Genomic DNA, 44,241 nt, shown 5'->3' on the forward strand with positions numbered 1-44,241 from the left:
AACGGCCTCGGCGGCGCCGGCTTCCCCACTGCCGTGAAACTCACCGCGCCGCCCACGCAGGCGATTCACACGCTGATCATCAACGGCACCGAGTGCGAACCCTACATCACCGCCGATGACCTGCTGATGCGCGAGAAGGCCGCCGAACTGGTCGCCGGTATCGAGATCCTCGAACACCTGATCCAGCCGCAGCGGGTGCTGATCGGCATCGAGGACAACAAGCCCGAAGCCATCGAAGCCGTGCGCGCCGCGCTGGGCGACAGGCCCTATGCGCTCAAGGTCTTCCCCACCAAATACCCCTCCGGTGGCGAAAAGCAGCTGATCCAGATCCTCACCGGCGAGGAGGTCCCCAGCGGCGGCCTGCCCGCCGATATCGGCATGCTCTGCCAGAACGTCGGCACCTGCGTCGCCATTCATGATGCCGTGCTTCTGGGCAAGCCGCTGATCTCGCGCATCACCACCCTGACCGGTGAAGCCCTGGCCGAGCCGATGAACGTCGAGGCGCTGATCGGCACACCGGTGGCCGAGCTGCTGGCCTTCGCCGGGCTCGACAGCGGCAAGCTCAACCGCCTGATCATGGGCGGACCGATGATGGGCTTCACCCTGCCGTCGCTGGACGTGCCGCTGATCAAGACCACCAACTGCCTGCTGGCCAGCACCCTCGCCGAGCTGCCGCCACCACCGCCGGCGTTGCCCTGCATCCGTTGCGGCGAGTGCGCCGAAGCCTGTCCGGCCAGCCTGCTGCCGCAGCAATTGCATTTCTTCGCCCTGGGCCAGGAACACGAGCAGCTCAAGGCCTACAACCTGTTCGACTGCATCGAATGCGGCGCCTGCGCCTACGTCTGCCCTTCGAGCATTCCGCTGGTGCAGTACTACCGCGCCGCCAAGGGCGAGATCCGCGCCCTGGAGCACAAGCAGCAGAAGGCCGAGCACTCCAGACAGCGCTTCGAACTGCGCCAGGAACGCCTGCGCCGCGCCGAAGAGCAGAAGGAAGCCGACCGCAAGGCCCGTGCCGAACGCGCCGCGCGCGCCAAGGAGGCACAGGCGCAAGCCGGCCAGGATGACCCGGTCGCCCGCGTCCAGGCGCAAAAGGCCGGCCTGTCCGAGGAACAGAAGAAACTCAAGATCGAAGCCAGCATGGCCCAGGTCGCCCTGAAGAAAGCCGAGAAACAGCTCGCCGCCCATGCCACGCCCGAGCTGGAGGCACAGGTCGCCGAACTGCGTGTCGCTGCCAGCCAGGCGCAGCAAGCCCTGGACGAAGCCAACGCTGCCGCACCAGCCGAAGCCGCACCGGCCCCGGCCAGTGACGAGGCTGCGAAGAAGGCCAAAATCGAAGCCGCCATGCTGCGTGCACAGGTCCGCAAGCTGGAAAAACTGGAGAGTCGAGACGAGCAGCAGCAGGCCGAACTGACCCACTTGCAGGCGCAATTGACCACAGCCGAGCAGGCACTGGCTGAGGCACAGCAAAACGCACCCATTGCTCCGAGCAAGCCGGCCAACGACGAAGCCGCCAAGCAAGCCAAGATCGAAGCCGCGATGCTCCGCGCCCAGCTACGCAAGCTGGAAAAGCTCGAAACCCGCGATGAGGAACAACAGACCGAGCTGACCCGCCTGCAAGCGCAACTTGCCGAAGCGGAACAGGCACTGGCCGGCGTACAGCAAAGCGCTCCCGTTGCCAAGAAACCGGTCGCCGACGAGGCCCTGAAGAAAGCCAAGATCGAACTGGCGATGAAACGCGCCGAACTGAAGAAAGCCGAAAAGGCCGGTGCCGACGAAGCCGAGCTCGGCAAACTGCGCGACGGTCTGGCCAGTGCCGAACAGGCCCTGCACGCGGCGGAAGAAAACTCCGCCAAGCCCGCACCAGAGCTGGTTCGTACCGACAAGCGTCCGATAGACGAGCAGGCCCGCGCCCTGAAGACCGAAGTCGCCTTCGCTCGCGCCGACCTGCGCAAGCTGGAACGCGCTACCGACAACGACACTACCGCGATCGAGGCCGCCCGTCAGCGCCTGAGCGAAGCCGAGCGCAAGCTGCAGGAACACACCGACTCATAAATAGCGGCGCCACAGGCGCAACTATCCGGGCGCGACAATCCCCGTGAAGACCGCGCCCCGCACCACATTCGACCGGAGAGCCAATGGCCCTGCCACGCATCACCTCACCGCACAGCACCGGCAGCAACCGCACCCAGCGGATCATGCTGCTGGTGCTGGCTGCAACCTTGCCAGGCGTCGTCGCCCTCACCTGGCTTTACGGCGCCGGCACGCTGATCAACCTGTGCTGGGCCAGCGCCGTCGCACTGGGCTTCGAAGCCCTGATGCTCAAGGTGCGGCAGCGCCCGGTGCAGTTCTTCCTGCGTGACGGCAGTGCGCTGGTCACCGCCGTGCTGTTGGCGCTGGCCCTGCCGCCCTATTCACCCTGGTGGCTGACGCTGATCGCTACCGGCAGCGCCATCGTCTTCGGCAAGCAGCTCTACGGCGGGCTGGGCCAGAACCCCTTCAACCCGGCGATGATTGGTTACGTCGTGGTACTGATCTCCTTCCCGGTGGAGATGACTTCATGGCCGGTGCCTCACGGCGTTGGCCTGAGCGCCGGTCTGCAGCATATCCTCGGCATCGCCTCGCTGCCCGATGGCTGGAGCCAGGCCACCGCACTGGACGCGATGAAACTGAACAAGAGTCTGACCGTGGACGAGCTCTGGGCCAATCCGGCATTCGGGCACTTCGGCGGCATCGGCTCGGAGGTGGCCAACCTGGCATTCCTCGCTGGCGGTCTGTTTCTGCTGCACAAACGGCTGTTCAGTTGGCATGCGCCGGTGGGCATGCTCGCGGCACTGGCGCTGATGAGCCTGGTGTTCTGGAACGGCTCGGGCTCCGATAGCAACGGCTCACCGCTGTTCCACCTGCTCAGCGGCGCCACCATGCTCGGCGCCTTCTTTATCGTGACCGATCCGGTCAGCAGCGCCACCAGTACCCTTGGGCGGCTGATCTTCGGCGCCGGCGTCGGTATCCTCGTCTACGTCATTCGCGCCTGGGGCGGCTACCCCGACGGCGTGGCATTCGCCGTGCTGCTGATGAACCTGGCAGCACCGACCATCGACTACTACACCCGTCCGCGCACCTACGGCCACCGCAAGGCCGAGCGTGGCTTCAAGCTGGGCGAATGACATGATCCTTCCCGAACTCAGCCGCTCGATGTTCAGAAACGCCCTGGTGCTGGGGTTGTTCGCAGTGGTCACCGTGGGCGCGGTGACGCTGCTGCAGCAGCTCACCACCGAACGCATTCAGGCCGCCGAGCGTGCGGCGCAACTGCGCGCCCTGAACGAAATCCTGCCCCATGGCAGCTACGACAACCATCTGCTCGACAGCAGCGTCGACGTGCACCATCCGCTGCTCGGCACCCGACAGCCCGTTCCCGCCTATATCGCCCGCAGCAACGGCAAGCCCAGCGCGGTGATCCTCCAGGCCATTGCGCCGGATGGCTACAGTGGCGCGATCCATCTGCTGGTTGGCGTGCTCGCCGATGGCCGCATCGCCGGTGTGCGTGTGGTCCGCCACCGCGAAACCCCCGGCCTGGGCGACAAGATCGAGCTGGCCAAGGACCGCTGGATCCTGGGTTTCGATGACAGGTCCCTGGACAACCCACAAACCAGCGGCTGGGCCGTGAAGAAGGATCGCGGCGACTTCGACCAGTTCGCCGGCGCGACCATCACCCCTCGCGCCGTAGTCGGCGCCGTGCACCGCGCCCTGCAGTATTTCGATGCGCACAAGGACGAACTGCTCGGCGCCAGCACCCACCCGGTTGCCCCCGAGCAGGCGTTACCGGAGCTGGACGAGCCCGACACAGCCACCCGCCATTCCCGCGCCGGCAGCGCTGCAACCCGTGACGACATGCAGATCACTGATCCGCAATCCGAGCAGCAGACAGGTGACACGCCATGAGCACACCCAGCTATCGCGAACTGAGCCTCAACGGCCTCTGGAAGAACAATCCGGCGCTGGTACAGCTGCTGGGCCTCTGCCCGCTGCTCGGGGTCAGCAACTCCGCGGTCAACGCCCTCGGCCTTGGCCTGGCCACGGCGCTGGTACTGGTCTGCTCGAACCTCAGCGTTTCGCTGGTGCGCGGCGTGGTCAACACTGCCGTGCGCCTGCCGGCCTTCGTGATGATCATCGCGGCGCTGACCACCTGCATCGAGCTGCTGATGCAGGCCTACACCTACGAGCTCTACCAGATCCTCGGCATCTTCATTCCACTGATCACCACCAACTGCGTGATCCTCGGTCGTGCCGACGGCTTCGCCGCCAAGCACAATCCGCTGATCGCCAGCTTCGACGGCCTGGTCATGGGGCTGGGCTTCGCGCTGGTGCTGCTGGTGCTCGGCGGTCTGCGCGAGCTGTTCGGTACCGGCGCGTTGTTCGCCAACATGCAGCTGCTGTTCGGCCCCATCGCCGCCGACTGGCAGATCACCGTCTTCAGCGACTACAAGGGCTTCCTGCTGGCAATCCTGCCGCCCGGCGCCTTTATCGTCCTCGGCCTGCTGATCGCGCTGAAGAACCGCATCGACCTGCAATTGGCCGAGCGCGCCAGGGCGCAGCAGCCCGAAGCTGCGGTACAAAGCCGCCGGGTTCGGGTGACCGGGGTGATCGAATGAAGTGGAAAGCTGCAAGCTTCAAGCGGCAAGTAGAAGCGGCAGCGACCCTGACATCGTTATCGGCCCCGGCTTGACGCTTGTGGCTTGAAGCTTGGAGCTGTTTGCATGAACGCAGAAAAACGCCGGGAAATCTTTCGCCGCTTCCACGAAGACAACCCCGAGCCCAAGACCGAGCTGGCCTACAGCACGCCGTTCGAGCTGCTGATCGCGGTGATCCTTTCCGCGCAGGCCACCGATGTCGGTGTCAACAAGGCCACCGCCAAGCTCTATCCGGTCGCCAACACGCCGGAGGCGATCTACGCGCTGGGTGTCGAGGGACTGTCGGAGTACATCAAGACCATCGGCCTGTACCGGGGCAAGGCGAAGAACGTCATCGAGACCTGTCGCATCCTTGTCGAGAAGCATGGCAGCCAGGTGCCGGACAACCGCGAAGACCTCGAAGCCCTGCCCGGCGTCGGTCGCAAGACGGCCAACGTGGTGCTCAACACCGCGTTCCGCCAGTTCACCATGGCCGTCGACACCCATATCTTCCGCGTCGCCAACCGCACCAACATCGCCCCCGGCAAGAACGTGCTGGAAGTCGAACGCAAGCTGATCAGGTTCGTGCCCAAGGACTATCTGCTGGATGCCCATCACTGGCTGATCCTGCATGGACGCTACGTCTGCAAGGCACGCAAACCCCAATGTGGCAGTTGCCGTATCGAAGACCTGTGCGAATACAAGCACAAGACCTCCGACGATTGAGCGCTTGGAGGTAAAAGCTATCGGGCGATTGAAAAAATCTTTTTTACGGCCTTGTTTTTTGTCGCTATAAGGTGCGCCATCAGCGCGCCTTAGCCGTGGAGTAAGACAAGTGTCCGAGAAAGAAGAAATCGAGATTGAAGACGACTTCGTCGGTGAGGACGAAGACGATACCGCAGAAGCCCCGGTCGAAGTGGCCAAGACCAACCTGACCAAGCGCCGCATCATCGACAACCTGCTCGAAGAGCGTCGACTGCGCAAGCAGCTCAACGAGTTCGACTTCGATCTTTAAGCAGAAAGCCCCGAATCCGGGGCTTTTTCATTCTGCCAGGTCATTCAGGAATCAGTCCCCGCGGTTTGGCGACAACAGCTCCACCTTGTAGCCATCCGGGTCCTCGACGAAAGCCAGGATGCTGCTGCCATGCAGCATCGGCCCCGGCTCGCGGGTGATCTTGCCACCACGGCTGCGAATGTCCTCGCACGCCTTGTAGACGTCTTCCACTTCCAGGGCGATATGCCCGTAGCCGGTGCCCAGCTCATAGCTTTCGACGCCCCAGTTGTGGGTCAGCTCCAGCACGCTGTTGTGAGCCTCGTCTCCGTAACCGACGAATGCCAGGGTGAACTTGCCGTCGGGGTAATCCTTGCGGCGCAGCAGGGTCATGCCCAGCACTTCGGTGTAGAAGGCGATGGATCTGTCCATATCGCCGACGCGGAGCATGGTGTGGAGTAGTCTCATCGGGTTTCTCCTCGTCAAAGAACCTGTTCACGATCAAAACACAGACCCCGGCTTGTGGCCGGGGTCGCGGTGTTTATATAGGAGCGGGCTTGCTCGCGATCATTCACAAGTGAAGCTTCGCAAGCAAGAACTAGGCGTCCCCCTCGCTCCTACAACGACATCAGAGCGGGCTGCGACCCTTGCCGGCGGCGATGCGCAGGCGCAGGGCGTTGAGCTTGATGAAGCCTGCGGCGTCGGCCTGATCGTAGGCGCCGGCATCGTCCTCGAAGGTAGCGATGTTGGCGTCGAACAAGGACTCGTCGGACTTGCGACCGGCGATGATGATGTTGCCCTTGTACAGTTTCAGACGTACCACGCCGTTCACCGTGGTTTGGGAGGCGTCGATCATCTGCTGCAGCATCAGGCGCTCCGGGCTCCACCAGTAGCCGTTGTAGATCAGGCTGGCGTACTTGGGCATCAGCTCGTCTTTCAGATGCGCGACTTCGCGGTCCAGGGTGATCGACTCGATGGCGCGGTGGGCCTTGAGCATGATGGTGCCGCCAGGGGTCTCGTAGCAGCCACGGGACTTCATGCCCACGTAGCGGTTCTCGACGATGTCCAGACGACCGATGCCGTTCTCGCCGCCGATGCGGTTCAGCTCGGCCAGCACGGTGGCCGGGCTCAGCTCCTTGCCGTCGATGGCGACGATATCGCCCTTGCGGTAGGTCAGCTCGATGTAGGTCGGGGTATCTGGCGCGGCTTCCGGGGACTTGGTCCAGCGCCACATGTCCTCTTCATGCTCGGTCCAGGTGTCTTCCAGCACGCCGCCCTCGTAGGAGATGTGCAGCAGGTTGGCGTCCATGGAGTACGGCGACTTCTTCTTGCCGTGGCGCTCGATCGGGATAGCGTGCTTCTCGGCGTAGTCCATCAGCTTCTCGCGCGACAGCAGGTCCCACTCGCGCCAGGGGGCGATGACCTTGACGCCCGGCTTGAGCGCATAGGCGCCCAGCTCGAAACGCACCTGGTCGTTACCCTTGCCGGTGGCACCGTGGGAGATGGCGTCGGCGCCGGTCTCGTTGGCGATCTCGATCAGGCGCTTGGCGATCAGCGGGCGGGCGATGGAGGTGCCCAGCAGGTACTCGCCTTCGTAGACGGTGTTGGCGCGGAACATCGGGAACACGAAATCGCGCACGAACTCTTCGCGCAGGTCGTCGATATAGATTTCCTCGACACCCATGGCCTTGGCCTTGGCGCGGGCCGGCTCGACCTCCTCGCCCTGGCCGAGGTCGGCGGTGAAGGTCACCACTTCGCAGTTATAGGTATCTTGCAGCCACTTGAGAATCACCGAGGTGTCCAGGCCACCGGAATACGCCAGGACTACCTTCTTTACGTCGGCCATTGCCATCCACTCCCGGGATTGAAGGAAAACGACAATTCTACTGGTCGCGACGTTGGTTTTACAGGGGCACAGCCCCTGGCATGGCCCGATTGCCGGTCAGGACGACGGACTGACAGCTTCGGCAGCGGCTGTGGTAGTGGCCGGCTCGCGATACAGGCTCAGGCTCACCCGGCGATTCTTGGCGCGGCTGGCCGCGTTCCGGTTGGGCACCAGCGGGTATTGCTCACCATGGAAGCGCAACGTGATCTGCTCCTTCGGCACGCCGTTGGCCAGCAGATATTCCTCCACAGCCAGGGCGCGACGCCGGGAAAGGTCGCGGTTGCTGAGCCGGTTGCCGCTGTTGTCGGAATGGCCATCGAGCTGGATACGATTGACCGTGGGATCGGCCCGCAGGTATTGCAGGATGATATCGAGCTTGGCCTGGCCCAGCGCATCGAGTGTCACGTCACTGCTGGGGAAGCCGATCTGCGACTTGCGAATCTGATCGAAATTCACCGGCAGCAGCTTCGCCGTGCAGCCACGGAAATCCTCATAGGCCTTGCCGAAACGCGCCGGCAGCAGGCGCACTTCCAGCGCCTCACCGCCGTGCAGAGTGCGATGACGCACCACCGGACTGCGACCGTCGAGCAGACCACTGAGCAGGCGTCCAGCCTGCAGGTGCGAGCTATTGAACGGAATATCGCCCTCACCCACGGAAACCACACCCAGGTTGATATCACTGCGGCTCGGCTGCCAGGGCGCAGCGGCTGCCAGCAGTGTCGCCGAGCCGGCGCCCAGCCAGCGCTCCGGCGAATGCAGGCGGAAGATCGCCTCCTCACCGGCACGCCGCACGAACTCGCCACGACCAAAGCCGGCAATCGGCTGCGCCAGTCTGCACTCGAACTGATCCCCCTCGACCTGCCACTGCACCCTCTCCAGACGCGTCTGGAAAGTCAGGGCATTGGCCGGCGAGGCCAGAAGGCAAGCCAGGATAAGAGGGCGCAGGCGCACACGAGGCTCCACGGGGAAGGAACATTCAACCTGTGTATCGGTGCGCCCTGCAAAAACTTGAACGCGCAGATCTTCATTCCAGCGGCGCTGCCGTCACGCAACGGGGTCCTTTCAGCTCGCCGCATCCCGCCTGCGGCGATTTTTCCTCGCATTTCCGGTAGCATTCGCGCACGTTTGATCCGCTTGGAAACCCGCATGTCCGATCGCATTACTCTCCTTCGTCCCGACGACTGGCATATCCATCTGCGCGATGGCGCGGCGTTGGCACACACCGTGGCGGACGCCGCACGCCAATTCGCCCGCGCCATCGTCATGCCGAACCTGGTGCCGCCGGTGCGCAATGCCGCCGAAGCGCACGACTATCGCCAGCGGATCATTGCCGCCCGTCCCAAGGGCAACGCCTTCGAGCCGCTGATGGTGCTCTATCTCACCGACGGCACGCAGCCCGACGAGATTCGCGCGGCCAAGAACAGCGGCCATGTTTACGCGGCCAAGCTCTATCCAGCGGGCGCCACCACCAACTCGGCCTCCGGCGTGACCCGCATCGAGAATATTTTCCCGGTACTGGAAACCATGGCCGAGGTCGGCCTGCCGCTGCTGGTGCATGGCGAAGTGACACGCTCGGAAATCGATATCTTCGACCGCGAGAAATACTTCATCGAGGAGCAGATGAGCCGGATCACCGAACGCTTTCCGACGCTGAAAGTGGTATTCGAGCACATCACCACCCGTGACGCGGTGCAGTTCGTCGAAGCTTCGGCCAGCAATGTCGGCGCGACCATCACCGCGCACCACCTGCTCTACAACCGCAACCACATGCTGGTGGGCGGGATTCGTCCGCACTTTTTCTGCCTGCCGATCCTCAAGCGCAACGTTCACCAGGAAGCGCTGCTCGACGCCGCCACCGGCGGCAGCCCGAAATTCTTCCTCGGCACCGATTCGGCGCCCCATGCCCAGCACGCCAAGGAAAACGCCTGCGGCTGTGCAGGCTGCTACACCGCCTTCGCGGCGATCGAGCTCTATGCCGAGGCGTTCGAACAGCGCAATGCGCTGGACCGCCTGGAAGCCTTTGCCAGCCATTTCGGCGCCGACTTCTATGGTCTGCCGCGCAATACCGAGCAGATCACACTGGTTCGCGAGCCCTGGAGCGTGCCGGGCAACCTGCCCTTTGGCGAGCACAACCTGGTGCCCCTGCGCGCCGGCGAAACCCTGCAATGGCGACTGGAGGCAAACGCATGAGCGAGGACTCGTTCGACGACGAACAGGACAACAACCTCTCCGGCAAGTCTCGCTCACCCATGGCGCAGCGCTTTCGGGGCTTCCTGCCGGTGGTGGTCGACGTCGAGTGCGGCGGCTTCAACTGCGCCACCGACGCCCTGCTGGAAATCGCCGCGGTGACCATCGGCATGGATGAACAGGGTCTGCTCTATCCACAGGACACCCTGTTCTACCGTGTCGAGCCCTTCGCCGGCGCCAATATCGAAGCCGCCGCGCTGGAGTTCACCGGCATCAAGCTGGATCATCCCCTGCGCATGGCCGTGCCCGAAGCACAGGCAATGGGCGATATCACCCGCGGCGTACGCAAGGCGGTCAAGTCCGCCGGCTGCAAGCGCGCCATTCTGGTCGGGCACAACAGCAGCTTCGACCTGGGCTTTCTCAACGCGGCGATTGCCCGTTGCGACATCAAGCGCAACCCCTTCCACCCCTTCTCCAGCTTCGACACCGCCACCCTCGCCGGCCTCGCCTACGGCCAGACCGTACTGGCCAAGGCCTGTCAGGCGGCGGGCATCGACTTCGACGGGCGCGAAGCGCACTCGGCCCGCTACGACACCGAGAAGACCGCCGAGCTGTTCTGCGGCATCGTCAACCGCTGGAAGGAAATGGGCGGCTGGGAAGAGTTTGACGACTAACAGCGGTGAGGCCGACAAAGCGCTGGAGGCTTGAGGCTGGACGAAAAAGCGACTCGCAGTGGTCCTTTCGTCCAGCCTCAAGCCTCCAGCGCTTTTGTCGTCTTTTGCCTTTACAGCGGCTTGCCGCGATTGCCATGCTCGCTGACGAAGGCCTGCACGGCCTTGAGGTCGTTCGCCAGCACGGTGCAGCGCTCGGGACGCTCGAACAGGTCGGCCAGATGCGCCGGCAATTCCAGCGCCTTACCGACTCCGGCCTTCTCCACCGCCTCGGGGAATTTCACCGGATGCGCGGTGCCCAGGGTCACCATCGGCGTTGCCAGGCTACGGCGGCATTCGCGCGCAGCATAGACGCCAATCGCGGTATGCGGATCGAGCACTTCGCCGGTGGCCGCGAACACCTCGGCAATGGTCTTGCAGGTCTGCTCGTCGTCCACGGCCAGGGAATCGAACAACTTGCGCGCCTCGGTCCAGCGCTCTTCCTCGACCGACAGCTTGCCGCTGGCCTTGAAGGCGCTCATCAGCTCGGCCACGGCGGCGCCGTTGCGACCGTGCAGGTCGAACAGCAGGCGCTCGAAGTTGGACGAGACCATGATGTCCATGGACGGCGACAGCGACGGATGCAGGGTGTCCTTGTCGTAGCGGTTACCGCTCATGAAGCGGTGCAGGATGTCGTTGCGGTTGGTCGCGACCACCAACTGACTGATCGGCAGGCCCATGTTGCGTGCCAGGTAGCCGGCGAAAATATCGCCGAAGTTGCCGGTCGGCACCGAGAACGCCACGGAACGCGCCGGACCGCCCAGCTGCAGCGCCGCATGGAAGTAGTAGACGATCTGGGCCATGATCCGCGCCCAGTTGATCGAGTTGACCGCCACCAGACGGGTGCCCTTGAGGAAGCCCTGGTCGGCGAAGCTGTCCTTGACCATTTCCTGGCAGTCGTCGAAGTTGCCTTCGATGGCGATGTTATGGATGTTGTCGCCGAAGATGGTGGTCATCTGGCGGCGCTGCACCTCAGACACGCGCTGGTGCGGATGCAGGATAAAGATATCGACGTTGTCGCAGCGGCGGCAGCCTTCGATGGCCGCCGAGCCGGTATCACCGGAAGTGGCGCCGATGATCACCACCCGCTCGCCGCGCTTGGCCAGGACGTAGTCAAGCAGGCGACCGAGCAGTTGCAGGGCGAAATCCTTGAACGCCAGGGTCGGGCCGTGGAACAGCTCCATCACCCATTCGTTGCCGTCCAGTTGGCGCAGCGGTGCGACCGCGCTATGGGCGAATACGCCCTGCCCTGATGAAGAATAGGTTTCTTCGAGAATCTGCTTGAAATCGGCATCAGGAATGCTGCCTGCCACGAAGGGACGCATGACCTTGAACGCCAGCTCGTGGTACGGCAAGCCGGCCCAGGAGGCGATTTCCTCGACGGTGAAGCGCGGCAGGTTCTCCGGCACATAGAGGCCGCCGTCGCTGGCCAGCCCGGCCAGCAGCACATCTTCGAAATTCAGGGCCGGAGCCTGGCCACGGGTGCTGATATAGCGCATATCTAAAAACCTTTCATAAAAGCCGATAACAGCGCTGAAGGCTGGAGGCTGAACGCAAAAGCACTTTCGTCCAGCCTCCAGCCTTCAGCCTCAAGCGAGTTGCTCTACCCGGATGCGCACGACCTTGCCAACCACGTCATCGAGGGTTTCGAGGGCGGAGATGGCGTTGTCGATGCGCTGCTCCACCACCCGATGGGTGACCAGGATGACCGGCACCAGGCCGTCATGCTCTTCGGCTTCCTTCTGCATGATCGATTCGATGTTGATGCCATGCTGGGAAAGAATGGTCGCGACCTGGGCCAGCACGCCTGGATGATCCTTGGCCTGGATGCGCAGATAATAGGCGCTCTCGCAGTCGCTGACCGGCAGGATCGGATGAGCCGACAGTGCGTCGGGCTGGAACGCCAGCGGCGGCACGTGATTGCTCGGGTCGGCACTCAGCGCGCGCGCCACGTCCACCAGATCGGCGACCACCGCCGAGGCGGTCGGCTCCATGCCGGCGCCGGCACCGTAATAAAGCGTCGAACCCACGGCATCGCCATTGACCATCACCGCGTTCATCACGCCGTTGACGTTGGCGATCAGGCGGTCGGCGGGGATCAGCGTCGGATGCACCCGCAGCTCGATGCCGGCGTCGGTGCGGCGCGCCACGCCCAGGTGCTTGATGCGATAACCCAGCGCCTCGGCGTAGTTCACGTCAGCCGTGGTCAGCTGCGAAATGCCCTCGGTATAGGCCTTGTCGAACTGCAGCGGAATGCCGAAGGCGATGGAGGCAAGAATGGTCAGCTTGTGCGCGGCATCGATGCCTTCGACGTCGAAAGTCGGATCGGCCTCGGCATAACCCAGCTCCTGGGCTTCCTTGAGCACGTCCTCGAAGGTGCGACCCTTCTCGCGCATCTCGGTCAGGATGAAGTTGCCGGTGCCGTTGATGATGCCCGCCAGCCAGTTGATGCGGTTGCCCGCCAGGCCCTCGCGGATCGCCTTGATCACCGGAATGCCGCCTGCCACCGAGGCCTCGAAGGCGACGATGACGCCCTTTTCACGGGCGCGGGCGAAGATTTCGTTGCCGTGCACGGCGATCAGCGCCTTGTTCGCGGTGACCACATGCTTGCCGTTCTCGATGGCCTTGAGCACCAGCTCATGGGCCAGGGTGTAGCCGCCGATCAGCTCGACGACGATATCGATTTCGGGGTTGCCGGCGACGGCGAAAACGTCGTCGGTAATGGCGATGCTACCGGTGTCGCAACGGGGATTCGGATGACGGGTCGCGATCTGCACGACTTCGATTCCACGCCCGATGCGACGGGCAATCTCCTCGGCATTGCGCTTGAGCACATTGAAGGTTCCGCCACCGACGGTTCCCAGCCCACAGATGCCAACTTTCACCGGTTTCAAGCTGCACTCCCCATTGCCAGCGAACGACCGGACACACCAGCCGAACAAAAGAGTCGCACATTACGAAGCGCACGGGATTTAGTCAAATCGGCTGGAGGTGTACCAGGGCCTGTACCCGTTCCGGGTCGATACGACAGAGTATCTGGAGGGCCGAATTCATTCGGCCATCGTCGCCGCGCAAAGGCCGAACGAGTTCGGCCCTACGGGCTCAGCTTTCCGCCCCGCCCAGGCCGAGGCGCTCATGCCACTGGGCCAGCGACTCGTCCGGGTAGTCAGCGAAGCATTTATCGCCCTCATGGATCTCCGGCTCGACCCAGCTGGCTTTGGAGTCGAGCATCAGGTGAGTGTGTTCGGGCGGCGTGGGTAGATCGGTATCGATGGCCGACGCATGCGGATGGACCAGCTCCGGCCAGCCGGGGTCCCATAGCCAGAGCGCGCTGCCGCAGTGCCTGCAGAAGTGACGCTGCCCTTCGCTGAAGGTGACCGCGCCGGTTTCAGGATCGACCATACGCGCCCGATAGACGCTCAGGTGCTCCCGCCCTTCTATCGCCAGCGTCCGGTAGTCGCCGCCGAGGTTGATCGCATAACCGCCGCCACCTGCCGTCTTGCGACAGATGGAGCAATAGCAGCGCATGAATGGATAAGGCGTGGCCGATTCCAGCGAGAAACGCACGGCCTTGCAGTGACAGGACCCTTCAAGTTTCATGATCGCCCCCTTCGCATGTCTTCAGACTTTGAACGCGGGGAGCGATACAGTTCAACCAGTGTGCAGCCGGGCGCCTGGAGAAGGCGCCTCCGCCATCACTTGGCCTGGAGTGCCAGCTCGGCAAGCTGAGGCGCCGGCTGATAGCCGGGGATGATCTGGCCATCGGCGAGAATGATCGCAGGGGTTCCCTGCACGCCGATCATCTGGCCCAGCTCGTACTGCCCGGCAACAGGGCTGTCACAGGTAGCGACCGGCACGTCCTTGCGGGCCTTGGCCTTGTTCATCGCAGCCTGCTGGTCCTTGGCGCACCAGACGCTGGTCAGCGTACTGGCGCCGTGGCTCATCATGCCCTGACGGGGAAACGCCATATAACGCACCTCGATACCCAGGCGATTGAGCTCCGGCACTTCACTGTGCAGCTTCTGGCAATAGACGCAATCGGTGTCGGTAAACACCGTGATATGAGCCTTGGGCTTTTCCGGGGCGAACACGACCATCTCGCTGACGGGCACCGCCGCGATGGCCTGCGCCACCGAACGGCTCTGGGCCTGCTCGGTCAGGTTGATCGCCTGACCATCCTTGAACTGGAACAGATAGCCCTGGATCACGAACTGGCCATCGGCGCTGGCATAGAGCTGGCGCCCGCCCTTGAGCTGCACCTGATAGACGCCTGGCATCGGGCTTTCGGCAATGGCCTCGATGGGCATGTCGGGCTGGATCGACTGCAACGCATCACGGATCGCCTTGTCGGCATCGGCGGCCAGGGCAACGGAGCCGAGCAGACCGAGGGTCGCGGCGGCAAACAAACGAATCACGCGCATGGAATCTCCTGGCGACTTCGAGCAACAAAAAAGAGGCGCAGACTAACACAGGCGCCGTACCGAGACTGCCGCCCAACGCCCTGAATCGCCGACGCTGCAACCTGACGCACACACTGACGAACGGCCTCACCCCTGCCTCCTGCACCTCGCACTACCCGCTGGCCGCCGAGAGATCAGCCAGCGGTGACGCCATCAGAACTCGAAGCGATAGCCGACGATCAGGCGGTTCTCATCCAGATCACGGAAGAAGTTCGAACGAATCATGGTGTTGCGCCAACGCAGGCTGAGGTTCTTCAGCGGGCCGTTCTGCACGACATAGGTGACGTCGAAGTCGCGCTCCCATTCACGCCCGCTGGACTGGTCCGGACCACGGTCCACACCATGACCGCTGACATAGCGGGTGAACAGGCTCAAACCGGGAATGCCAAGACCGGCAAAGTCGTAGTCGTAGCGGAGCTGCCAGGACTTCTCGTCCTTGTTGGCGAAATCCCGTACCTGGGAATAGTTGACCAGAAAGGGATCGGTGCCATTGATGTAGACGTAGCCGGTGTCGCCGGTCATCTTCTGGTAGCTCACGCCCAGTCGGGTATGGCCGAAGGCATAGCTCAGCATGCCGGAGAAGGCCTTGTTGTCCACGTTGGTCCCGCCATCGTCGGAGGACCTGGAGAGGCGCAGATCAGTCCTGAGAGAGCGCCCTTCACCCAGCGGCAAGACATGCACGCCGTTGAGGATATGCTGCCTGTACAGCCCCTCCAGCCGGGAAACGTTGTAGGCCGTGGTCAGCCCCGGATTCCAGCGGTAACTGAAGCTGGCGAAGTCGAAGCTGTCGCTCTGCCCGACCTTGCCGGGGGAAAACCTGCCCGCCTTGTTTACCGGCATGCCTCGGGGAATGTTGTTCAGCGTCATGGGCTCGTGATCAGACGAATAGCGCTGGTTGATCCGGTTCAGATGCCCGAGGTTGAAGGACAGCCCGTCAATATCGGTACTGGTCAACTGCGCGCCCTGGAAGCTCTGCGGGAGCAGGCGTCCTTCCAGATTGGCGCTGACCGACGGCAGACGCGGCATCAATGTACCGACCCGCAATACGCTCTCGGCCACCCTGGCCTTGGCGGTCAGTCCCAGATCGCCGTAGCTGCGTTCCGCACGGCCCTCGCTGCGGTCGATCTGCAGCAACTGCGTATCGCTGCGACCGCGCCCGGAGTCCAGGCGAATGCCCAGGCCGGCGATGGCATCGACGCCCAGCCCGAAAGTGCCTTCGGTAAAACCCGATTCGTAGCGCAGGATTACCCCCTGCGCCCACTCTTCGGACTTGCTGCGAAATTCATCCTTGTTCACCAGTTTCGGCGGTCGGGTATTGGTGCTGTCAGTTGCGTCGCGGTAATCCCGGTTCATATAGAAGTTGCGCAACTCAAGCGACTGCTTGCTGTCCTCGAAGAAATCCGCAATCGCCGCAGCGGGCACCAGCAGCAAACCCAGGGCAAGGCCTCGCCCCGGCAGAGTCATGGTCGGCATAAAGGGTTCCATTCAGTGAAGGCAGGGGCGACGCACGTCCCTGATGTCATTCGGCGGTGAAAGTACGCGGGCGCAGAATCTCGGGTTTGAGAAAGTCCTTTTCACCCACATTGTCGTGATCGCCCAGCAGGCGCCCCTCCACTTCCAGCCCGTAGTTGGTGTGGGTGTGGAAGGTTTCCAGGTACCTGGCGCGCGTTTCCCGGACATCACCGGTGTAGCGCGCATCCTGCGGGCGTTCCTGGCTGTTGATGTAGTAGGCCACGTCCCAGGCGTCCTGGTCGCTCAGGCTGTTCGGGCGGCCCAGCGGCATGTTGTGCTTGATAAAGGAAGCCAGGGTGAAATGCCGGCTGATGCCGGCCCCCCAGTTGTAGGAGGCATCACCCCATACCGGCGGGAAGACCACTTTGCCCTTCTGCTCCAGGCCGCTGCCATCGGCGGCATGGCAGAGCGCGCAGTTTTCCGCATAGACCTGGCTACCACGCTGGTAATCCATGCCCAGCGCCGGCTCGGGCAGCTTCGGATAGCCGCGACCGTACATGTTCTGCCCGTTCTGATACATCGGCACCCCCTTGGCCAACCACTGGTGATAGGCGGTCAGGGCCAGCATGTCGTCACTGCCATAGTCCGGCGGCATGCCGTTCATGGAATAACTGAAACAGCCGGCGATGCGCTCTTCGAGGTTGTTCACATGATCGTTCTTGGGCCGGTAGTTGGGCAGCGTCACCACTGCCGGCCAGACCGGACCGGCGAATGGCAGGCGCCCCTCGCCCATGTGGCAGCTGTTGCAGTTCATGCTGTTGAACACGTTCTTGCCGCGCAATTGCTGCGTGTTCACGAACAGGTCATGGCCACGCCGGATGACGCGCTTCAGCTCAGGGTGAAGCTGGCTTTTTTCCAGGTCTTCCAGGGTTGGCGGAACATGCACATATTCGCCGGGCCTGGGCTGGGGCATATCAGTGCCGTAACGCGCCTCGGCCTGCGCCAGGCCGGCACCCAGACCGAGGACGATTGCAGTCAGGGTAGCGTTCAAGATGATCATTGGCCGTCCTCCCGGCTGGGCTGAAGCGAAAGCCAGCGCGAGACCGCCTGGATGTCCTCGACGCTCATACGCTCGGCAATCGCCGCCATCAGATGCTGCGGATCGTTGTCCCGCGTCCCTTCCTGCCAGGCACGCAGCTGCCCGGCGATATAGTCCGCGTGCTGCCCGGCAATGCCGGGGAAGTGCTCACCCGCGCCCTGGTTATCCGGCCCATGGCAGCTTCGGCACGGCACGATGTAGCGATCCCAGTCGCCTTGCAGCGCCAGCTTCTCGCCGTGGGCAAGCTCCTGTTCAGTCGCCTGTTCGCCGCCCTTTCCGGGTGTGGCGGGCAACCGGCTGTAATACTCGGCCACCAGCCGCATCTGCCGCTCATCGAGCATGCTGGCGAAGGGCTGCATGCTCGGATTGCTGCGCTTGCCACTCTTGAAGTCCCGCAACTGTTTGCTCATGTAGTCGGCATCCAGGCCGGCGAGTCGCGGCCAGGACTCGCCACCCGGAATATTCATGCCACCGCCATCAGCTTGGTGGCAGCTGGCACATACCACGGCCAGTGAAGCGCCTTCGTCCATGTCCGTTTGAGCGTACGAACCAGTGGCCATGCCCATGCCTGCCAAGGCGATGGCGCCCATCAAGGGTCCTGTCATTCTCATTGCCTGCCCCCTGTAATAACCACGACCTGCCACCACACCCCAGAACCAAAAGCCCCAGTCATAGTGCGTGTATTGCAGCCTGCCGAAAGAGGATTAAGGCAGTATTAAGCGTCCCGCCCTCCCCATAGCCTTTTGGTCCGGGTACACAGCCGGGGGCTTATCCGCTACTGTCGCGCCCTCTTGATTTCGGACCGCTCATGCACGTTCTGCTTGCTGAAGACGACCCGCTGATTGCCAGCGGCATCATCGCCGGGCTCCAGGCGCTGGGGCTGGTTGTCAGCCACAGCCTGACTGCCGCCGGCACCGAGAGCATGTTGCGCTCGACCCACTTCGACATTCTCGTGCTCGATCTGGGGCTGCCCGATGAAGATGGTCTCAGCCTGCTGCAACGTCTGCGCCGGCGTGGCATGCAGTTGCCGGTGCTGATCCTCACCGCCCGCGATGCGGTCAACGAGCGGGTCACGGGCCTGCAGGCCGGTGGCGACGATTACCTGCTCAAACCCTTCGATCTACGCGAACTGGCGGCGCGGCTGCACTCCCTGCTGCGTCGCGCCAATGGCCGCAGCAGCAACCTGATCGAGCATGGCCTACTGAAATATGACCCCACCGAGCAACAGGCCTGGCTCGAAGACCAGCCCATCGTTCTCTCCCGGCGCGAACAGGCGCTGCTGCAAAGCCTGCTGCACAATCCCGGCAGAATCCTCAGCGCTGAACAGCTCAAGGACGCCATCTACGGCATGGACGGTGATGTCGAAAGCAACGCCCTGAACGTGCACATCCACAACCTGCGCCGCAAGCTTGGCAGTGACATCGTCGAAACCATCCGCGGGCTGGGCTATCGACTGGGGGCGGCTACCTCATCGGGACGATCGCGCGCATGAGCCTGCGTCTGCGCCTGACGCTGAATCTCAGCCTGGCCTTTGTGCTGCTATGGGGGCTGACTGCGACCTGGATGCTCTACGACCTGCACAATCAGATGATGCAGGCGCTCGACCAGCGCCTGGCCGCTTCGGCCAGGATGGTCGCCGGGATGATGGCGCAACTGCCATCCGCCTCCGTCGCCGATGACTTCCAGCAACCGCTGAGTGCCGAACAGCTTGGCATTCCCAACGGCCTGACCTGCCAGATCAGCTCACTGCGTGGGCAGGTACTGGCCCGCAGTCACGCCACAGCCGACAGGACCCTCGACGCCAATCAGCCCGGCTTTCGCACGCAGCTCATCGAAGGCTTGCCCTGGCGCAGCTTCACCCTGGAGCACGACGGACTGCGCATCACCACTGCCGACCGCCTCGACGAACGCACCACCCTGGAAAACGCCATCTGGCTCAGCGCGGCAACTCCGGTAGCGCTGGCCTTGCTGGGCAGCCTGCTGGTGCTCTGGCTGGGCATCGGCCACGGCCTGGCCCCGCTCCGGCAGATCAGCGAGGCACTGACCCGACGCAATGCCGGTGCCCTGTCGCCGCTGCCCGCACAGACGCTGCCCAGCGAACTACGCCCACTGGTCGAAACCCAGAACCAGCTGTTCGAGCGCATCGCCCAGGCCGTGGAGCGCGAGCGCCAGCTGACCAACGATGTCGCCCACGAATTGCGCAGCCCGCTAACCGTCATCAAGACGCACCTGCAGGTCGCCCACATCACCGAAGGCGAGACTGCGCGCCAAGCCCTGGTCCAGGCCGAAAAAGGCGCGGACCGGCTGCAACACACCCTGGAACAACTGCTCCTGCTGGCACGAGTGGAAGGCAGCCTGTCATTCGAGGATGGTCAGCAGTACAACGCCGAGCAAATCGCTCGGCAGGCCATCGAGGACACTGGGCAGGCCATCGAGTTGCTGCTGACACCCGAGATCGCACAAGCCACCCTGAATATTCCTCCACTGCTGGCCATCACGGCGCTGCGCAACCTGCTGGACAACGCCCTGTGCCACAGCGGCACGGATGCACCGGTCAGGCTCAGCGTGCTGCGCCAGGCTGGCCATGTCAGCTTTCAGGTCAAGGATCAGGGGCCTGGCCTGTCAGCCGAACAGCTACCCCAGGCCACCCGACGTTTCTGGCGACAATCGGCCCATGGAGGCAGCGGACTGGGGCTTGCAATCGTACAGGCCATCGTCGAACGCTGTGGCTGTGAACTGAAATTCAACAACCAGCCAGACGGCCTGCTGGTCACCCTGAATATCCCCGGCCAGCCGCAACATCCAGCTCTCACGGCGACCTGACAGCGGCATAAGCGTTTGAAAAAGCAGGCAGAAAAAGCGCGGCCAAAAGCTTGACACACAACCGCCCGACGAGAATAATGCGCGCCACTTGGCTACGTAGCTCAGTTGGTTAGAGCATAGCATTCATAATGCTGGGGTCCGGGGTTCAAGTCCCTGCGTAGCCACCAAACAAAACAAGGGCTTACCGAAAGGTAGGCCCTTTTTGTTTTGGGCCGATGACTACGGAGTGACTACACCATGTCCACGCCGTCAGCCAACCACTCGAAGCGGCTCGATTGCATGCTCGATCTCTTCGCCGCTTGCCGCATAGGTTGTCGCCAATGCGTAGTCGGACTGCAGGTTCATCCAGAACTGGGCAGATGTATCGAAGTAGCGACCCAGCCGGATAGCCGTATCAGCAGTCACTCCACGACGCTCGCGCACAATGTCATTGATGGTCGGTGCCGATACGTGCAGTGCACGCGCAAGCGCAGCAGGAGTAATCCCCAGAGGCTCCAGAAACTCTTCGCGCAACACTTCACCAGGGTGAACGGGGCGCATGCCGTTAATTGCCATGTAGCCACCTCCTCAGTGGTAGTCGACGATTTCGACTTGCGTGGGGCCTGCGTCTGTCCAAACAAAGCAGATCCGCCACTGGTCATTGATCCTGATGCTATGTTGCCCGGCCCGGTTGCCCTGCAACGGCTCCAATCGGTTACCCGGTGGCGAGCGCAAGTCTCGAAGCTCCGTAGCCACAAGGCACCTGAAGAAGTCCAGACCAGGGAAGATGGCTGCGGCTCAGCTTCTTTTCACGGCCTTCAAACCGCGAGCAAGCATCGTGGATGATAGGGCTCCAACGCTTCAGCAAAGGCGGCCTTGGCGGAGGATAATAGGCCTGCCCCTTTTTCAATGAGCACATCCATGCGTGCCGTCACCCCTCGTCGCTGGCTGATCCTGCTGGCCGTCATGCTGGCTTTCCTGCCAGTAGTCATTGATATGACTATCCTGCACATTGCCGTGCCCTCGCTGACCCTGGCGCTCGGCGCCTCGGCCACCGAAGTGTTGTGGATCATCGATATCTACCCACTGTTGATGGCGGGCCTGCTGGTACCCATGGGCACCCTGGCCGACCGTGTCGGTAACCGCCGCGTACTGCTCATTGGCCTGACGGTGTTCGGTATCGCCTCGCTGCTGGCCGCCTTCGCGCCGAATCCTGCCCTGCTCATTGGCGCACGGGTGCTGCTGGCCCTAGGCGGTTCGATGATCCTGCCCTGCGTGCTGGGCATCATCCGCCGCACCTTCGAGGACGAAAATGAACGCGCCATGGCTCTGGGCCTGTGGGGCACGGTCGGCGCTGCTGGTGCGGCGGTCGGCCCGCTGATCGGCGGGGCGCTGCTGGAGCACTTCTGGTGGGGCTCGGCCTTTCTGATCAACGTGCCGATCATGCTGGTGGTCGGGCCGCTGGTGTTCCTCCTGCTGCCGCGTAGCGAAGAAACCACGTCTGGCACCTGGGCACTGGGCCAGGCCCTGTTGCTGATCGCCGGCATGCTGGCGTTGGTATACGGCATCAAGGCCGCCGTCGGCGCCACACAGCCGCTGGCTATGGTCATGGCAGTGGCAGTGGCGCTGCTGGGGCTTGGCCTGCTCAGTATTTTCGCGCGCATGCAACTGCGCTCGGCGACGCCGATGCTCGACCTGTCACTGTTCTCGCGCCCGGCAATCCTGGCCGGGATAATCATGGCGACGGTGGCGAGCGGCGCCCTGGCCGGCGTCGAGCTGACGCTGGCACAGGAGCTGCAATACGTGCTGGACAGAACACCGTTGCAGGCCGGTATCTTTATGATCCCGATCATGGTTGCGGCTGCCATCGGTGGCCCGGTAGCGGGCTACCTGTCCAACCTCTGCGGCCTGCGTCTGGTGGCCAGTGCATCCCTGGGGTTGTCGGCGGTGGCCTTGGCATTCCTGGCCCTGGCAGATTTCCACACGCCTGGCTTTTGGGTGCCGGCAATGTTGGCTTTGCTGGGCCTGACCCTCAGCATCGGCCTGACAGCCTCGTCCATCGCCATCATGGGCTCGGTCGAGGCCAGCGAGGGCGCGGCGACGGGCTCGCTGGAAGCCACCGCATACGAACTCGGCACCGGCCTCGGAATCACCTTTTTCGGTGTATTTATGTCCAGCATATTCAGCCGCACCATCTCGCTACCAGCCGATCTTGCGCAACCACTGGCAGAGCGTGCAGCAAGCTCGATTGGTGATAGCTACGTCGTCGCTCAAAGCCTGACGAAGCCCCAAAGCGCAGCCCTGATTGAGGCTGCTAAAGAAGCCTTCTCGGTGACGCATGCAATGTTGCTGATGACGTCCTCGGCAATGATGGGACTTCTGGGAGTCTTCGTGTTCTTTATGCTCAGAAATTACAGGCAGAGAAGTTGAATAGCGTCATTATCGGCAGAAGCGGTCACTCAGGAACATTCGTAACAGGAAGCTCGTCAACGTAAGCTTGAGCCAAAAGCAACAAACCATTATGAAACGGCTGTCGACACAACGAGCAGGTGAGATGAGGTAATTGCTACCGCATCAATGGACGCCGTCTCATCTGGAAGACCAACAAAAGATTTCAAGCTTGATGCCTGAGCTGGGATTTGGAATCGCCCCGAAGCAGAGCTTAGGAGCGATTCACGATTACTGTCCTAGACGGGCAAGCTCAGGTGAAGCAAGGGGAAGGGGCGACCCTCGCCATCAAGCGGAGAGCGACCTGTTTGAACAAACCCGTAATGTAAATAGAACCCTACCGCTTCGGGGTTCTGCTCATTCACGTCAACACTCATCTGTTTGCGCGAGCTTCGGGCATGATCCAATAGCGCGCGGCCAATACCTTTCCCTCGCAGATCAGGCTCGATGAAGAGCATCTCTACGTGGTTTTCATTGAGCCCAATAAAGCCTAACGGCGAGTCCTTCGTATCCACCGCAACCCATAATTCAACAGCGGGCAGGTAGTTATCACGGAGCTGAGGAAGCAATTCCTCGATAACGGATTCTTGCAGGAAGTGATGAGTGGCGCGAACGGAGCGCTGCCAAATGTTGAGCAGCAGCGGATGGTCGGCGTTAATAGCCTGACGAATGATCATAGAATCATCCTTTACACTTAATACCGGAAATGAGGCGCGCTAGTAGATAGCGACCGTAAAAGTGTCGGCAACTTGTATGACCGCTTCGCGAGTTAACGCCTGGGCGGTTCACGGCAGAGGTGGCCGGAAAGGAGGGAGGCGGACATTACTGGGGAGGGGTTCGGGGTGTCAATAAAAATGACGGTTGGAATACTACCGATAGCGTTGAACCTACTGTCCGTTCTCGCAGGTTTGGATGCTGATGTCTGACCGGCTGCTTATGGCCCAGGCCGTGTAAAAACGCAGCGGGCGATGGATAGCTGGATATTGGATTGTTTTAGCGGCGCCCAGAGGCCCTACGGGCTCTTGGTGTGTCGATCCGATGTATTCAGCCAATTCGGGCAAGTGTGTATCTGCGATGCTTGGCGATGAGTTCAACGATCTGCCAATGGGGTTTCAGACCCTCATCGCAGCCATCAGCGCGCCATTGCCCAGCAGATTCAGCACCCGTTTGAAGTTGTAGGCGAGCACATGCAGGCTAATTTCCGTGCTCACCCGGTCGAGCGTTCGGGTGAGGAAATGAGTAGCGCCCATCCAGGCCTTCAACGTGCCGAATGGATGCTCCACCGTCTGACGGCGGATGCGCATCATCTCCGGTGCCTGATCCAGACGAGTCTGCATCGCATCGAGCACCGACTCATGCTCCCAGCGACTCACCCGGCGCTGTGCGCTCGGTGTGCACTGATCTTTCAGCGCACACCTTTGGCAGTTCGAGCTCCAGTAACGGTGCAGTTTTAGCCCTTTCTCGACGTGTGAGAAGCGCCAGATCAGGCTTTGCCCTGCCGGGCAACGATACTCGTTCCTTGCCGCGTCATAGATGAAGTCACCTTTGCCAAAGCGGCCAGCCGCTGTCGCTCCCGAAGTCAGAATCTTGGGCACGAAAGCAGTGATGCCAGCTTCGTGGCAGGCGAGGATTTCCTCGCTCTTGAAATAGCCTCCACCGAGAGCGCTTCCACGCCCATCGCTTCCCGCGCCTGCATGGCCATGCTACTCAGTTGATCACGGTCGACGCCGTCGTTGGTGACTTCGTGCGTCACGATCAGGTGATGCTTCGTATCGACCGCAGCCTGGACGTTGTAACCGACCATCCCGGTGCCGCACGTCATCATCGAGCGTGCATCAGGATCGGTCAGTGAAATCTGCTTGTCTGGGGCGGTCTGAAGCTGGATCTCGATGGCCTGGAGTTCCTGCATCTTCACTTTTAACGCCGCGATCTTGCTGTGCAGTCGCTCGGCCTTGGCTTGTGCCACGACAGGTTCCTGCCGATCGGCAGTGTCCAGGGCGGTGAGGTAGCGGCTGATGCTGGATTCGATTTCCTCTATCCCCCGTTGCAACTTGGCACTGGTGAAGTTGCGATCACGATTGTTGACCGCCTTGAACTTGCTACCGTCGATAGCCACCAGCGCTTCGGCGAACAGACCGAGCTGCTGGCACAGCACGACAAACTGCCGACAAACGCCGCGGATGGCCTTACCGTTATCCTTGCGGAAGTTGGCAATGGTCTTGAAGTCCGGCATCAGGCGCCCGGTCAACCACATCAGCTCGACGTTGCGCTGGGCCTCTCGCTCAAGGCGGCGACTGGACTGGATGCGATTGAGATAGCCGTAGATGTAGATCTTCAGCAGGACGGCAGGATGGTAAGCAGGCCTACCAGTTTCTGCGGGGACAACGCCCTCGAAACCGAGTTGACCAAGATCGAGTTCATCGACGAACACATCGACCACACGCACCGGGTTGGTGTCCGCCACGTAGTCATCCAGGCTCTCGGGAAGCAACACACTTTGGCCTCGATGCTCTCCCTGGATAAAACGCTTCATCGGCATCCCCCACTGATTTGAATCCATCAAATCACAGCAAGGTCGATGCCAGCGTTTTTACACAGCCTGGGCCGAAGGCAGACGTCAGGAAGCCCTACTTTCGCCCGTTTCAGCTGTTCATTAAGACTTGCAACGTTGCCCGCCGGGCTCTCCATTCAGCCGCCGCCGCGATGGCGCAAGGCGTGTCCCGCAAACTATCCGAATCGGCTTCGATGCCGGATCGATAGCTTTGGATTTTCAAATCCAATGGCCACTCGACCTAACGCCGTACCCGCTTGCAGCTGTCATATCAACTAAACCGCTGCCCCGACACCGCCGGATGATAAAGCGGCTGCACGGTATTCCCCGCGGGGTCGAGCACATGAAAGCTGTGGGCGCCGTCGCGGTGGGCGAAGGGGCGGTCGAGCATGGTGACGCCTTGGGCCTTCAGGTATTCGTACCAGGCGTGCAGTTCTTCCAGGGTGTCGACGATGAAGCCGTAATGGTCCATCGCCTGGACGCCGCTGCTTTTTTCCGAGGCGCGGCCCAGGGACAGGTTGTCGTTGCCGCACGTCAGGTAGACGAGGTCCTTGCTGGCTCGGTTGAGCACCTCCATACCCAGCACATCGACGTAGAAACGCTCGCACTCTTCGAGATTCGGTACGGTGAGCGCCAGATGGCGCAGGCCGTTAAGGCGACCGGGACGCTGTGGCATCTTGTTATCCCCTGTATACAATCGAGCATCTACCTTAAAACAAAACGGAGCGCTCATGTACTGTCTCATCCTGAAAACCCAACTCGCGCCAGGCTCGTTCGACCGGTTCATGGAGACGATGCGCATCAACGCCGCCGCCTCGGTACAGAACGAACCGGATTGCCTGGTATTCGACGTCATCCAGGATCTGGCTGATCCCGATCTCGTCTATCTCTACGAGCTGTACCGCGACGAAGCGGCCTTCGCGCACCACAAGACCACCGAGCACTATCTGCAAAGCCGCCCGCTGCTGGGCGAGTTCATCGTCAAGCAGGAGGCCATGAAGGGACATATGGTGTGCGATAACAGCAAGCGCTGACGGCGAGCGAGACGAGTCGCTCTCAGCGCGCCGCCTCGCCCGTCGCGCTGCGGGTCGCCAGCAGCAGCCCGCTAAAGATCAGCCCGCCGCCGATCCAGTGGAAGGTCTGCAAGCCTTCGCCCAGCACCAGCCAGCCGATGATCGCGGTGAAGACGGGCATCAGGTAGGTGGTCATGGCGGCCTTCGGGGCGCCGATGACGCGCACGCCATGGTTCCAGGCCAGATAGGCCACCAGCGAGGCGAAGATGGCGGTGTAGGCGACGGCGGCAAGATTGCCGGGAGTGGGTGCGAAACCGCCGACCTGGCTGTACTCGTAGAGGTAGAAGGGTGTGATCAGCGGCACACCGATCAGCATCAGCACGCCCAGCAGCGTCAACGCCGGCACCAGCAGAAACCTTGCCCAACGCCGCAGCAGCAGGGTGTAGAGGGTCCAGGCCAGCACCGCCACGAGCATCAGCAGGTCGCCTTTCTGGAACGACAGGCTGACGAAGGCTGTCCAGCTGCCTCGGCTGATCAGGTAGAGCAGGCCCGCTGCGGCAATCGCCATGCCGAACCAGGCGCGGCGTGCCGGCCATTCGCCCAGCAGCAGGCCGGCGCCAAGAAAGGCAAACAGCGGCATGCAGGTGTTGAGCAGCGTGAGGTTGATGGCTTCGGTGCTTTGCGCGGCGGAATACAGCAACGTGTTGTAGCTGGCGATGCCGAGCGCCGCGACGATGGGCAGACGCCAGCCGGCGGCACGCAGGGTCTGGCGATGAGTCCAGATCGAACGCACCACGAAGGGCAACAGGAGGCAGGTCGCCAGCGACCAGCGCCAGAACGACAGACTCAGCGGCGGGATCTCTTCATGGAAGGCGCGCGCCACCAGCGCGTTGCCACTCCAGCACAGCACGGCGAGCAGCAGGCCGGCGAAGGCCCATGTGCGACTTTCGGTCATCAGGCTGGGCGACGCGGACGGAGACGGTATTGCGGCGGCAATTGTTCCGGGCTGCTGATGGTCACGTTGAGGTTTTTCCAGATGCCATCCTTGATGCCGTAGATGCAGCCATGCACGGCCAGCGGCTGGCCACGGTGCCAGGCGTTCTGGACGATGCTGGTGTGGCTGACATTGGCGACCTGCTGGATGACGTTGAGCTCGCACATGCGGTCGACCTGGGCTTCCTCGGTGGGGAAGCTGGCGATGTGGTCGCGGTGCTCGTAGTAGAGGTCACGGATGGTACGCAGCCAGCCGTCGATCAGGCCCAGCTGGTCGTCACGCATGGAGGCGCGCACACCGCCGCAGCCGTAGTGGCCGGTGACCAGGATGTGCTTGACCTTGAGCACGTCGACCGCGTACTGGATCACCGACAGGCAATTGAGGTCGGTGTGCAGCACGACGTTGGCGACGTTGCGATGGACGAAGAGGTCGCCAGGCAACATGCCGACGATCTCGTTGGCTGGCACTCTCGCGTCGGAGCAGCCGATCCAGAGGTATTCGGGCTCCTGCTGCTTGGCCAGCTTGCTGAAGAAGGTCGGATCCTCTTCGGTAATGGCCTCGGCCCAGCGCGCGTTGTTTTCGAATAATTGTTGAAGATCGTCGCTCATTGACTGCCCTGCCCTTTCATTCCGACACGCACGTTACGAACCGGTCGGCGTTTTGACAAGCGCCTTGCGCGCGACGTCACACCCTGCTTTGCCGAAACGGGGAAAGCCTGATCAGACATTGAACAACGGGCTCGCCTGCGTCTGCGCTCTGGGGCGGGATGAAAAGGCCCGCAGGTCACGCAGGAAAGTGTCGCGCCAGGCGTCTAGGTCAGCGATGCGGATGATGCGCATCATGTGCTCGTAGCGGTCCTTGCGTTCCGCGAGCGGCATGCGCAGGGCGCGGTCGAGGGCTTCGGCCATGCCGATACAGTCATAGGGATTGACGATCAGTGCAGAGGTCAGCTCACGGGCAGCCCCGGCGAAGCGCGACAGCACCAGCACGCCTGGGTCTTCGGGATCCTGTGAGGCCACGTATTCCTTGGCGACGAGGTTCATACCGTCGCGCAACGGCGTGACGAAGCCGATATCGGCATCGCGAAAAAGCCCCATCAGAACCCGCCGATCATGACTTTTGTTGAGGTAATGCAGGGGCGTCCAGTCGAGGTCCGACAGCCGACCGTTGATATGCCCCGCTTCGCTTTCCAGTTGCTTGCGGATGTTCTGGTAGGTCTTGACGTCAGAGCGCGAGGTAGGCGCGATCTGAATGAATTCGACCCCCCGGCGATGCTCCGGAAAGTGATCGAGAAAGGCTTCATAAGCTTTGAAACGTTCCACCAGGCCCTTGGAGTAATCCAACCGATCCACGCTGATGATTTTTTTACGGGCGATATCCGTGATGCGCCGCATGGGCCGCCGACGGCCCTTGCTGGATTCTGCAAGGTCGCGGATTTCATCCGGCACCACGCCGATGGGATAGACCCCGGCACGGAAATTCTGCCCATAAGCGGTCAGGCTGCCGTCGGTTTCGAGGACGCCACGCACTTCCCGGGTCATGTAGTCCTGGAAGGCCAGACGATCGGTTTCGGTCTGGAAACCGATAAGATCGTAAAAGCAAAGCGTCTTCAGCAGCTCGTTGTGCGGCGGGATGACGGTGAGAATTTCCGGTGGCGGAAAGGGGATATGCAGGAAGAAACCGATGCGGTTGCGAATACCCAGCCGGCGACACTCTTCGGCAAAGGGGATCAGGTGGTAGTCGTGGATCCAGATGATGTCGTCGGGTTTTAGCAGCGGTTTGAGCTTTGCCGCCAGCATGGCGTTGACCCGCCGATAGCCATTGTATTCCTGGCGATTGTAGCGGGCCAGATCGATGCGGTAATGAAAGATCGGCCAGAGCGTGGCGTTGGAGAAGCCGCGGTAATACTGGTCATAATCCTGCCGGGTCAGGCCCAGGGTAACGTAGGTGATATTGCCGATGATCTCGGTATTGGTCTGCGGCGTGCTGCTGACTTCTCCGCTCCAGCCAAACCAGATACCGCCGGTCTGACGCAGCGCATCGTACACACCTACCGCAAGCCCGCCGGCGGCGACCTTGCCCGCCTTGATCGGCGCCACCCGGTTGGAAACCACTATCAGTCGGCTCATGGGGCGCTCTCGCTTCGGTCTGTTTTATTGTTGTTTTCCGGCAGATCGTCCAGCCCGTCGAGCAGCGTGCCAAGCCAGGCACCGACAGCGTCCACCGAATCCAGTCGTTGCGTGGCCAAAGTCTCGCCACCACCCACCTTGATGCTCAGTCCGCCCAGTTGGTTGACGACTTCGAAACCGGCCTCGTCGGTCCTGTCATCACCCACGAATACCGGGAATCGTCCGAGAAAGGGCGCCTCCTGCATGAATGCATGGATCACTTCGCCCTTGCTGGCGCCGCGCGGTTTGAGCTCGAACACGCATTTGCCTGGCTGCAGCGCCAGCACCTCGCCGTAACGCTCGACAAAAGCCTCGGCAAGGGCACGCGCCGTCTCTTCCAGCTCGGGCGCCAGGCGAAAATGCAGGGCAAAGGCGACGCCCTTGTTTTCCAGCCTCAGGCCGGGATGCTCGACACAGGCACGAACAAGCGCCTGCTCGATGTCATGGAAAACCTCGACATCGAGGGCCAGTTGCTGCAGCCGGCCATCGGCAGTGCGCCGTTCGGCACCATGGATGCCCGCCGCCGGCAGCCGCAGTGGCGCGAGCAGCGCGTCGAGCTGGCTCAGCGGTCGTCCGGAAATGACCGCCACGGGAATGTCGCCGGCATGCAGCTGTTCCAGCGCCGCCAGCACGCGGGGCGGGATGAATACGAGTTCGGGACGGGGCTGTATGTGCGCCAGCGTTCCGTCCACATCGAAGAAAAAAGCACAGCGCCGGACGTCTGTTTCGGGCCGATCGTTTTGTTTGTCCATGTTCCCTAGACTCCGGATCGACCAAGGTGGTTCGCTGGCCCGTACGACAAACCGAACCGGCCAGCGGCAAGGTGGAATCTTCGTCCGAGCCTTCAGTCACAACCAGCAAGACTGGCCATTCACGCAGGACATTGCCATGAACGATCGCAAGCCCTATACGCCCACGGAAATCGACGATACCGAAGACCGCATGGGCTCCATGGAGCAACTCGACTTCGACCAGCGCCGGGACGAGCGCAAGGGCCGCATCGGCGACGAAGTGCCACGCGAGGAGGTGGAAGACGAATTCCCGCCGGAGCGCGTCGCCGAAGCTGGGATGACTGCGGGCGAAGTGCCCGATAGCGGCGCCACCATGGATGACCTGACACCCGAAACGCAGATTCCCGACGATGGTGCCCGTTCATCCCGCGAGCGCGGCCACGGAGGCCCCGCCGATCAGGACTTGAGCGTGGTATCGGAACACCAGATCGGCGCCGACGTAGGTCTGGACGAAGCCGAGCAGGCGCGTCGCGACCCGCTCGATGGAAAGCCCTGGGACGGCCCCGCCGATGGCGACCCGGACACCGGCGTCAGCAGCGGCAACGCGGTGCTGCAAGATGACGACAGCCTGCTGGAAGAGGACCAGGACATCCTCTCCGACGACGAGCTGGAAGGCGACGCACCGCTGGACTCCGGACGGGACAAACCGGTCGGATCATGAAAAACCTGTAGGCCGTAGCCTGGATTAGCCGAAGGCGTAATCCGGGTTTCCGAAGGCGTACTCCGGACCGAATCAATCCAGCAAGGTACAGGCCATCACCAGCGCATCCTCGCGCCCTTCCGCTGCCGGGTAATAGTCCCGGCGCCGGCCCACTTCGTTGAAGCCGTAGCGCTCGTAGAGACGATAAGCCGAGCCGTTGCTGGCGCGAACTTCGAGAAAGCATTCGCGCCCACCGCGCTCGTAGGCCCGCGTCATCAGATGTTCCAGCAGACGCAGGCCCAACCCGTGTCCCTGGCTTTGCGGCTTGACGGTGATATTGAGCAGGTGCGCCTCGTCGATGATCACGTTGATCACGCCATGGCCGACCTGCTGCTCGCCCTCGAACATGACCCAGCATTCGTAGGCCGACAAGGCATCGGTGAAAATGCCGCGTGTCCAGGGATGGCTGAAGGCGGCGTATTCGATCTTCAATACGTTATCGATATCCCCCGCGGTCATCGGGCGGAAGCTGACGGCATCACTCATGAACCTATCTTCCAGCGTGGCATGCTGCGGCGCAGGGCCTTCCACAGTTCGGCCTTGGCAGCCGGCTGCTCCATCAGATGCTCCAGACCAGGCATGGCCAGCGCGTGGCCGAGGCCTTCGATGGCCACCTCGCGGTAGCAGGCATCTTCATCCACTTCGCCGGCATGGCGCAGCGCCGGCTGGCCGATCAGCCAGATGCAGTCACAACCCATCTCTTCCAGCTCGGCAGCCATCACGCCTTGCACATAATCGCGCGCGGCGTCGGCACCCTGATCGAGATTGCCGCCCTGCAGCAGCGGCCAGCGGATCGGCTCGCCGTCGCCGACCTGCTGCGGCTTGTCCGGCAGGCGCGCGGCGCGCAGCAGATCCTTGAGCAGGATGTAGGCCGGATCGCGGCTCTGGAAGGATTCGCCCGTGGGCAACTCGACCAGCAACAGCACGCTGCCGGCGCGCAGCAGCTGCAGGGCGAAGCGTGGCGGCGGCGCGATAGGCTTTTGCTGCTCCGCCGGTATCTCCGGGACCGCGACCGGCTCGGGCTTCTTCGGCTCCGGCATGGCGATACGGGGTCGCGGCACTTCGGATCGTGCGGCAGGAGCCACTACCGGAACCTGTGCCGGCGAGGCCTCTACGGTCTCGTCAGGGTCTGCCGGCTCGCAAACGTTTTCCGGCTCGGCTTGCGGCAGCAGCAATTCCAGCCGCGATGGTGCAGCGAAGGGCAGCTCGGTACGCGGCAGCCAGACGGCCACCTGCATGGCGTCGAGATAGGCTCGACGCCGGGTTTCGCTGATCAAACGCCTTCCACCTGTGGATGAGCTTTGGCGCCGACCTGCATCAGGTTCAGCGCGTTGAGATAGGCCTTGGCCGAAGCGACGACAATATCGGTGTCGGCGCCATTGCCGTTGACGATGCGCCCGCCCTTCTCCAGCCGCACGGTCACCTCGCCCTGGGAATCGGTGCCCTGGGTGATGGCATTGACCGAATACAGCTGCAGGGTGGCGCCCGAATCGGCGATGGTCTCGATGGCCTTGAAGGTGGCGTCCACCGGCCCGGAGCCCTGGGCGGTCGCGCTACGTTCGGCGCCATCGATGCTCAGCACCAGCTGCGCCTGCGGCACCACGCCGGTCTTGCTTGCCACTTCCAGGCTGGCCAGCTTGTAATGCTCCGGTGCCTCGTCGGCCAGGGTGTCGGAGACCAGCGCCTGCAGGTCTTCGTCGAAGATTTCGTGCTTCTTGTCGGCCAGTTCCTTGAAGCGGCCGAAGGCGGCGTTCAGCTCGTCGCCTTCCAGCACGATGCCCAGCTCCTCCAGGCGCGAGCGGAACGCGGCGCGACCGGAATGCTTGCCCATGACCATCTTGTTGGCGTTCCAGCCGACCGACTGCGCGGACATGATCTCGTAGGTCTCGCGGTGCTTGAGCACGCCGTCCTGGTGGATGCCCGACTCGTGGGCGAAGGCGTTGGCACCGACGATGGCCTTGTTCGGCTGAACCGGGAAGCCGGTGATACCGGAGACCAGACGCGAGGCGGCGAGGATGTTTTCCGTTTCGATGCGAGTGTGCACGCCGAGCAGGTCCTGGCGGGTCTTGATCGCCATGACGATCTCTTCCAGCGCGGCGTTGCCGGCCCGCTCGCCGAGGCCGTTGATGGTGCATTCCACCTGCCGCGCACCGGCGACCACCGCCGCCAGCGAATTGGCCACCGCCAGGCCCAGGTCGTTGTGGCAGTGCACCGAGAACACCGCCTTGTCGGCGTTGGGGATGCGTTCGAGCAACTGGCGGATGGTATCGGCGTACTGGTGCGGAATCGCGTAGCCGACGGTATCGGGAATATTGATGGTACGCGCCCCGGCGTCGATGGCCGCCTCGATGATGCGGCAAAGGAAATCGATCTCCGAACGACCGGCATCCTCACAGGAGAACTCGACGTCGGCGCACAGGCTGCGTGCCTTCTTCACCGCGCGCACGGCCTGCTCGACCACCTGCTCCGGCTGCATGCGCAGCTTGTACTGCATATGGATCGGGCTGGTGGCGATGAAGGTGTGGATACGCCCGGAATTGGCTCCGGCCAGCGCCTCGGCGGCGCGCTCGATGTCGGCGTCCACCGCGCGCGCCAGGCTGCACACGGTACTGTCCTTGATGTTGTCGGCCACCAGCTTCACCGCGGCGAAGTCGCCGGGGCTGGCGATAGCGAAGCCCGCCTCGATCACGTCCACCTTCAGCCGCTCCAGGGCGCGGGCGATACGCAGCTTCTCCTCGCCGGTCATGGACGCGCCGGGGCTCTGCTCGCCGTCGCGCAGGGTGGTGTCGAAGATGATGACGCGATCGTTGCTGCTCATAGGGGGAGTCCTCACGGCTACCGCAGATAGGTGCCCTTCGTGGGGGCGGCGCTTATGTGGGCGATTGTCGCGTGAAACGCGGCGGGCGGGAAGGAGCAGTGGAGGCTGGAGGCTGGAGGCTGGAGGCTGGAGGCTGGAGGCTGGAGGCTGGAGGCTGGAGGCTGGACAGAGCGTACCCCCACCTTTTCGTCCAGCCTCTAGCCTTCCAGCGCTTTTAATCGGCTTTTTCGTCCCAGGCCCGGTCGCCGTGCTCATCCTTGATCCGGGTGGGCAGGCCCATCACATCGAGCAGCGCGAGGAAGGGCTCAGCCGGCAACTGCTCGACGTTGACCATGCGCTGCGCATCCCACTCGCCACGCGCCACCAGCAGCGCGGCGGCGACCGGCGGTACGCCGGCGGTGTAGGAAATACCCTGGCTGTCGGTCTCGGCGTAGGCTTCTTCGTGGTCGGCCACGTTGTAGATGAACAGCTCGGTCTGCTTACCGTCTTTCGTGCCTTTTACCAGGTCGCCGATGCAGGTCTTGCCGGTGTAGCCCGGCGCCAGCGAGGCGGGGTCGGGCAGCACGGCCTTGACCACCTTGAGCGGCACCACTTCCAGGCCTTCGGCGGTCTTGACCGGCTGCTCGGAAAGCAGGCCGAGGTTCTTCAGCACGGTGAAAACGTTGATGTAGTGCTCGCCGAAGCTCATCCAGAAGCGGATGTTCGGCACGTCGAGGTGCTTGGACAGCGAGTGCACCTCGTCATGACCGGTCAGGTAAAGGCTCTGCTCGCCGACCACGGGCAGGTCGTCGGTGCGTTTGACCTCGAACATCCTGTTGGTCGTCCACTGGGCGTTCTGCCAGCTGTAGACCTGACCGGTAAATTCGCGGAAGTTGATTTCCGGGTCGAAGTTGGTGGCGAAGTACTTGCCGTGGGAACCGGCATTGACGTCGAGGATGTCGATCGACTCGATCTTGTCGAAGTACTTCTGTTGCGCCAGCGCAGCGTAGGCGTTGACCACACCCGGATCGAAGCCGACGCCGAGGATGGCGGTCACGCCCTTCTCCTCGCACTCGGCCAGGTGTTTCCATTCGTAGTTGCCATACCAAGGCGGGGTTTCGCAGATCTTGCCCGGCTCTTCGTGAATGGCGGTATCCAGATACGCGGCGCCGGTATCCATGCAGGCGCGCAGCACCGACATGTTGAGGAAGGCGGAGCCGACGTTGATGACGATCTGCGATTCGGTCTCGCGGATCAGCGCCTTTGTCGCTTCCACGTCCAGGGCATCGAGGGCGTAGGCCCTGATTTCGGCGGGCTGTTTGAGGCTGCCCCTGGCCTGTACGCTATCAATGATGGCCTGGCATTTGGAGATGTTGCGCGACGCGATAGCAATACGACCAAGTTCGTCGTTGTGCTGCGCGCACTTATGGGCCACCACCTTGGCGACACCTCCTGCACCAATGATAAGAACGTTCTTCTTCAATTTTTTTAACTCTCCTTGCTACCGCCGCCTCAAGAAAGGCTGGACAGGTAATCATCAAAGGTAAATTCACGAACCACCTCGACACTGCCGTCGAGCTGCTTCACCACGATGGACGGCATTTTCAGGCCGTTGAACCAGTTTTTCTTGACCATGGTGTAACCCGCCGCGTCGATGAACGACAGGCGATCGCCGATGGCCAGCGGACGATCGAATTGGTACTCGCCGAAGATGTCGCCGGCCAGACAGGATTTGCCGCACACCATCCAGGTGTGCTCGCCGTCGTTGGGCGCCATCTTGGCGTTGAGGCGGTAGATCAGCAGATCGAGCATGTGCGCTTCGATGGAGCTGTCGACCACCGCCAGGTTCTTGCCGTTGTAGAGGGTGTCGAGCACCGTCACTTCCAGCGAGGCGCTCAGGGTGATCGCCGCCTCGCCGGGCTCCAGGTAGACCTGCACGCCGTACTTCTCGGAGAAAGCCTTGAGCCGCGCGCAGAAGGCATCGATCGGGTAGCCCGGGCCTGTGAAGTGGATGCCGCCACCCAGGCTGACCCACTCGACCTGCTGCAGCAGGTGGCCGAAGCGCTCCTCGATGCGGGTCAGCATCCCGTCGAACAGCTCGAAGCTGCCGTTCTCGCAGTTGTTGTGGAACATAAAGCCGGAAATCTTGCCGATCACCTGTTCGATCTTTTCCGGGTCCCACTCGCCCAGGCGGCTGAACGGGCGCGCCGGATCGGCCAGCAGGTAGTCGGAGCTGCTCACCTGCGGATTGACGCGCAGACCACGGATGGTGCCCTCGGTCTGGGCCGCATAGCGGTCCAGCTGGCCGATGGAGTTGAAGATGATCTTGTCGCAGTTGGCGACCATCTCTTCGATTTCGTCGTCGGCCCAGGCCACGCTGTAGGCGTGGGCTTCGCCGGCGAACTTCTGCCGGCCCAGCTTCAGCTCATAAAGGGATGACGAGGTGGTGCCGTCCATGTACTGCTGCATCAGGTCGAACACCGACCAGGTGGCGAAGCACTTGAGCGCCAGCAGCGCCTTGGCACCGGAGTGTTCGCGCACATAGGCGATCTTTTCCAGGTTGCCCAGCAGCTTCTGCTTGTCGATGAGGTAGTACGGCGTCTTGATCATTTATAGGTGCCCATGCGAGTCGCCCGACAGGAAGCCGGCGGCTCCCCATTTGCAAAAGGGCGGATTCTGCCGGCAATCGCCACATATCGAAAGGCCATCGACACATTTCGTCCGACAGAATGCGTCGCCGCGGGTCTGTAGGGCCGAATTCATTCGGCCACCGCTTCCGCAAAAGCCGAACAAGTTCGGCCCTACGAGCCCAGGCAGCTAACCCGGTCTTGATGACAATTCGGTTACCGCGCCCCATGGACGAACGAACGACAACCGCTCATCCGATCGCAAATACCGGCGCGCCGATGCAGTACAATCCGCCCTTTTTTCACTGGCTGGAACCAGCGCCTCGATGATCGAACCCAAGCGCGTACTGCGTGCCCTCGCCGAACACTGGACCCTGCTCGAACCGCTGTGCGAACGCTTCGATGCCGGCACCCTGAGCCTGGTCGAACTGCGCCACCAGCTCGCGGCGCAACTGCCCGAAGGCACGCCCACCGATATCACCGCCCTGCTCGACCAGTGGATTCGCCTGGACATCCTGGTGCCGGTGGCCAAGAGCCCCAACCGCTTCGAGCTGAACGCGCAGATCCACGACTTCCTCGCCTACCTGCGTCGCGAGCACCGCCTCGGCCTGTGCCTGGAAATCGAAGCCTACCTGCGCCATCTGGAACGCCTGGCCGGACACATCCTCGACGCCTTCGAAATCCGCGACGGCAACGACCTGGCCCGCCAGCTGCGCCTGCTCGACATGCGCGTGCGCGACGTGCTGAAGAAACTCGACAACGACGAACAGGCGCTGGTGGCCGTGGCCGACCGGGCCAAGACCAGCGACCGGCAGATTCCGCTGCGCCAGCGCTACGCCGAGGTGCTCGCCACCTGGGACGAATACGTCGAGCCGATGATCCAGCTGGTCTCCGCCGACGGCGCCTTCGAGCAGGGCGTGCACCGCGTCGAACAGGTGCTGATGAAGCTGCTCGGCGAGCAGCAGCGCCTCGGCCAGCTGGTGGACGACGACCTGCTGCTGCGCACCCACGCGCGCATCCTGGAGATGCAGACCACCGCCCAGCTGACCCTGCGCAAGGCCCGCGAGCTGCTGCTGCCGCTGCGCGAAGAGGCGCGCCGGCACAACGCGGTGACCCGCGGCGCCGCTCTGGCGCTGTCGGCGATCCGCAAGAAAGGCCTGGACGCCGTGCCGCAGGCCTCGCTGCCGCTGTTCACCCGTCCGCAGAGCACCTTCCTCGGCACCGCCAGCCAAGTCGAAGCCTATGTCTATGCGCTGGCGCGCTTCGAGCCGAAGCCGGCGCAGTTCCCCCGCGCCGGCAGCAAGCGCAAGGGCGACCAGCCGCGCGCGCCACGCACCGCCCGCGAGATGATCGAGCGCTGCCAGCAGGCGCTGCCGCTGCCGGACCTGATGGCCTGGCTGCTGGAACAGGAACCCGAGGGCGCCACCGACGAACTGCTGTACTGGTTCTCGCGCCTCTCGCGCGACGCCCGCTTCCAGCGCGACCGCCTGGAACGCCGCGAGTACCTGACCCGTGAACACCGCGTCAGCCTCAGCTCCTTCGCGCTGGTGGCCAATGCGAATGGTTGAGCCAAGCGTATGGCCTACGGGGGCCGGTGGAAAATGCTTCGCAGTTTTCCACGGGGCGGCCTACCGCACTACGGCCACCCCCACCTTGGCGGCCAAGCCTGACGTAGGGTGGACAACGCGAAGCTTGTCCACCATTCGCCCATCCAAACACCACGATGGAAAAGGCTTCGCCGTTTTCCACCCTACGATTGCCTGTGAGCCACGTTCATGAACATCGACCTCAAGGAAATGACCCAGCTGGCGCCGATCTTCCGCGAGCTGTTCAAGGGCTACCACCTGTCGCGCAGCGAGCCTGAGCCCTACGCCCAACTGTCCAACCTGCAGGATCAGTACCGCGCGCTGTTCAAGGCGCTCGGTTTCGAGCTGGTCTGCGACCCGCGCGGCTTCTACTACTTCGTCCCCGAGCAGATGGGCGCGCAGGTCAACAAGACCGCCCAACGCCTGGCGCTGTTCACCTTTATCCTCGTTGAGCATTTAGCGGATCAGGGCCGCGACCCGCTCGCCGTGCTCGACGGCGGCAGCCTCGGCCGCGACGAGTTGCCGGCACTGCTGGACAAGTACCGCGACCTGTTCCTGCAGGCCGAAGTCACCACACAGGACGAGCTGGAAGAGAAGGTCATCCGCCGCCTGACCCAGCTGGGCTTCGCCGAGGACAGCAACGGCGTCTACCGCTTCCTGCCGCCGATGCACCGCTTCCTCGACGTCTGCCTGTCGGTGCAGCAGGACCGCGATCTCGCCGCCAGCCTGCACAGCAGCGACCTGCCACTGCCGGAACTGATTGCCGAGGACGACAGCGAGGACGAGATCATCCTTATCGAGGAGCCGAGCGAGGCCCTTGTCGAGGAATCCGAAGAGGACGCCCTGGCCCGCGCCATCGCCGCAGAAAAGGAGCTTGAAGCATGAGCCAGGAACGCTACGGCATCCGCCGCTTCGCCCTGCTGAACACCGCCGGCTACAGCCTCGGCATCTTCCCACTGGAAAACCCGCTGTCGGTCTACGGCGCCAACAACCTGGGCAAGTCCGCCTCGATCAACGCGCTGCAGTTCCCGATCCTGGCGCGCATGTCGGACATGAGCTTCGGCAAGTACAGCCTCGAGCAGTCACGCAAGTTCTACTTCGCCTCGGACACCAGCTACATCCTGGTCGAGGTGATGCTGCCCCATGGCACGCACGTGATCGGCGTGGCCGGACGCGGACCCGGCGGCGGCTTCGGCCACCAGTTCTTCGTCTACCAGGGCTCGCTGGACCTGGACCACTACCAGCAGAACGGCACCTGCCTGCGCCAGCGCGAGCTGTTCGCCAACCTCGAACGCGCCGGCATCAAGGCCTACGAGGCTAAGCCGGACGAACTGCGCCGGCTGCTGGTGGGCGGGCATACCTCGATCCCGCTGGACATGACCCTGATCCCGCTGCGCTCGACCAGCGAGCAGAGCCTGAAGACTTTCCGCGCGCTGTTTATCAACCTGCTGCATATGCGCGAAATCACTGCCGCAAAATTGAAGCAGCTGTTCCTCGACGCCTTCGAGCACAGCCTGCGCTCGGGCAGCGTCGACTACATCGCCGCGACCGAGGAAGCCTTCCGCGACGTGCGCCGCATGGAGCAGGACTACCAAGCGCTGGTGGCCGCCGGCCCGCTGGTCGAGGCGCTGGCCGCCGGCGTCGCGCAGCGCGAGCTGCTGCGCGGCAAGCTGCATCGACTCTCGCCGCTGCTCGACAACCTGCTCGGCACCTGGCACGACTATGCCGATGCGCGCAAGGAAGAGCTGGTGATCCAGGCCGAGCACTACCGTCGCGAGCAGGACGGCCTACAGAACGAACAGCGCGGCAGCACCGGCGAGCTGATGCGTCTGGAGCGCGAAATCAGCGAGGCCCAGCGCTGGCTCGGCGAACTGGCGGTGCTGAAGAACCGCTTCGCCCTGGTCGAGGACGCCCATGTACTGGAGCAGCAGCTGCTCGCCGCCAAGGACGCCCACGACGAACTGGCCGGCGCGCTGGCGCAGTCCCGGCAGTTCTCCAGCGAGGACCTGGACGAGCGCCTGCGCGACCTGGAAAAGCGCCTGAAATCGGTGAAGCAGCAGCTCGACCATGCCGACAACAACAGCTATTCGCGGCTGCGCGAGGAGTTCTCCCAGGCCGATGTCGATCGCCTGATGCGCCTGTTCAACGGCCAGCTGTTCAGCCTTCCGCTAGGCGACAAAGGCATCAGCGCCGAGGGCGATGACTGGATCAAAGCCGTGGAAGCCGTGCTGGATCGCTTCAAGGGCGACACCTTTTCCGTGCCGGGCCTGTCCATCGACCTCTCGCAGATCGAGCCGCCGGCCCTGCAGGCGCTGGCCGATCGCGCCGCCCTGCGCGACCAGAAGGATCGCCTGGAACGCGAACTCAAGCAGCTCAGGACCCAGCACGCGGTAGCCGTCGACCGTAACGCCAGCAAGGCCCAGGCCGAGGCGCTGTACCAGGCCGTGCTGGATGCGCAGAAGGCGCTGGAGGATTTCCGCCGCAGCCAGACCCTGGCCGCCGAGGAGCCCGCCAAGCTGGAGCAACTGGCCCAGGCCGAAGCCGCCCAGGACGAACTCAAGCGCACCAGCGATGCCTTCGCCGAACGCGTGCAGCAGTTTTCCGCCAAGTTGCAGCTGGTCGGTCGTCAGCTGGCCGATCTGGAAGCCAAGGAACGCACCCTGGAAGACGCCCTGCGCCGGCGCCAGCTGCTGCCAGCCAATCTGCCGTTCGGCACGCCGTTCATGGACCCGGTGGACGATTCCCTGGACAACCTGCTGCCGCTGCTCAACGACTACCAGGACAGCTGGCAGGCGCTGCAGCGCGTCGACGGCCAGATCGAGGCGCTCTACGCCCAGGTGCGCCTGAAGGGCGTGGCCAAGTTCGACAGCGAGGAAGATCCCGAGCGCCGCCTGCAACTCCTGGTCAACGCCTACGCCCACCGCCAGGACGAGGCGCTGACCCTGGCCAAGGCGCGCCGCGCGGCGGTCACCGACATCGCCCGCACGCTGCGCAATATCCGCAGCGACTACGAGAGCCTGGAACACCAGCTGGCGCTGTTCAACCGCGAGATCAACAAGCGCCAGGTGTCGAACCTGGAGAGCTTCCGCATCGTGCTGGCGCCGAACAAGGATGCGCTCAGGCACATCGACCAGATCATCCACAGCGCCGGCCAGTACGAGGAAGGCGAGACGCTGTCGGTGTTCGACCTGTCCCAGTCCGCCGAGCAGGATGCGAAGAACGAGGAAGCCAAGGAATACCTGGCGCGCCTGGTGGCGGCGAACAACAACCAGCTGGGGCTGAAGGACCTGTTCGAGCTGGCGTTCGAGATCACTAAGGTCGGCGGCCAGCCGGTGATCCATACCGACATCGATGGCGCCGCATCCAACGGCACCACCATGACCATCAAGGCGCTGACCAACATGTACCTGCTGCTGCACCTGATGGACCGCGAGCAGGCCGGGCGCATCCGCCTGCCCTACTACCTCGACGAGGCCGCGGACATCGACGAGCGCAATCAGCAGGCGCTGATCGAGACCAGCCTGCAGCTGGGTTTCGTACCGATCCTCGCCTCGGTGAAACCGCAAGTCTCGGCGCACGTCGCCATCGACCTGGAAGGCGGCAGCGGACCAGCGGGCATCTATATCGACGAAGCGGACTGGAAGTTCATCCAGCGTCGGGAAAGCTCAGTCTCGACAAACCAGAAATCGACGGCCACAGCCGAGCCCGCCTTGTAGGTCGGGTCACGCTTCACCGACCCGACGAGCGGAGCCAAGGTTACATCGCGAGCCTTGGATTGCGCCTGCGGGGCGTCGGATTACGCCTGCGGCTAATCCGACCTACAGTCCGTTCCCACCGCGCCCCTGCGCCATCACCCACGCGGGTGATGCTGCGCATGCAGCTCCTGCAGACGCGCACGGGCGATATGCGTGTAGATCTGCGTGGTGGACAGGTCGGTATGGCCGAGCAGCAGCTGCACGGTGCGCAGGTCCGCGCCGTGGTTGAGCAGGTGCGTGGCGAAGGCATGGCGCAGCGTATGCGGCGAAATCGATGCGGCGATCCCCGCCGTCCTGGCGTGCAGCTTGATCCGATGCCAGAAGGTCTGGCGCGTCATCTGCTCGCCGCGCAGGCTGGGAAACACCACGTCGCTGGCCTTGTCGCCCAGCAGCAATCCGCGCCCCTGGCGCAGGTAGCGCTCCAGCCAGTGCATGGCCTCGTCGCCCAGCGGCACCAGACGCTCCTTGTTGCCCTTGCCGAAGGTGCGCAGCACGCCCTGGCGCGGGTTGATCTGTTCGAGCCTGAGGCTGACCAGCTCGGTCACGCGCAGCCCGCTGGCATAGAGCACTTCCAGCATGGCGCGGTCGCGCAGGCCCAGCGGATCGCCGGTATCCGGCGCGGCCAGCAGCGCCTCGACATCCGCCTCGGACAAGGCCTTGGGCAATGGGCGGCCAAGATGGGGCATCTCGATGCGCAGGGTCGGATCGACCGCAATCGTCCCCTCACGCAACAGAAAACGATAGAACCCACGCAGCCCCGACAGCAGCCGCGCGGTCGAGCGCGCCTTGTAGTCGTTGGCCAGGCGCCAGGCGAGATGATCGAGGATCGCCTCGCGGCCCGCCTCGACCAGCCGCACACCGCGCTCGTCGAGCCAGCCATTGAACAGCGTCAGGTCACTGCGATAGGCATCGCGGGTATTGTCCGACAGCCCCTTTTCCAGCCAGAGGGCATCGAGGAAGCGGTCGATCACGGGGTCATCGAGGGCAGGCATGGGCAAGCATCAGCGCAATGGGGCCGCCTAGTCTTCCACAGGCATCATCCCAGGCAAGGTATTTTTGTTACAAACCCAAAGGCCACTGTCATCAGCAAACCAGCCCTTTCCTGTTTGATGTCAAACCTTCCCGGCGCCACTTGGCTAGGCTGATACAGCCAGCATTCGACACAGCTGCCTGACTGCGACCCGCTTACCGCGACCAGAGAGTACCCACGATGACCGACCGCTCAGACGCCAACAGCAGCGCACGGAACCAGCCGGACTGGCACACGCTGGAGGCGGCTGAAGTCGAGCGGCGGTTGCAATCCGCAGCGGCAGGCCTGAGCGAAGCGGAGGCCACCGCACGGCTCGACGTGTACGGCGAAAATCGTCTGGCGCCGCCGAAGACGCGCGGGCCGCTGATGCGTCTGCTGGCACAGTTCCACAATATCCTGCTCTACGTGATGCTTGGCAGCGCACTGGTCACCGCCGCGCTCGGTCACTGGGTCGATACCGGCGTACTGCTGGGCGCCGTGGTGATCAACGCGATCATCGGCTTTATCCAGGAAGGCAAGGCCGAAGCCGCACTCGACGCCATTCGCGCCATGCTCTCCACCCACGCCACGGTGATCCGCGCCGGTACGCGGCGACAGATCGACGCCACCGAGTTGGTGCCCGGCGACCGCGTATTGCTGGCCTCCGGTGATCGCGTCCCGGCCGATCTGCGCCTGGTTGCGGTGAAGGAATTGCGGGTGGACGAGGCCGCCCTGACCGGCGAATCGCTGCCGGTGGAAAAAGGCACCGCGCCGGTGGCCGACAGTGCAGCCCTGGGTGATCGCTACGGCATGGCCTATTCCGGCACGCTGGTGGTGTTCGGTCAGGCCAGCGGTATCGTCGTCGCCACCGGCGCCGCCACCGAGCTGGGCAAGATTAACCAGATGCTCAGCGGCATCCGCCAGCTCGCCACGCCGCTGCTGCGCCAGGTGGATCGCTTCGGTCGTATCCTGGCGTTGACCATCCTCGCCCTGTGCGCCGCCACCTTCGTGCTCGGCACGCTCTGGCGCGGCCATCCGGCGGCGGAGATGTTCATGATGGCGGTAGCCCTGGCCGCCTCGGCGATCCCCGAGGGCCTGCCGGCGATCATGACCGTCACCCTCGCCCTCGGCGTGCAGCGCATGGCCCAGCGCAACGCCATCATCCGCCGCCTGCCGGCGGTGGAAACCCTGGGTTCGGTCACGGTGATCTGCTCGGACAAGACCGGCACCCTGACCCGTAACGAGATGACCGTGCAGCAGGTAGTCTGCGCCGAACGGCGTTTCGAGGTCAGCGGCGTCGGCTACGCGCCCCAGGGTGATTGCAGCCTCGATGGCCAGCCGGTCGATCCCGAACAATATCCGCCGCTGGCGCTGGCGATCCGCAGCGGCGTGCTCTGCAACGATGCCCGCCTGCACGAGCAAGGTAACCGCTCCATAAACCCCACCTTCAACTGACCTGTCCGTTCCCGGATGCTGGGCTCCCTGTTTTCCCCAGTGGAGCCCCGTCATGATGCGTCCCGACGCCAAGGTGCAGAAGGTCTACCTTTAC

At 63.1% G+C, this 44,241-nt stretch carries 39 protein-coding genes, 1 tRNA gene and 3 pseudogenes (1 of these 43 cut by a window edge); 18 read left to right on the forward strand and 25 right to left on the reverse strand.

From position 1 onward, the window contains the following. From rsxC to G7020_RS12525, 6 genes are all read left to right on the forward strand, one after another. Nucleotides 1-2,052, forward strand: the 3' portion of a protein-coding gene (gene rsxC, locus G7020_RS12500; protein WP_181084863.1) for an electron transport complex subunit RsxC. 414 nt of this gene lie to the left of the window's left edge; 2,052 of the gene's 2,466 nt are visible here — the last part of the coding sequence; its start codon lies beyond the left edge, outside the window; the stop codon is at nucleotides 2,050-2,052. Between the two features lie 83 nt (nucleotides 2,053-2,135). Next, the gene (locus tag G7020_RS12505) at nucleotides 2,136-3,164 is read left to right on the forward strand and encodes an RnfABCDGE type electron transport complex subunit D (RefSeq protein WP_181084865.1); all 1,029 of its coding nucleotides are present in this window, start codon (nucleotides 2,136-2,138) and stop codon (nucleotides 3,162-3,164) included. Nucleotide 3,165: 1 nt separating this feature from the next. Beyond that, the gene (gene rsxG / locus G7020_RS12510; protein WP_181084867.1) at nucleotides 3,166-3,939 is read left to right on the forward strand and encodes an electron transport complex subunit RsxG; all 774 of its coding nucleotides are present in this window, start codon (nucleotides 3,166-3,168) and stop codon (nucleotides 3,937-3,939) included. Further along, complete coding sequence (locus G7020_RS12515) at nucleotides 3,936-4,649, forward strand: electron transport complex subunit E (RefSeq protein WP_181084869.1); 714 nt, start codon at nucleotides 3,936-3,938, stop codon at nucleotides 4,647-4,649. Before rsxG ends, G7020_RS12515 begins: the two co-directional genes overlap by 4 nt. A 105-nt stretch (nucleotides 4,650-4,754) precedes the next feature. Then, the gene (gene nth, locus G7020_RS12520) at nucleotides 4,755-5,393 is read left to right on the forward strand and encodes an endonuclease III (RefSeq protein WP_181084871.1); all 639 of its coding nucleotides are present in this window, start codon (nucleotides 4,755-4,757) and stop codon (nucleotides 5,391-5,393) included. A gap of 109 nt (nucleotides 5,394-5,502) precedes the next feature. Beyond that, nucleotides 5,503-5,682 carry a PA3496 family putative envelope integrity protein gene (locus G7020_RS12525; protein WP_181084873.1) on the forward strand — a complete coding sequence of 60 codons (180 nt, stop codon included), beginning with the start codon at nucleotides 5,503-5,505 and terminating at the stop codon, nucleotides 5,680-5,682. A gap of 51 nt (nucleotides 5,683-5,733) precedes the next feature. Here G7020_RS12525 and gloA read toward each other — a convergent pair whose 3' ends face one another. The 3 genes from gloA to G7020_RS12540 form a co-directional block, all read right to left on the reverse strand. Further along, a complete protein-coding gene (gene gloA / locus G7020_RS12530) occupies nucleotides 5,734-6,126 on the reverse strand; it encodes a lactoylglutathione lyase (protein WP_181084875.1) in 393 nt (130 codons plus the stop codon). A 160-nt stretch (nucleotides 6,127-6,286) separates the two neighbouring features. Continuing rightward, entirely contained in the window at nucleotides 6,287-7,504 is a 1,218-nt protein-coding gene (locus G7020_RS12535) for an argininosuccinate synthase (protein WP_181084877.1), read from the reverse strand. 96 nt (nucleotides 7,505-7,600) lie between these two features. After that, entirely contained in the window at nucleotides 7,601-8,494 is an 894-nt protein-coding gene (locus G7020_RS12540; RefSeq protein WP_181084879.1) for an OmpA family protein, read from the reverse strand. Nucleotides 8,495-8,689: 195 nt separating this feature from the next. Here G7020_RS12540 and pyrC point away from each other — a divergent pair, with 195 nt between their 5' ends. After that, nucleotides 8,690-9,733, forward strand: a complete 1,044-nt coding sequence (gene pyrC, locus G7020_RS12545) for a dihydroorotase (protein ID WP_181084881.1) — start codon at nucleotides 8,690-8,692, stop codon at nucleotides 9,731-9,733. Further along, a complete protein-coding gene (gene rnt, locus G7020_RS12550) occupies nucleotides 9,730-10,404 on the forward strand; it encodes a ribonuclease T (RefSeq protein WP_181084883.1) in 675 nt (224 codons plus the stop codon). The genes pyrC and rnt overlap by 4 nt, the downstream gene beginning before the upstream one ends. Nucleotides 10,405-10,514: 110 nt before the next feature. Here rnt and thrC read toward each other — a convergent pair whose 3' ends face one another. The 7 genes from thrC to G7020_RS12585 form a co-directional block, all read right to left on the reverse strand. Further along, complete coding sequence (gene thrC, locus G7020_RS12555; RefSeq protein WP_181084885.1) at nucleotides 10,515-11,939, reverse strand: threonine synthase; 1,425 nt, start codon at nucleotides 11,937-11,939, stop codon at nucleotides 10,515-10,517. A gap of 90 nt (nucleotides 11,940-12,029) precedes the next feature. Further along, complete coding sequence (locus tag G7020_RS12560) at nucleotides 12,030-13,334, reverse strand: homoserine dehydrogenase (RefSeq protein ID WP_181084886.1); 1,305 nt, start codon at nucleotides 13,332-13,334, stop codon at nucleotides 12,030-12,032. Between the two features lie 208 nt (nucleotides 13,335-13,542). After that, the gene (locus tag G7020_RS12565; RefSeq protein WP_181084887.1) at nucleotides 13,543-14,040 is read right to left on the reverse strand and encodes a GFA family protein; all 498 of its coding nucleotides are present in this window, start codon (nucleotides 14,038-14,040) and stop codon (nucleotides 13,543-13,545) included. A gap of 95 nt (nucleotides 14,041-14,135) precedes the next feature. Further along, entirely contained in the window at nucleotides 14,136-14,861 is a 726-nt protein-coding gene (locus G7020_RS12570; protein ID WP_181084889.1) for a disulfide isomerase DsbC N-terminal domain-containing protein, read from the reverse strand. 192 nt (nucleotides 14,862-15,053) lie between these two features. Then, the gene (locus G7020_RS12575; RefSeq protein WP_258189338.1) at nucleotides 15,054-16,373 is read right to left on the reverse strand and encodes an OprD family porin; all 1,320 of its coding nucleotides are present in this window, start codon (nucleotides 16,371-16,373) and stop codon (nucleotides 15,054-15,056) included. Between the two features lie 46 nt (nucleotides 16,374-16,419). Beyond that, on the reverse strand, nucleotides 16,420-17,412 hold the full coding sequence (locus tag G7020_RS12580; protein ID WP_181084893.1) for a c-type cytochrome: 993 nt from the start codon (nucleotides 17,410-17,412) through the stop codon (nucleotides 16,420-16,422). Next, nucleotides 17,409-18,056 (reverse strand): c-type cytochrome, encoded by a 648-nt coding sequence (locus G7020_RS12585; RefSeq protein WP_181084894.1) that lies wholly within the window; start codon nucleotides 18,054-18,056, stop codon nucleotides 17,409-17,411. Before G7020_RS12585 ends, G7020_RS12580 begins: the two co-directional genes overlap by 4 nt. 203 nt (nucleotides 18,057-18,259) lie before the next feature. On the opposite strand from G7020_RS12585, the gene G7020_RS12590 reads away from it, so the two are divergent. The 3 genes from G7020_RS12590 to G7020_RS12600 all read left to right on the forward strand — a co-directional run bounded on the left by G7020_RS12590 (nucleotide 18,260) and on the right by G7020_RS12600 (nucleotide 20,441). Further along, complete coding sequence (locus tag G7020_RS12590; protein ID WP_181084895.1) at nucleotides 18,260-18,943, forward strand: response regulator; 684 nt, start codon at nucleotides 18,260-18,262, stop codon at nucleotides 18,941-18,943. After that, a complete protein-coding gene (locus G7020_RS12595) occupies nucleotides 18,940-20,274 on the forward strand; it encodes an ATP-binding protein (RefSeq protein ID WP_181084896.1) in 1,335 nt (444 codons plus the stop codon). The genes G7020_RS12590 and G7020_RS12595 overlap by 4 nt, the downstream gene beginning before the upstream one ends. Nucleotides 20,275-20,364: 90 nt before the next feature. Continuing rightward, nucleotides 20,365-20,441 (forward strand) — tRNA-Met (locus G7020_RS12600). Between the two features lie 82 nt (nucleotides 20,442-20,523). Here G7020_RS12600 and G7020_RS12605 read toward each other — a convergent pair. Together G7020_RS12605 and G7020_RS12610 are read right to left on the reverse strand one after the other, a co-directional pair. Further along, nucleotides 20,524-20,829: a HigA family addiction module antitoxin gene (locus tag G7020_RS12605; protein ID WP_181084897.1), complete on the reverse strand. Its 306-nt coding sequence runs from the start codon at nucleotides 20,827-20,829 to the stop codon at nucleotides 20,524-20,526. 12 nt (nucleotides 20,830-20,841) lie between these two features. Beyond that, a pseudogene (locus G7020_RS12610) lies at nucleotides 20,842-21,006 on the reverse strand (type II toxin-antitoxin system RelE/ParE family toxin); the annotation flags it as partial. Between the two features lie 168 nt (nucleotides 21,007-21,174). On the opposite strand from G7020_RS12610, the gene G7020_RS12615 reads away from it, so the two are divergent. Next, the gene (locus tag G7020_RS12615) at nucleotides 21,175-22,683 is read left to right on the forward strand and encodes an MFS transporter (RefSeq protein ID WP_181084899.1); all 1,509 of its coding nucleotides are present in this window, start codon (nucleotides 21,175-21,177) and stop codon (nucleotides 22,681-22,683) included. A 257-nt stretch (nucleotides 22,684-22,940) separates the two neighbouring features. On the opposite strand, the gene G7020_RS12620 is transcribed toward G7020_RS12615, so the two are convergent. The 3 genes and pseudogenes from G7020_RS12620 to G7020_RS12630 all read right to left on the reverse strand — a co-directional run bounded on the left by G7020_RS12620 (nucleotide 22,941) and on the right by G7020_RS12630 (nucleotide 25,928). Next, nucleotides 22,941-23,378, reverse strand: a complete 438-nt coding sequence (locus G7020_RS12620) for an acetyltransferase (protein ID WP_181084900.1) — start codon at nucleotides 23,376-23,378, stop codon at nucleotides 22,941-22,943. A gap of 435 nt (nucleotides 23,379-23,813) precedes the next feature. Continuing rightward, nucleotides 23,814-25,234: pseudogene (locus tag G7020_RS12625) on the reverse strand (IS1182 family transposase). 289 nt (nucleotides 25,235-25,523) lie between these two features. Then, nucleotides 25,524-25,928 carry a VOC family protein gene (locus tag G7020_RS12630; RefSeq protein ID WP_181084901.1) on the reverse strand — a complete coding sequence of 135 codons (405 nt, stop codon included), beginning with the start codon at nucleotides 25,926-25,928 and terminating at the stop codon, nucleotides 25,524-25,526. Between the two features lie 55 nt (nucleotides 25,929-25,983). Here G7020_RS12630 and G7020_RS12635 point away from each other — a divergent pair, with 55 nt between their 5' ends. After that, nucleotides 25,984-26,286, forward strand: coding sequence for a putative quinol monooxygenase (locus G7020_RS12635; protein WP_181084902.1), 303 nt, complete (start codon nucleotides 25,984-25,986; stop codon nucleotides 26,284-26,286). A 22-nt stretch (nucleotides 26,287-26,308) separates the two neighbouring features. Here G7020_RS12635 and G7020_RS12640 read toward each other — a convergent pair whose 3' ends face one another. The 4 genes from G7020_RS12640 to otsB all read right to left on the reverse strand — a co-directional run bounded on the left by G7020_RS12640 (nucleotide 26,309) and on the right by otsB (nucleotide 30,179). Continuing rightward, entirely contained in the window at nucleotides 26,309-27,220 is a 912-nt protein-coding gene (locus tag G7020_RS12640; protein ID WP_181084903.1) for a DMT family transporter, read from the reverse strand. Beyond that, nucleotides 27,220-27,867, reverse strand: a complete 648-nt coding sequence (gene can / locus G7020_RS12645) for a carbonate dehydratase (protein ID WP_181084904.1) — start codon at nucleotides 27,865-27,867, stop codon at nucleotides 27,220-27,222. The genes G7020_RS12640 and can overlap by 1 nt, the downstream gene beginning before the upstream one ends. A 111-nt stretch (nucleotides 27,868-27,978) precedes the next feature. Then, nucleotides 27,979-29,388, reverse strand: coding sequence for an alpha,alpha-trehalose-phosphate synthase (UDP-forming) (gene otsA / locus G7020_RS12650; protein WP_181084905.1), 1,410 nt, complete (start codon nucleotides 29,386-29,388; stop codon nucleotides 27,979-27,981). Continuing rightward, nucleotides 29,385-30,179, reverse strand: a complete 795-nt coding sequence (gene otsB / locus G7020_RS12655) for a trehalose-phosphatase (protein ID WP_181084906.1) — start codon at nucleotides 30,177-30,179, stop codon at nucleotides 29,385-29,387. Before otsB ends, otsA begins: the two co-directional genes overlap by 4 nt. A 136-nt stretch (nucleotides 30,180-30,315) precedes the next feature. Between otsB and G7020_RS12660 the strand changes: the two genes are divergently transcribed. After that, a complete protein-coding gene (locus G7020_RS12660; RefSeq protein ID WP_181084907.1) occupies nucleotides 30,316-30,879 on the forward strand; it encodes a hypothetical protein in 564 nt (187 codons plus the stop codon). 72 nt (nucleotides 30,880-30,951) lie between these two features. On the opposite strand, the gene rimI is transcribed toward G7020_RS12660, so the two are convergent. From rimI to G7020_RS12685, 5 genes are all read right to left on the reverse strand, one after another. After that, nucleotides 30,952-31,404 (reverse strand): ribosomal protein S18-alanine N-acetyltransferase, encoded by a 453-nt coding sequence (gene rimI, locus G7020_RS12665; RefSeq protein WP_181084908.1) that lies wholly within the window; start codon nucleotides 31,402-31,404, stop codon nucleotides 30,952-30,954. Beyond that, nucleotides 31,401-32,195: an energy transducer TonB gene (locus G7020_RS12670; protein ID WP_181084909.1), complete on the reverse strand. Its 795-nt coding sequence runs from the start codon at nucleotides 32,193-32,195 to the stop codon at nucleotides 31,401-31,403. Before G7020_RS12670 ends, rimI begins: the two co-directional genes overlap by 4 nt. Beyond that, a complete protein-coding gene (locus G7020_RS12675) occupies nucleotides 32,192-33,736 on the reverse strand; it encodes a 2-isopropylmalate synthase (RefSeq protein WP_181084911.1) in 1,545 nt (514 codons plus the stop codon). Before G7020_RS12675 ends, G7020_RS12670 begins: the two co-directional genes overlap by 4 nt. Before the next feature lie 214 nt (nucleotides 33,737-33,950). Next, entirely contained in the window at nucleotides 33,951-35,198 is a 1,248-nt protein-coding gene (locus G7020_RS12680) for a saccharopine dehydrogenase family protein (RefSeq protein ID WP_181084913.1), read from the reverse strand. A 29-nt stretch (nucleotides 35,199-35,227) separates the two neighbouring features. Next, nucleotides 35,228-36,325: a carboxynorspermidine decarboxylase gene (locus G7020_RS12685; protein ID WP_181084915.1), complete on the reverse strand. Its 1,098-nt coding sequence runs from the start codon at nucleotides 36,323-36,325 to the stop codon at nucleotides 35,228-35,230. A gap of 343 nt (nucleotides 36,326-36,668) precedes the next feature. On the opposite strand from G7020_RS12685, the gene mksB reads away from it, so the two are divergent. The 3 genes from mksB to mksF all read left to right on the forward strand — a co-directional run bounded on the left by mksB (nucleotide 36,669) and on the right by mksF (nucleotide 41,644). Then, nucleotides 36,669-37,910: an Mks condensin complex protein MksB gene (mksB, locus tag G7020_RS12690; RefSeq protein ID WP_181084917.1), complete on the forward strand. Its 1,242-nt coding sequence runs from the start codon at nucleotides 36,669-36,671 to the stop codon at nucleotides 37,908-37,910. Nucleotides 37,911-38,117: 207 nt separating this feature from the next. Further along, nucleotides 38,118-38,813: an Mks condensin complex protein MksE gene (mksE, locus tag G7020_RS12695; protein WP_181084919.1), complete on the forward strand. Its 696-nt coding sequence runs from the start codon at nucleotides 38,118-38,120 to the stop codon at nucleotides 38,811-38,813. Further along, nucleotides 38,810-41,644, forward strand: a complete 2,835-nt coding sequence (gene mksF, locus G7020_RS12700; RefSeq protein WP_181084921.1) for an Mks condensin complex protein MksF — start codon at nucleotides 38,810-38,812, stop codon at nucleotides 41,642-41,644. Before mksE ends, mksF begins: the two co-directional genes overlap by 4 nt. A 134-nt stretch (nucleotides 41,645-41,778) precedes the next feature. Here the strand turns inward: mksF and xerD are convergent, their stop codons facing one another. Then, on the reverse strand, nucleotides 41,779-42,675 hold the full coding sequence (gene xerD, locus G7020_RS12705) for a site-specific tyrosine recombinase XerD (protein ID WP_181084923.1): 897 nt from the start codon (nucleotides 42,673-42,675) through the stop codon (nucleotides 41,779-41,781). Between the two features lie 218 nt (nucleotides 42,676-42,893). Here xerD and G7020_RS12710 point away from each other — a divergent pair. Continuing rightward, a pseudogene (locus G7020_RS12710) lies at nucleotides 42,894-44,114 on the forward strand (cation-translocating P-type ATPase); the annotation flags it as partial. Nucleotides 44,115-44,241 lie beyond the last annotated feature (127 nt).

It is taken from the genome of Stutzerimonas stutzeri (assembly GCF_013522825.1).
GTDB lineage: Bacteria > Pseudomonadota > Gammaproteobacteria > Pseudomonadales > Pseudomonadaceae > Stutzerimonas > Stutzerimonas stutzeri_AK.

Bases quoted from the DNA above. Each gene is read 5' to 3' on its own strand.
- G7020_RS12615 (WP_181084899.1), top strand. From the start codon at position 21,175: ATGCGTGCCGTCACCCCTCGTCGCTGGCTGATCCTGCTGGCCGTCATG.
- G7020_RS12580 (WP_181084893.1), bottom strand. From the start codon at position 17,412: ATGATCATCTTGAACGCTACCCTGACTGCAATCGTCCTCGGTCTGGGT.
- G7020_RS12575 (WP_258189338.1), bottom strand. From the start codon at position 16,373: ATGCCGACCATGACTCTGCCGGGGCGAGGCCTTGCCCTGGGTTTGCTG.
- G7020_RS12505 (WP_181084865.1), top strand. From the start codon at position 2,136: ATGGCCCTGCCACGCATCACCTCACCGCACAGCACCGGCAGCAACCGC.
- rsxG (WP_181084867.1), top strand. From the start codon at position 3,166: ATGATCCTTCCCGAACTCAGCCGCTCGATGTTCAGAAACGCCCTGGTG.
- xerD (WP_181084923.1), bottom strand. From the start codon at position 42,675: ATGCCTGCCCTCGATGACCCCGTGATCGACCGCTTCCTCGATGCCCTC.
- G7020_RS12685 (WP_181084915.1), bottom strand. From the start codon at position 36,325: ATGATCAAGACGCCGTACTACCTCATCGACAAGCAGAAGCTGCTGGGC.
- G7020_RS12535 (WP_181084877.1), bottom strand. From the start codon at position 7,504: ATGGCCGACGTAAAGAAGGTAGTCCTGGCGTATTCCGGTGGCCTGGAC.
- mksF (WP_181084921.1), top strand. From the start codon at position 38,810: ATGAGCCAGGAACGCTACGGCATCCGCCGCTTCGCCCTGCTGAACACC.
- otsB (WP_181084906.1), bottom strand. From the start codon at position 30,179: ATGGACAAACAAAACGATCGGCCCGAAACAGACGTCCGGCGCTGTGCT.
- G7020_RS12660 (WP_181084907.1), top strand. From the start codon at position 30,316: ATGAACGATCGCAAGCCCTATACGCCCACGGAAATCGACGATACCGAA.
- mksB (WP_181084917.1), top strand. From the start codon at position 36,669: ATGATCGAACCCAAGCGCGTACTGCGTGCCCTCGCCGAACACTGGACC.
- rimI (WP_181084908.1), bottom strand. From the start codon at position 31,404: ATGAGTGATGCCGTCAGCTTCCGCCCGATGACCGCGGGGGATATCGAT.
- G7020_RS12675 (WP_181084911.1), bottom strand. From the start codon at position 33,736: ATGAGCAGCAACGATCGCGTCATCATCTTCGACACCACCCTGCGCGAC.
- G7020_RS12570 (WP_181084889.1), bottom strand. From the start codon at position 14,861: ATGCGCGTGATTCGTTTGTTTGCCGCCGCGACCCTCGGTCTGCTCGGC.
- G7020_RS12565 (WP_181084887.1), bottom strand. From the start codon at position 14,040: ATGAAACTTGAAGGGTCCTGTCACTGCAAGGCCGTGCGTTTCTCGCTG.
- mksE (WP_181084919.1), top strand. From the start codon at position 38,118: ATGAACATCGACCTCAAGGAAATGACCCAGCTGGCGCCGATCTTCCGC.
- G7020_RS12590 (WP_181084895.1), top strand. From the start codon at position 18,260: ATGCACGTTCTGCTTGCTGAAGACGACCCGCTGATTGCCAGCGGCATC.
- G7020_RS12515 (WP_181084869.1), top strand. From the start codon at position 3,936: ATGAGCACACCCAGCTATCGCGAACTGAGCCTCAACGGCCTCTGGAAG.
- G7020_RS12640 (WP_181084903.1), bottom strand. From the start codon at position 27,220: ATGACCGAAAGTCGCACATGGGCCTTCGCCGGCCTGCTGCTCGCCGTG.
- G7020_RS12605 (WP_181084897.1), bottom strand. From the start codon at position 20,829: ATGGCAATTAACGGCATGCGCCCCGTTCACCCTGGTGAAGTGTTGCGC.
- G7020_RS12635 (WP_181084902.1), top strand. From the start codon at position 25,984: ATGTACTGTCTCATCCTGAAAACCCAACTCGCGCCAGGCTCGTTCGAC.
- pyrC (WP_181084881.1), top strand. From the start codon at position 8,690: ATGTCCGATCGCATTACTCTCCTTCGTCCCGACGACTGGCATATCCAT.
- rnt (WP_181084883.1), top strand. From the start codon at position 9,730: ATGAGCGAGGACTCGTTCGACGACGAACAGGACAACAACCTCTCCGGC.
- G7020_RS12595 (WP_181084896.1), top strand. From the start codon at position 18,940: ATGAGCCTGCGTCTGCGCCTGACGCTGAATCTCAGCCTGGCCTTTGTG.
- thrC (WP_181084885.1), bottom strand. From the start codon at position 11,939: ATGCGCTATATCAGCACCCGTGGCCAGGCTCCGGCCCTGAATTTCGAA.
- nth (WP_181084871.1), top strand. From the start codon at position 4,755: ATGAACGCAGAAAAACGCCGGGAAATCTTTCGCCGCTTCCACGAAGAC.
- gloA (WP_181084875.1), bottom strand. From the start codon at position 6,126: ATGAGACTACTCCACACCATGCTCCGCGTCGGCGATATGGACAGATCC.
- G7020_RS12620 (WP_181084900.1), bottom strand. From the start codon at position 23,378: ATGATCATTCGTCAGGCTATTAACGCCGACCATCCGCTGCTGCTCAAC.
- G7020_RS12585 (WP_181084894.1), bottom strand. From the start codon at position 18,056: ATGACAGGACCCTTGATGGGCGCCATCGCCTTGGCAGGCATGGGCATG.
- otsA (WP_181084905.1), bottom strand. From the start codon at position 29,388: ATGAGCCGACTGATAGTGGTTTCCAACCGGGTGGCGCCGATCAAGGCG.
- can (WP_181084904.1), bottom strand. From the start codon at position 27,867: ATGAGCGACGATCTTCAACAATTATTCGAAAACAACGCGCGCTGGGCC.
- G7020_RS12630 (WP_181084901.1), bottom strand. From the start codon at position 25,928: ATGCCACAGCGTCCCGGTCGCCTTAACGGCCTGCGCCATCTGGCGCTC.